58 protein-coding genes (2 of these 58 only partly in view) are annotated in these 56,304 nt (G+C 43.9%); 26 read left to right on the plus strand and 32 right to left on the minus strand.

Annotated elements, in window-relative coordinates:
* From wrbA to AB6E51_RS09615, 3 genes are all read right to left on the minus strand, one after another.
* A protein-coding gene (gene wrbA, locus AB6E51_RS09605; RefSeq protein WP_372058926.1) for an NAD(P)H:quinone oxidoreductase crosses the window boundary here: on the minus strand, nt 1–251 show its 5' portion. Its footprint begins 343 nt before the window's first position; 251 of the gene's 594 nt are visible here — the first part of the coding sequence; the start codon lies at nt 249–251; the stop codon falls past the left edge of the window.
* A gap of 6 nt (nt 252–257) precedes the next feature.
* Nucleotides 258–608 (minus strand): arsenate reductase (glutaredoxin), encoded by a 351-nt coding sequence (arsC, locus tag AB6E51_RS09610; protein ID WP_017060711.1) that lies wholly within the window; start codon nt 606–608, stop codon nt 258–260.
* Between the two features lie 123 nt (nt 609–731).
* Nucleotides 732–2,186: a M48 family metallopeptidase gene (locus AB6E51_RS09615; protein ID WP_017060710.1), complete on the minus strand. Its 1,455-nt coding sequence runs from the start codon at nt 2,184–2,186 to the stop codon at nt 732–734.
* A 174-nt stretch (nt 2,187–2,360) separates the two neighbouring features.
* Here AB6E51_RS09615 and AB6E51_RS09620 point away from each other — a divergent pair, with 174 nt between their 5' ends.
* Both AB6E51_RS09620 and AB6E51_RS09625 read left to right on the plus strand, forming a co-directional pair.
* Entirely contained in the window at nt 2,361–2,600 is a 240-nt protein-coding gene (locus AB6E51_RS09620; protein ID WP_017060709.1) for a sulfurtransferase TusA family protein, read from the plus strand.
* Entirely contained in the window at nt 2,593–3,669 is a 1,077-nt protein-coding gene (locus AB6E51_RS09625) for an AI-2E family transporter (protein WP_017060708.1), read from the plus strand. Before AB6E51_RS09620 ends, AB6E51_RS09625 begins: the two co-directional genes overlap by 8 nt.
* A gap of 136 nt (nt 3,670–3,805) precedes the next feature.
* On the opposite strand, the gene bcp is transcribed toward AB6E51_RS09625, so the two are convergent.
* On the minus strand, nt 3,806–4,276 hold the full coding sequence (gene bcp / locus AB6E51_RS09630) for a thioredoxin-dependent thiol peroxidase (RefSeq protein WP_017060706.1): 471 nt from the start codon (nt 4,274–4,276) through the stop codon (nt 3,806–3,808).
* Nucleotides 4,277–4,288: 12 nt separating this feature from the next.
* The gene (locus AB6E51_RS09635; protein ID WP_017060705.1) at nt 4,289–4,831 is read right to left on the minus strand and encodes a glycine cleavage system protein R; all 543 of its coding nucleotides are present in this window, start codon (nt 4,829–4,831) and stop codon (nt 4,289–4,291) included.
* Between the two features lie 374 nt (nt 4,832–5,205).
* Here AB6E51_RS09635 and dapA point away from each other — a divergent pair, with 374 nt between their 5' ends.
* Together dapA and bamC are read left to right on the plus strand one after the other, a co-directional pair.
* Nucleotides 5,206–6,084, plus strand: a complete 879-nt coding sequence (dapA, locus tag AB6E51_RS09640; RefSeq protein ID WP_017060704.1) for a 4-hydroxy-tetrahydrodipicolinate synthase — start codon at nt 5,206–5,208, stop codon at nt 6,082–6,084.
* A gap of 48 nt (nt 6,085–6,132) precedes the next feature.
* Entirely contained in the window at nt 6,133–7,179 is a 1,047-nt protein-coding gene (bamC, locus tag AB6E51_RS09645; protein WP_017060703.1) for an outer membrane protein assembly factor BamC, read from the plus strand.
* Nucleotides 7,180–7,340: 161 nt separating this feature from the next.
* Here bamC and AB6E51_RS09650 read toward each other — a convergent pair whose 3' ends face one another.
* The 4 genes from AB6E51_RS09650 to AB6E51_RS09665 all read right to left on the minus strand — a co-directional run bounded on the left by AB6E51_RS09650 (nt 7,341) and on the right by AB6E51_RS09665 (nt 9,861).
* Nucleotides 7,341–7,550, minus strand: a complete 210-nt coding sequence (locus tag AB6E51_RS09650) for a DUF2897 family protein (protein WP_146492475.1) — start codon at nt 7,548–7,550, stop codon at nt 7,341–7,343.
* Nucleotides 7,551–7,558: 8 nt separating this feature from the next.
* Nucleotides 7,559–8,233 carry a M15 family metallopeptidase gene (locus AB6E51_RS09655; RefSeq protein ID WP_372058927.1) on the minus strand — a complete coding sequence of 225 codons (675 nt, stop codon included), beginning with the start codon at nt 8,231–8,233 and terminating at the stop codon, nt 7,559–7,561.
* A gap of 45 nt (nt 8,234–8,278) precedes the next feature.
* A complete protein-coding gene (dapE, locus tag AB6E51_RS09660) occupies nt 8,279–9,415 on the minus strand; it encodes a succinyl-diaminopimelate desuccinylase (RefSeq protein WP_017060700.1) in 1,137 nt (378 codons plus the stop codon).
* Nucleotides 9,416–9,513: 98 nt separating this feature from the next.
* Complete coding sequence (locus AB6E51_RS09665; protein ID WP_017060699.1) at nt 9,514–9,861, minus strand: ArsC family reductase; 348 nt, start codon at nt 9,859–9,861, stop codon at nt 9,514–9,516.
* Between the two features lie 205 nt (nt 9,862–10,066).
* On the opposite strand from AB6E51_RS09665, the gene AB6E51_RS09670 reads away from it, so the two are divergent.
* A complete protein-coding gene (locus tag AB6E51_RS09670) occupies nt 10,067–10,354 on the plus strand; it encodes a helix-turn-helix domain-containing protein (protein WP_004734273.1) in 288 nt (95 codons plus the stop codon).
* Between the two features lie 91 nt (nt 10,355–10,445).
* Here AB6E51_RS09670 and AB6E51_RS09675 read toward each other — a convergent pair whose 3' ends face one another.
* Complete coding sequence (locus AB6E51_RS09675) at nt 10,446–10,778, minus strand: DUF4156 domain-containing protein (protein ID WP_065585044.1); 333 nt, start codon at nt 10,776–10,778, stop codon at nt 10,446–10,448.
* 12 nt (nt 10,779–10,790) lie between these two features.
* The gene (locus AB6E51_RS09680) at nt 10,791–11,153 is read right to left on the minus strand and encodes a DUF2956 domain-containing protein (RefSeq protein WP_372058929.1); all 363 of its coding nucleotides are present in this window, start codon (nt 11,151–11,153) and stop codon (nt 10,791–10,793) included.
* 109 nt (nt 11,154–11,262) lie between these two features.
* Between AB6E51_RS09680 and AB6E51_RS09685 the strand changes: the two genes are divergently transcribed.
* From AB6E51_RS09685 to AB6E51_RS09700, 4 genes are all read left to right on the plus strand, one after another.
* Complete coding sequence (locus AB6E51_RS09685) at nt 11,263–11,724, plus strand: DUF2919 family protein (RefSeq protein WP_171732524.1); 462 nt, start codon at nt 11,263–11,265, stop codon at nt 11,722–11,724.
* Nucleotides 11,725–11,790: 66 nt separating this feature from the next.
* Nucleotides 11,791–12,714, plus strand: coding sequence for a Dyp-type peroxidase (locus AB6E51_RS09690; RefSeq protein ID WP_372058930.1), 924 nt, complete (start codon nt 11,791–11,793; stop codon nt 12,712–12,714).
* Nucleotides 12,715–12,835: 121 nt separating this feature from the next.
* Entirely contained in the window at nt 12,836–13,969 is a 1,134-nt protein-coding gene (locus AB6E51_RS09695) for a flagellin (protein WP_372058932.1), read from the plus strand.
* A 297-nt stretch (nt 13,970–14,266) separates the two neighbouring features.
* Nucleotides 14,267–15,400, plus strand: a complete 1,134-nt coding sequence (locus AB6E51_RS09700; protein ID WP_102300543.1) for a flagellin — start codon at nt 14,267–14,269, stop codon at nt 15,398–15,400.
* A gap of 485 nt (nt 15,401–15,885) precedes the next feature.
* Here the strand turns inward: AB6E51_RS09700 and crr are convergent, their stop codons facing one another.
* From crr to cysZ, 5 genes are all read right to left on the minus strand, one after another.
* Complete coding sequence (crr, locus tag AB6E51_RS09705) at nt 15,886–16,395, minus strand: PTS glucose transporter subunit IIA (RefSeq protein WP_004737851.1); 510 nt, start codon at nt 16,393–16,395, stop codon at nt 15,886–15,888.
* A 106-nt stretch (nt 16,396–16,501) separates the two neighbouring features.
* The gene (gene ptsI / locus AB6E51_RS09710; protein WP_372058934.1) at nt 16,502–18,226 is read right to left on the minus strand and encodes a phosphoenolpyruvate-protein phosphotransferase PtsI; all 1,725 of its coding nucleotides are present in this window, start codon (nt 18,224–18,226) and stop codon (nt 16,502–16,504) included.
* A 136-nt stretch (nt 18,227–18,362) separates the two neighbouring features.
* The gene (locus tag AB6E51_RS09715; RefSeq protein ID WP_004734263.1) at nt 18,363–18,620 is read right to left on the minus strand and encodes an HPr family phosphocarrier protein; all 258 of its coding nucleotides are present in this window, start codon (nt 18,618–18,620) and stop codon (nt 18,363–18,365) included.
* Between the two features lie 302 nt (nt 18,621–18,922).
* Nucleotides 18,923–19,891: a cysteine synthase A gene (gene cysK, locus AB6E51_RS09720; protein ID WP_017061934.1), complete on the minus strand. Its 969-nt coding sequence runs from the start codon at nt 19,889–19,891 to the stop codon at nt 18,923–18,925.
* Between the two features lie 237 nt (nt 19,892–20,128).
* A complete protein-coding gene (gene cysZ / locus AB6E51_RS09725; RefSeq protein WP_029235129.1) occupies nt 20,129–20,887 on the minus strand; it encodes a sulfate transporter CysZ in 759 nt (252 codons plus the stop codon).
* Nucleotides 20,888–21,116: 229 nt separating this feature from the next.
* Between cysZ and zipA the strand changes: the two genes are divergently transcribed.
* The 5 genes from zipA to cueR all read left to right on the plus strand — a co-directional run bounded on the left by zipA (nt 21,117) and on the right by cueR (nt 27,279).
* The gene (zipA, locus tag AB6E51_RS09730; protein WP_017061932.1) at nt 21,117–22,160 is read left to right on the plus strand and encodes a cell division protein ZipA; all 1,044 of its coding nucleotides are present in this window, start codon (nt 21,117–21,119) and stop codon (nt 22,158–22,160) included.
* 92 nt (nt 22,161–22,252) lie between these two features.
* On the plus strand, nt 22,253–24,265 hold the full coding sequence (ligA, locus tag AB6E51_RS09735) for an NAD-dependent DNA ligase LigA (protein ID WP_372058936.1): 2,013 nt from the start codon (nt 22,253–22,255) through the stop codon (nt 24,263–24,265).
* 525 nt (nt 24,266–24,790) lie between these two features.
* The gene (locus AB6E51_RS09740) at nt 24,791–25,891 is read left to right on the plus strand and encodes a porin (RefSeq protein WP_102332550.1); all 1,101 of its coding nucleotides are present in this window, start codon (nt 24,791–24,793) and stop codon (nt 25,889–25,891) included.
* Nucleotides 25,892–25,989: 98 nt separating this feature from the next.
* Nucleotides 25,990–26,793, plus strand: coding sequence for a DUF2057 family protein (locus AB6E51_RS09745; protein WP_017063394.1), 804 nt, complete (start codon nt 25,990–25,992; stop codon nt 26,791–26,793).
* Between the two features lie 93 nt (nt 26,794–26,886).
* A complete protein-coding gene (gene cueR / locus AB6E51_RS09750) occupies nt 26,887–27,279 on the plus strand; it encodes a Cu(I)-responsive transcriptional regulator (protein WP_017061928.1) in 393 nt (130 codons plus the stop codon).
* A 64-nt stretch (nt 27,280–27,343) separates the two neighbouring features.
* Here the strand turns inward: cueR and AB6E51_RS09755 are convergent, their stop codons facing one another.
* The 6 genes from AB6E51_RS09755 to AB6E51_RS09780 all read right to left on the minus strand — a co-directional run bounded on the left by AB6E51_RS09755 (nt 27,344) and on the right by AB6E51_RS09780 (nt 32,459).
* On the minus strand, nt 27,344–27,523 hold the full coding sequence (locus AB6E51_RS09755; protein WP_017061927.1) for a hypothetical protein: 180 nt from the start codon (nt 27,521–27,523) through the stop codon (nt 27,344–27,346).
* A gap of 319 nt (nt 27,524–27,842) precedes the next feature.
* Nucleotides 27,843–28,292 carry an NfeD family protein gene (locus AB6E51_RS09760; RefSeq protein ID WP_017061926.1) on the minus strand — a complete coding sequence of 150 codons (450 nt, stop codon included), beginning with the start codon at nt 28,290–28,292 and terminating at the stop codon, nt 27,843–27,845.
* A 3-nt stretch (nt 28,293–28,295) separates the two neighbouring features.
* Nucleotides 28,296–29,225 carry an SPFH domain-containing protein gene (locus AB6E51_RS09765; protein WP_017063395.1) on the minus strand — a complete coding sequence of 310 codons (930 nt, stop codon included), beginning with the start codon at nt 29,223–29,225 and terminating at the stop codon, nt 28,296–28,298.
* A gap of 197 nt (nt 29,226–29,422) precedes the next feature.
* Entirely contained in the window at nt 29,423–30,277 is an 855-nt protein-coding gene (locus tag AB6E51_RS09770) for a co-chaperone YbbN (protein WP_017061924.1), read from the minus strand.
* A gap of 396 nt (nt 30,278–30,673) precedes the next feature.
* Nucleotides 30,674–31,501, minus strand: coding sequence for an SDR family oxidoreductase (locus tag AB6E51_RS09775; RefSeq protein WP_017061923.1), 828 nt, complete (start codon nt 31,499–31,501; stop codon nt 30,674–30,676).
* A 43-nt stretch (nt 31,502–31,544) separates the two neighbouring features.
* Nucleotides 31,545–32,459: a TIGR01777 family oxidoreductase gene (locus AB6E51_RS09780; protein ID WP_372056258.1), complete on the minus strand. Its 915-nt coding sequence runs from the start codon at nt 32,457–32,459 to the stop codon at nt 31,545–31,547.
* Nucleotides 32,460–32,748: 289 nt separating this feature from the next.
* Between AB6E51_RS09780 and AB6E51_RS09785 the strand changes: the two genes are divergently transcribed.
* From AB6E51_RS09785 to yfcE, 5 genes are read left to right on the plus strand one after another with little or no spacing between them, the layout of a single operon-like run.
* Nucleotides 32,749–33,483: a DUF1538 domain-containing protein gene (locus AB6E51_RS09785; protein WP_017072437.1), complete on the plus strand. Its 735-nt coding sequence runs from the start codon at nt 32,749–32,751 to the stop codon at nt 33,481–33,483.
* On the plus strand, nt 33,480–34,274 hold the full coding sequence (locus tag AB6E51_RS09790; RefSeq protein WP_017066002.1) for a DUF1538 domain-containing protein: 795 nt from the start codon (nt 33,480–33,482) through the stop codon (nt 34,272–34,274). The genes AB6E51_RS09785 and AB6E51_RS09790 overlap by 4 nt, the downstream gene beginning before the upstream one ends.
* Nucleotides 34,264–34,614, plus strand: coding sequence for a P-II family nitrogen regulator (locus AB6E51_RS09795; protein ID WP_017062207.1), 351 nt, complete (start codon nt 34,264–34,266; stop codon nt 34,612–34,614). Before AB6E51_RS09790 ends, AB6E51_RS09795 begins: the two co-directional genes overlap by 11 nt.
* Nucleotides 34,611–35,018: a CBS domain-containing protein gene (locus AB6E51_RS09800; RefSeq protein ID WP_017062206.1), complete on the plus strand. Its 408-nt coding sequence runs from the start codon at nt 34,611–34,613 to the stop codon at nt 35,016–35,018. The genes AB6E51_RS09795 and AB6E51_RS09800 overlap by 4 nt, the downstream gene beginning before the upstream one ends.
* A gap of 47 nt (nt 35,019–35,065) precedes the next feature.
* A complete protein-coding gene (yfcE, locus tag AB6E51_RS09805; RefSeq protein ID WP_017068995.1) occupies nt 35,066–35,611 on the plus strand; it encodes a phosphodiesterase in 546 nt (181 codons plus the stop codon).
* Nucleotides 35,612–35,635: 24 nt separating this feature from the next.
* Here the strand turns inward: yfcE and AB6E51_RS09810 are convergent, their stop codons facing one another.
* The 3 genes from AB6E51_RS09810 to AB6E51_RS09820 form a co-directional block, all read right to left on the minus strand.
* Nucleotides 35,636–35,956: a SelT/SelW/SelH family protein gene (locus AB6E51_RS09810; protein ID WP_017062204.1), complete on the minus strand. Its 321-nt coding sequence runs from the start codon at nt 35,954–35,956 to the stop codon at nt 35,636–35,638.
* Between the two features lie 135 nt (nt 35,957–36,091).
* A complete protein-coding gene (locus AB6E51_RS09815) occupies nt 36,092–36,607 on the minus strand; it encodes a regulatory protein ToxS (RefSeq protein WP_017063402.1) in 516 nt (171 codons plus the stop codon).
* Between the two features lies 1 nt (nt 36,608).
* The gene (locus tag AB6E51_RS09820; RefSeq protein WP_017063403.1) at nt 36,609–37,520 is read right to left on the minus strand and encodes a transcriptional regulator; all 912 of its coding nucleotides are present in this window, start codon (nt 37,518–37,520) and stop codon (nt 36,609–36,611) included.
* 271 nt (nt 37,521–37,791) lie between these two features.
* Between AB6E51_RS09820 and htpG the strand changes: the two genes are divergently transcribed.
* From htpG to hemH, 3 genes are all read left to right on the plus strand, one after another.
* Nucleotides 37,792–39,696: a molecular chaperone HtpG gene (gene htpG, locus AB6E51_RS09825; RefSeq protein ID WP_102332544.1), complete on the plus strand. Its 1,905-nt coding sequence runs from the start codon at nt 37,792–37,794 to the stop codon at nt 39,694–39,696.
* Nucleotides 39,697–40,084: 388 nt separating this feature from the next.
* Nucleotides 40,085–40,729, plus strand: a complete 645-nt coding sequence (adk, locus tag AB6E51_RS09830; protein WP_372058937.1) for an adenylate kinase — start codon at nt 40,085–40,087, stop codon at nt 40,727–40,729.
* Nucleotides 40,730–41,005: 276 nt separating this feature from the next.
* Nucleotides 41,006–41,968: a ferrochelatase gene (gene hemH / locus AB6E51_RS09835; protein WP_017063404.1), complete on the plus strand. Its 963-nt coding sequence runs from the start codon at nt 41,006–41,008 to the stop codon at nt 41,966–41,968.
* Nucleotides 41,969–42,091: 123 nt separating this feature from the next.
* Here hemH and AB6E51_RS09840 read toward each other — a convergent pair whose 3' ends face one another.
* A complete protein-coding gene (locus AB6E51_RS09840; protein WP_017062198.1) occupies nt 42,092–43,489 on the minus strand; it encodes a peptide MFS transporter in 1,398 nt (465 codons plus the stop codon).
* A gap of 501 nt (nt 43,490–43,990) precedes the next feature.
* On the opposite strand from AB6E51_RS09840, the gene rfaH reads away from it, so the two are divergent.
* Complete coding sequence (gene rfaH / locus AB6E51_RS09845) at nt 43,991–44,497, plus strand: transcription/translation regulatory transformer protein RfaH (RefSeq protein ID WP_017062197.1); 507 nt, start codon at nt 43,991–43,993, stop codon at nt 44,495–44,497.
* Between the two features lie 78 nt (nt 44,498–44,575).
* Here rfaH and asnB read toward each other — a convergent pair whose 3' ends face one another.
* From asnB to nagA, 4 genes are all read right to left on the minus strand, one after another.
* The gene (asnB, locus tag AB6E51_RS09850) at nt 44,576–46,246 is read right to left on the minus strand and encodes an asparagine synthase B (protein WP_017062196.1); all 1,671 of its coding nucleotides are present in this window, start codon (nt 46,244–46,246) and stop codon (nt 44,576–44,578) included.
* 235 nt (nt 46,247–46,481) lie between these two features.
* A complete protein-coding gene (locus tag AB6E51_RS09855) occupies nt 46,482–48,068 on the minus strand; it encodes a cation:proton antiporter family protein (protein WP_017062195.1) in 1,587 nt (528 codons plus the stop codon).
* Nucleotides 48,069–48,151: 83 nt separating this feature from the next.
* The gene (locus tag AB6E51_RS09860; RefSeq protein ID WP_017062194.1) at nt 48,152–49,366 is read right to left on the minus strand and encodes an ROK family protein; all 1,215 of its coding nucleotides are present in this window, start codon (nt 49,364–49,366) and stop codon (nt 48,152–48,154) included.
* A 2-nt stretch (nt 49,367–49,368) separates the two neighbouring features.
* Nucleotides 49,369–50,505: an N-acetylglucosamine-6-phosphate deacetylase gene (nagA, locus tag AB6E51_RS09865; RefSeq protein ID WP_017062193.1), complete on the minus strand. Its 1,137-nt coding sequence runs from the start codon at nt 50,503–50,505 to the stop codon at nt 49,369–49,371.
* A 475-nt stretch (nt 50,506–50,980) separates the two neighbouring features.
* Here nagA and nagE point away from each other — a divergent pair, with 475 nt between their 5' ends.
* Both nagE and glnS read left to right on the plus strand, forming a co-directional pair.
* Nucleotides 50,981–52,531 (plus strand): N-acetylglucosamine-specific PTS transporter subunit IIBC, encoded by a 1,551-nt coding sequence (nagE, locus tag AB6E51_RS09870; protein ID WP_032545860.1) that lies wholly within the window; start codon nt 50,981–50,983, stop codon nt 52,529–52,531.
* A 300-nt stretch (nt 52,532–52,831) separates the two neighbouring features.
* A complete protein-coding gene (gene glnS, locus AB6E51_RS09875) occupies nt 52,832–54,499 on the plus strand; it encodes a glutamine--tRNA ligase (RefSeq protein ID WP_065583828.1) in 1,668 nt (555 codons plus the stop codon).
* A 162-nt stretch (nt 54,500–54,661) separates the two neighbouring features.
* Here glnS and fcrX read toward each other — a convergent pair whose 3' ends face one another.
* Nucleotides 54,662–55,108 carry a ferric iron uptake transcriptional regulator FcrX gene (gene fcrX, locus AB6E51_RS09880; protein WP_017061956.1) on the minus strand — a complete coding sequence of 149 codons (447 nt, stop codon included), beginning with the start codon at nt 55,106–55,108 and terminating at the stop codon, nt 54,662–54,664.
* Nucleotides 55,109–55,315: 207 nt separating this feature from the next.
* On the opposite strand from fcrX, the gene AB6E51_RS09885 reads away from it, so the two are divergent.
* On the plus strand, nt 55,316–55,822 hold the full coding sequence (locus AB6E51_RS09885; protein ID WP_017061955.1) for a DUF4442 domain-containing protein: 507 nt from the start codon (nt 55,316–55,318) through the stop codon (nt 55,820–55,822).
* A gap of 96 nt (nt 55,823–55,918) precedes the next feature.
* On the opposite strand, the gene fldA is transcribed toward AB6E51_RS09885, so the two are convergent.
* On the minus strand, nt 55,919–56,304 hold the 3' portion of the coding sequence (fldA, locus tag AB6E51_RS09890) for a flavodoxin FldA (protein WP_010436745.1). Its footprint extends 148 nt past the window's final position; the window shows 386 of its 534 coding nt (coding positions 149–534); its start codon lies off the right edge, out of view — the gene reads right to left on this strand; the stop codon is at nt 55,919–55,921.

Genomic DNA, 56,304 nt, shown 5'->3' on the forward strand with positions numbered 1-56,304 from the left:
GCCATGTTACCAAACCAAACCGGACTGCCTAGCGCCAAACCATCACAAGATCGAAGCTCTTGTAACGAGGCAATAGGATCGGTTGGTTGATAGCGTGAATCAGACTGCTCTTCTACTGTGTACACGTCGTTCACCGTTCTTAACATGGCTTCACAGTTTGGGATAGACTCAACCCCTCGTGCAATCTGCCTTGCTAGAGCTTGTGTGTTGCCGTGGCGGCTGTAGTAAAGAACAAGAATGTTAATGCTCATATTGGATTACAGAATCTCTAGCACTTGCTCTGGTGGACGACCAATTTTTGCTTTGTTGTTCGCGACAACGACTGGGCGCTCAAACAGTTTTGGATTGGTTGCCATCGCGGCGAAAAGATCTTCATCAGTGACTGAAGCATCACCAAGGTTTGCTTCTTTGTAGTCCGCTTCTTTGGTGCGCATCATGTCGCGAACACTGTCAAAACCAAGCTGAGTGAACAGTACTTTCAGCTGTTCAACTGTTAACGGAGTCTCTAGGTATTTGATTACCTCTGGCTGTACGCCGTTTTCCTGAAGCACTTCTAGAGTTTGACGGCTCTTTGAGCAGCGTGGGTTATGATAAATCACGACAGACATGGTTCTTCCTCATTATTATTTTTGATTTAATTGTTTAGCTGAAGCCACCATAGGTGACTTCTTTTTTTTGTGTAACGTTGAGCTTTCTTTTTATACTGGCAACGAGCGTTACCAGTAAACACTCTATTGTAGCGACAAGAAGCGCTCTCGTTGAATCATTAGCTGATCAATTCGAGCGTCGTAGCGTGCTTGTTTTAGGCTTCCTAATTCTGCGATTTGGCTTGCTTGCGTGTAGTACTGAATCGCTTTGTTCCAGTTGGCTTGCAGTGCCAAAATTTCTGCACGAGCAGCCAGTTCTTCGTCGCTATTACCAAGGCTCGTATTTACTTTTGAAAGTAAGTGCCAGCCATTGGTGTCATTCGGGTTATCGTGCGTGTAACGCTGCAATACGCGAACCGCTTCTTGAAGATCTTCATTTTCAATCAGTGCGTTGGCGTAGTTAATGGTCAGAACCGGGTTGTTTGGTTGACGAACCAGTGCCGATTTAAGTTCTTTAATCGCAATCTCAGGCTGCTTCTTCTCGATGTGCAGATCCGAAATAGCATCTAGATAAAACAGGTTGGTTGGATCGCTGTTAATCAGCTTGTTCAGGATGGGCTCTGCTTTGTCTAATTTTTTAGAGTCTAGGTAAACCAGTGCTTGGCCATATTCTAATGACGGAACCAAAGCTTTAGGGGCTTTCTTTAGCTGACGCTCAAACCAATCAAGAGCAGCATCATTATTAATGCCAGCATAGCGCGCAACAATGCGGGCTCTTGCTAGGTGGTAGTCCAGAGAGGGAGCCAGTTTCAGTGGCGGGTAACTACGAGCACGAGCACGTGAATCGGTAATTCGGTCTTCTGGTAATGGGTGAGTCAGTAGCATTGGCGGTGGTGTGCTCGCATAGCGATATTCATCAGCTAAACGGCCAAAGAAACGTGGCATCGCATTCACATCAAACCCAGCTTTTGCTAGCGTGTTGATACCAAAGCGGTCGGCTTCTTTTTCATTACTACGGGTGTAGTTGATTTGGCTTTGCATATTACCCGCAGTCGTTGCCGTTAGGGCTGCAATGCCGGCTTCAGGAGCTGCAATTGCCAGTAATACAGAGGCTGCTAGCGCTGCAATGGTTGCTGGAGAGCGGCGCGCTTGGTCTTCCATACTACGCGCTAAGTGACGTTGGGTTACGTGCGCGATTTCGTGCGCTAATACAGAAGCTAATTCACTTTCAGATTGTGCATGCAGGAATAGACCTGAGTGCAAAGCAACATAACCACCAAAGAAAGCAAAGGCGTTGATGTTGCGGTCACGGATCATAAAGAACTGGAAAGGTGTCTTTACATCATTTGCGTTCGCGACCAGACGATGGCCAAGAGTATCAATATATAGATTTAGAACTGGGTCGTTTACGATAGGCTGGCTACTTCTGATGATGCGCATGTAGGCATCACCATAGATAAGCTCTTGGTCGATAGTGAGTGTGCCGCCAGCAGCGGTACCGATATCTGGTAGCTCCAAACTATTGGTATTCGCCATAGTTGGGGTGCTTAATGTAGCTGCGATGCATAAGCAAGCAATTGAGCGAGCGCGTTTAAACATATTAGTCAGTAATACTCCGTTTCTTCTGACAGTAAGACAAGTGCAATGGAAATTGGTTCTTTATCTGATTTAACCTTTGCCAAGTGCGTGCGCTATCATGAAGGAGGATGAATGATGGCGCGTTTTCAAAAACAGATTACAATACGACCCTTATAATAAGCATCGAGCTCAAGAATGACACCTAATATTCTAGATTTACGCCAAGAGCGCTGTCCAATGGCGCTATTATTAGCCAAGCGTCACAGTGTAAAGTTAGAAGTAGGGCAGTCATTGTCAATTTATGTGTCTGATAACAGTTCGATGAAAGATATTGTTACTTATTTGTCTAAGCAAGCCTATGACGTCATCACTGAGGTTTGCTCTAATTACCATCATCTCCTCGTCACTAAAAAGGAATTGCAGTCAGATGCTTGAAATGGTCAATCGTTGGTATAAACGACGTTTCTCTGATCCCCATGCTGTCAGTTTGGTTGCCATCATTCTCTTCGGCTTTATTACGATCTACTTCTTTGGTCACCTAATTGCGCCACTCTTGGTTGCAATTGTGTTGGCTTATTTGCTTGAGTGGCCTGTTACCCAACTTCAAAGACTCGGTGTTCCAAGAACGCCTTCGGTGATGTTGGTGATCATGATGTTCTTTAGCCTGATGTTGCTGGCGCTGTTTGGTTTAGTGCCTACCATTTGGGAGCAAGTGGGTAACCTCATCAATGATATTCCAAGTATGTATGGCGGCTTACAGAAGTTCATCGCGACGATTCCTGAGCGCTATCCTGAGTTAGCAAACTTGCAGATCGTTGAATCGATTGTGTCTAACGCGAAAAACAAAGCATTAGGCTTTGGTGAAAGTGTTGTTAAAGGTTCTTTGGCTTCTCTTGTGAGCTTGGCTACGCTTGCGGTTTACTTGATTCTTGTGCCGCTGCTGATCTTCTTCTTATTAAAAGATAAAGAAGAGATGATCAGCATGGCGAGTGGCGTGTTGCCTAAAAACCGTCGTCTAGCGACCAAGGTTTGGGTTGAGATGAACCAACAAATCTCGAACTATATTCGCGGCAAGGTCCTTGAGATCTTGATCGTCGGTGGTGTCAGCTACGTGACCTTTGCGATTCTAGATTTACGTTATTCAGCTCTGCTGGCTGTCGCGGTTGGCTTCTCGGTACTGATTCCTTATATCGGTGCGGCGGCTGTGACCGTTCCTGTCGCGATTGTCGGTTTGTTCCAGTGGGGATTAGAACCTCAGTTTTACTGGTTGCTTCTCGCTTACGGTATTATCCAAGCGCTAGATGGTAACGTGCTCGTTCCTGTTCTTTTCTCTGAAGCGGTGAACCTGCACCCAGTGGCCATTATTGTTGCCGTGTTAGTGTTTGGTGGACTGTGGGGATTCTGGGGCGTGTTCTTTGCTATCCCGTTGGCAACGTTAGTTAAGGCGGTTTGGAATGCTTTACCGAGTCACGCATTAGACGATGACCCTGAACATCAAAAGTAATTGATCTTGTTATAGAAAAAGGCCGAACATCCATGATGTTCGGCCTTTTTGCTCTTAGCTTAATCATTAGCTTAATGAGTGTTGCTCTTGCCTTAGAGAGTGGTGAATCTAAGTCATTAACTCACTCAAATCGCCCTTACGCTTCTTGATTGAAGTAATCTAGAACCACTTCGTGGTGAGTCTTAGTCTTGAACTTGTTGAAGACATGTTCAATCTGACCTTCTTCATCAATTAGGAAGCTAATACGGTGCAGACCGTCGTAGATTTTACCCATGAATTTTTTCTCGCCCCAAACGCCAAACTGTTCAGCAACGCTGTGGTCTTCATCAGATAGCAGGGTGAAGTTTAGAGATTTCTTCTCAACGAAGTTTGGTAGACGTTTTACTGGGTCAACACTCACACCTAGAACAACCACGTTTAGGTCATCAAGCTGTGTTTTGATATCACGCAGGCCTTCCGCTTGCACAATACAACCTGGAGTCATTGCTTTAGGGTAAAAATAGAAAAGTACTTTTTTACCTTTGAAGTCACCAAGAGATACGATATTGCCATCTTGATCTGGAAGAGAAAAAGCAGGTGCTGGAACACCAGCCGTTAGCGTATTCATGACATTTCCTTTTTAAAGACTGTTTTTGATAAAGTTGAGCGAGCCTTGGACTGATAGGCTCTGACACAGCGAATCGAATTCTTCTTGTAGCTGCATCAAGTTACATTCTGATTGCACAGAAGCGGTAATAGAGATATGGAATTGGTCGTTGTCGAGTTGAACCTTAGATTTATTGATGGTTCGTGCACTTAACGAATCGAGGCCGATGTTTCGGTCTGCGAAGAACTGGGTAAACTGCTCAGTAAGTCCGATTTTATCGTCTGACTCAACGAACACCTCTACTGTGTAAGAGTTCTCAATAACATCATGAGTTGAGGTTCGCTTCATAATCGTAATCAAGTCGTGCTCTTGTCCAAGCAAGGGCAAGGTGGTTTCAACGCGGGTAATGTTGTTTGCCTTTCCAGACAGCAGCATGATAAGCGTAAATTCTTCGCCAAACAGGGCGATACGGCTATCAATAATGTTACAGCCTGATTGGGTGACTAAATGAACCACTTGGTTGCATACACCTGGGCGATCAGTGCCCACAGCTGTGATTACTAGATGTTGAGTCATAAAATCACGTCTCTTTATATTCCATTGATTCATGCATGTTAGCACAGTTAGCTCGTGGAATAAGCGTGCGTGCGGGGCTTTTTATGTGCGACCTTGCTTCGAACATGCAACCAATGATAAGAATATCGAGCGCGTTAAAAAATGAGATAGAGCGATGAGAGCACAGCTTACTTGTTACTTACATCCAGTGATGTGCTATCCGCTAGATTGAGTGCAGGTTACCCAAATTCTAGGTAGAACGCCGTTAGAATTCGTTTTACCTCAAACATACGACAATATTTAATGCAGATGTTGCCGGTAAGCCACTTTAATGTCTTGTGTTTATTGATTGGCTTACAGTAACATGCAAAAAGAATAAATTAAGGGAGATAGACATGTTTTCAGGAAGTATCGTTGCGCTAGTTACGCCATTTAATACAGATGGTGAAGTGGATTTCGACAGCCTTAAAAAGTTAGTTGAGCACCATATTGCTGCAGGTAGTGATGGTCTGGTTGCGGTTGGCACAACAGGTGAGTCTTCAACGCTCACTATTGAAGAGCATGTCAAAGTCGTCAACAAGATCGTTGAATTTGCTGATGGTCGTATTCCCGTTATCGCTGGTACAGGTGCAAATGCAACTCATGAATCTGTTCTATTCAGCCGTTTGTTGAATGGTTCTGGTATTGCTGGTTGCCTGAGCGTAACGCCTTACTACAACAAACCGACTCAAGAAGGTTTGTACCAACACTACAAAGCGATTGCTGAAGTCAGTGACGTTCCACAAATTCTATACAATGTTCCAGGTCGTACTGCGGTAGACTTGTTGCCAGAAACGGTTGCTCGTCTTGCTGAGATCGAAAACATCGTTGCACTGAAAGATGCGACGGGTGATCTCGACAGAATTGCAATTCACCGTGAACTTTGTGGCGAAGACTTTATCTTACTAAGTGGTGATGACTTAACAGGCCTAGAATTTGTTAAGCGTGGTGGCGATGGCGTGATCTCTGTAACGAACAATGTTGCAGCCGCTGATATGGCAACCATGTTCAAGCTAGCAAAAGAAGGTAAGTTTGAAGAAGCGGAAGCGATCAATGAGCGTTTGATGCCTCTACATAAGAATTTGTTCGTTGAGTCTAACCCTATTCCCGTAAAATGGGCGGTTCATAAAATGGGTCTGATTGCTGAAGGTGGCTTACGTCTACCGCTGACTGAACTGTCAGAGCCAGCTCAACCTGTTGTTGCTCAAGCAATGACTGAAGCGTGCATTTACTAAAACGTATGAAGTGATGCCGAAGCGAACCTTCGGCATTTAGGAGTATAAATGAAGTATTCTCACCAGCTAGTGATTGGGTCACTGGCTGTTTTCGTTCTTACAGCATGTTCTGGCAACCCGACTCAACGTCGCCAAGCCAAAGATGATTTCGAATACTTAGAAACACCTGAGTTTTCACAATGGCAATTGCCTGTAGATGCTCAGCCTCAGTTCTACCCAAATTTTGACATCCCAAGCGGTGAATTCAGTGGTGGTACTGGTCGTGAAGTGGATATTCGTCCACCGCAACAGGTTCTTGAACTGATCCCGGGTGCTCGTGCTGAGCGTCAAAACGGTGAAGTGACACTATGGCTTCTTCGCGCAGAAGAGGCAGACCGCGTGTGGCAAACGGCTGTAGATATGCTGGCTCAACGTGGTATTGGTATTCGTGAGCAATCAGAGAATGAGATTGAGACCGATTGGGTAACTTGGGTTTCTGAAGATGAAGACGTAGAGATTGGTAGTCGTTACTCTATCTCTCGCTTCCAAGCAAACAACCGTCATGGCTTCAAGATTAATCTGATTGATTGGCGTGAAGGTACTGAAGAGAAAACAGTAACGGCAACCAATAAAGAGCGTTACAACGCGTTCCTGACCAACCTAGTTATGGCTAAGTACGATGAAAACCTTCGTGCTGAAGCGGCGCTGAAAGCGCAAGAGTTGGTGAAGCGTATTCCAATTTCAATGGGTGCTGACCGTAGTGGTTTCCCTGTGATTATTGCTCGTACGCCATACAATGTATTCTGGCAGCGTCTGCCTAACTTGTTGCCTGAAATGGGCTTTGAGCTTGAAGAACGCAATCAATCTCAGGGTACGGTGAAGGCGAAGTACGCAGCACCAGATGATGAGTTCTGGGAAGAAATTGGCCTACAGCCTATCGACTTAGCGCCAGGCACTTACAACTTCCTATTTGGTGACCTTGGCAACCGTACGTCAATCAACGTAACGGATGCATCAGGTAAGCCAGTAGAAGAAGAGCTGCTTAAGTCTATGGTTCCGGTATTAGCGCATATTGCTGACCAAACCAAAGATGACAAAGAAGCGAAAGCTGAGTAGTCATTCAAGCCGTCACAAGCTGAGTTAAATCAGCCTTGTGATTAGCAAAAGCAAATAAAAAAGAGGACACACTGTGTCCTCTTTTTTATTGTATTCGTTGTCATCAGGCTACATTGGTCAATCAAAATTGGTCAATCAAGCGGATTAGCCAAAGAAAAAAGCTATGCGTCTTTACTGTCTTTGGATTCTTCTTTTTCAGCTTTCTCTTGATTCTGTTTATCCAAGCGATTGAGCTTATCTAAATCTCGCTCAGTTTTACCACGCCCCGTCAGATCCATATTGGCTGTCTGTTTGAGCGCTGCGATGTTACCCACAACAACGCTAACTACGATGATGATGATAACCCAAGGGTTTGTAAGCCACTCCAACATAAGCGCTCCTAATGACTGATATTCGCTACGAAGCGTGCATAGATCTCGTCTAGCTGCTCCATAATAATCTCATACCCTAATACTGGCTTAGATTGGAGTTGCTTGCCAAGTAAAGTCGGAGATAACTGTGATAAACACGACTCCGATACTTTGCGATGGCTGATATGCCATGGTTCGATCGCCACACCACCCAAATCTTGGCTGTAAGGAAAGAAGAAACCAAATTGTGCAGCATGAACTGATAGCCATTGGTAAAACGATTGCTGGTGGCCAGTAAGGTATTCCCATGGTTCTAATTGCAGATATATGCCTTCAGGTAAGTGGTTACGAGCAAAGACATCGAAGTCACAACCCCAATGATGACGACTCGCGCCGGGAAGCGCAGACCATCTCAGGATAGCCGATAGCTTTTGTTGTTCGGTCAGTTTTGAAGCATCAAGAGGTTGGCTTTCTGAATCTAATATCGGAGCTTCGCCAGAAAACTTACGGTTCCAAATCAGAGATTGCCTTTCATAGTCGCGAAAGCCACTGGCAATCTCCATTTTAAAACCAGCGAGCTGAGCAGCTTCAATCAAATTATTCAGGTCATTCTTAACCTCACTGTGGACCAAGAAGGTCTTGGTGCCGATCAGGCTAGGCTCTAGATGAGAATCTGATTGTCCGGTAAGCTGCTCTGGTGTCATAACGAGTCTCTCAATAATTGGATGCTATGAATCGCTGATGAAAGACTATTTAGCGAATAGGTTCACTAATGTTCTTTCGTACATGTCAGTTAGTTTCTCTAGATCCGCCACTTTCACGCATTCGTTAACCTTGTGAATCGTTGCGTTAACAGGACCTAGTTCAACCACTTGTCCGCCCATACGTGCAATAAAGCGACCATCAGATGTACCGCCAGTCGTTAGCAGTGCTGGTTTCACATCATTGACGTGACCCACTGCATCAACAATAGCATCAAGCAGTGAACCTGCGTCTGTTAAGAACGGGTCGCCATTGAATGTCCATCTTAGGTCGTATTCGAAATCATACTTGTCGAGTGTCGTTGTGATGCGCTCAACGATGATGTCGTTGCTTAACTCTGTACTAAAGCGTAGGTTAAACTGAACATTAAACTCACCAGGGATCACGTTTGAAGCACCAGTACCCGCACTCACATTTGGAATTTGGAAACTGGTTGGCGGGAAGTAATCATTACCTTTATCCCACTCAGTTGTTGCTAGCTCATTAATAGCAAGCAGAGAGCTGTGTACTGGGTTGTTTGCTAGGTGAGGGTAGGCAACATGACCTTGTGTGCCTTTAATCGTTAGGTCGCCAGTGATAGAGCCACGACGGCCGTTCTTCACGACATCACCCACGAACTCAGTGCTCGATGGTTCACCAACGATACACATATCGATGTTTTCACCGCGCGCCATTAATGCTTCAACAACACGTACAGTACCGTTGATGAAAGGACCTTCCTCATCTGAAGTGATCAGGAAACCAATTGAGCCTGTGTGGTCTGGGTGTTTGGCAATGAACTGCTCGACGGCAACAATCATTGAAGCCAGAGAGCCTTTCATATCAGCAGCGCCACGGCCATGTAGGAAACCGTCTACGATAGTCGGTTCGAATGGCTTAGTGTTCCACTGTTCGATTGGGCCTGCAGGTACCACATCAGTGTGACCAGCAAAAGCAAACAGAGGCGCTTCAGTACCACGACGAGCCCAGAAGTTGGTCGTATCTTCAAATACCATCACTTCGATTTCAAAACCGAGTGCTTTTAAGCGTTCAATCATCAGGTCTTGGCAGCCTGCATCTTCTGGTGTTACCGATTGACGGCTGATTAGGTCTTTTGCCAGAGCCAAAGTTGGGCTATCTGTCATCCTTGAATTCCTTGTTTAAATAAAACGTCTAGTCATTAATTTTTAGGCGCTGATTCACTGATCAACGTCCTGTTGTCTGTCTATGTAAATACAACGATCTAAGCAAAAATAGCCGCGTATTGGTCGGCTTTAAATCCGATGTGAAGCTTACCCTCAACTTTTAAGATTGGGCGCTTGATCATTGCAGGTTGTTCAACAAGCAAAGTCACCGCTTTTTCTTCTGTTAGGGTGTCTTTCTGTTCTTGAGAAAGTTGGCGATAAGTCGTACCACGTTTGTTTAGCACAAGCTCCCAACCTAGCTCAGAGCAGAAGCTTGTTACTAGCTCTTCTGTGATGCCTTGTTTGCGATAATCGTGAAATTCGAACTCGATACCTTCAGCTTCGAGCCATTTCTTTGCTTTTTTAATGGTGTCGCAATTTGGGATACCAAACATGGTGATAGTCATTATTCTTCCTTTGAGTGATTTTATTTCATTGTTATGAGTTGAATCCTATCAGGAAGCAGCAACTCAGACAAAATAGAGTGATGAATATTTCATAGAGTGAAAAAAAAGCGTAAGAAAATGTCACTATTGGAGACTTATTGATCAGCCTCAACATGTTGTCAGCGAAAAAAGAAATAATTGAGCTGCACATATATAGGAGGTGTCAATGGAGTTGAGTCCTGTTTTTGCAAGGCGGCTATATTTAGCATTGTTAGTGGAAAGCCTTGATAGGCCAAATGTGCCTAAACTCATCGAAAAAACGGGGTGGCCTCGTCGTACTATTCAAGATGTACTCAAGGCGTTACCGGGGATCGGTATCGAACTTATGTTTGTTCAAGATGGGCGACGTCATAATGATGGCTATTACCAGTTATCCGACTGGGGGCCATTTGACAGTCAATGGGTTATCCAGCGTAAAGGCGATATAGCAACAAGCCTTGGATTTAGTGCATAAGCCAGCGAAAGCTGGCTTTCTTTTTTTAGAATAGAAATAGTAGGGAGCATCTCGCTAATATGAGTTGTGAGCTACCCCATTACGTTTCTATTTACTTACACAGATAGGCAGTTCCCAGCATAGTCACGGATGTGGAAAAATCTTGGGGAAGTGTGAATATCACGGTATCTGCGCCTAGCTCAATCGTATTCGACTTGAGTTGATTCATGGCGCCTTGAATCAATGTGTCATTTGGGTAAAACAGGTAGTTGTACCAATGGCCTTCGCTGCCTGTGACTTCCCCTTTATACTGACATTTATCGATATTAATCACGCCATGGTAATCCATTTGCACGTTGGCAGCTTCGCTATGAGGCGTTGATGTCGGTGTCGTGCAACCGAGTAACACGCTACTCATAGCCAAAGCGATTAATTCCTTTTTCATACGCTTATCCTGTTATTTCATCAAATAAATCGCGAAGCCTATCCAGCTAGCGAACAATAATAACCACGGCAATTTACTGGCGTGATTTGATGTTGTTTCATTATCCAAGTCGACATTCTGTTCTTGGTCTTGGTCTTGGTCTTGGTCTTGGTTCGCTTGTAGAGTCTGCTTCTCTTTCTGTACGCGCTTTTTAGCTTTATCGGCTTGGCGGCTGCGTTCTTTTTGCTGTTTCTTGTACAGTGCGATGCCTTTCTCGATACCCTGAGCAATCAGTTTAGTTTGTTCTTTGGTTTGAGCTGGCTTTTGAGTCGCTTTGGCTATCTTCAGTGCTTCCTGTTGAGATTCAACAGAGGGCGTATTAGTTTTGTTTTTCATACTGAGTTCGACAATTAAAACGGATTGGCTACTAAGATAACGCAAAGCTAGTTAAGTATGAATGATTTGCGTTAAAGTGTTGGTTTGAAAATAAGTGAAAGTGAGATTTGTGCGGTACTCCATAGAACAATACGACAAGCACGGCTTTTTGAAAGCTCCAATCTTGCTCTGGCTAGGTTGGTTGTTTCTTGCGAAAGCCTTGGTCGTTTTCATTGTTGCAGGCGCAAGCCGAGAATCGGGAACCGATATTCTTGAGATAATCTACCCAGACCATCAGATGTTTTATGTCGGGATCGCGTTGAGTGTGCCTAGTTTGCTGCTGATGTGGTTATTTGGGCTAAGATCGCCAGATAGAAAGCGCCTTAACAAAGTCGTGTCATGGGGACGTTGGGTTACCATGATGGCTATCTTGGCACAGGGCTCCCATACGATTTATTTAATCTATTTGGATAACGGATGGTTCCGTTGGTCAAATGGCATCACCCTATTGTTGCTGCTGTGGTTAGCGCTTTATCTAACCAATAGCCATGCTGCAAGGGATTGCTTTAAAATGGTTGAGCTCGAAGACTGATTCTCATCAAAACATTTGTCCCATTCCCAATTATACTTAGAAGCTAAAAAATGAAAGGATTAATCTATGCTTAATGTTTCAAATGAGCAGCCTAACGTTCAAAGTGCTATTTTGCCTGAAGCTGGGCCTTTCGCGCTTTACGTTCAACTTAAAGTGAACGCTAATACTGCTAATGTACTAGCAGAAATTCAAAAGCTTCCGACTCTAATCGACGAACTAAACCAAACTCAGCCTGATGCGAACTTAACGGCATCGGTTGCGTTCTCAAAAGCTTTTTGGGATAAGTTCGAGCAAGCAGCGCCCGCTGATTTGATCGACTTCCCTGTGCTGGGTGAAGGTGATATCACCGCGCCGAGCACACTGTCTGATGTTCTGATTCACTGTCATTCAAACCGACATGATCTGCACTTCTTTATCTTGCGTAAATTGCTATCTGAAGTAGCAGCTGATGTTGAAGTGGTTGATGAAACTTATGGTTACCGCTTCCTAGACTCTCGTGACATGACAGACTTTGTTGATGGCACTGAAAACCCGAAAGACGCACAACGTGCTGAAGTCGCTATTGTGCCTGAGGGTGAATTCGCTGGTGGTAGTTATGTAATGGTGCAGCGTTTTGTGCATAACCTGCCAGCTTGGAATCGTTTGAATGTATCGGCACAAGAGAAAGTGATTGGCCGAACTAAACCTGATTCAATTGAGTTAGATGATGTTCCTGCGGCGTCTCACGTTGGCCGTGTGGATATCAAAGAAGAAGGCAAGGGGCTTAAGATTGTTCGCCACAGTCTACCTTACGGTACTGCTACGGGCGACCACGGCTTATTGTTCATTGCTTACTGTAACGTTCGTCATAACTTCGATGCGATGTTAGAGAGCATGTACGGCGTAACTGATGGCAAAACAGACCAACTGCTTCGCTTTACTAAAGCGGTGACTGGCGCGTATTACTTTGCTCCTTCAACTGAGATGTTGAGTGAATTAACGATTAAGTAAGTCGTCTCAAAAAGAATAAACAAAGGGAGCCTCAGGGCTCCTTTTTTATTAAAGCTTTATATGAATTGGTCGATATAAGAGCAATCGTGAGTTTTATTCCTCTTTTTGTAAGCGAAGGTCTATGGCTATAACTGTTAATACCAATGTCTCAGCGCTGGTGGCCCAGAGAAACCTCTCTAATGCCAATAACATGCTGAACCAATCTTTGGAGCGCTTGGCTTCAGGGAGTCGTATTAACAGCGCTAAAGACGATGCTGCAGGGCTACAAATTTCGAACCGCTTGGAAGCGCAGATGAGTGGTATTGATGTCGCTGTGCGTAATGCGAATGATGGTATATCTATCATGCAAACCGCTGAAGGCGCGATGAATGAAACCACCAATATCATGCAGCGCATGCGCGACTTGTCTCTACAAGCAAGCAACGGTTCAAATAGCCAGTCGGAAAGAACGGCGATTCAAGAAGAGATTACCGCCTTAAACGATGAGCTGAATCGTATTGCAGAGACCACTTCTTTTGGTGGCAAAAAACTTCTCAATGGTAATTTTGGTAGTACGTCATTTCAGATTGGTGGCAGTTCGGGCGAAGCTGTGCAGATTGGTTTGAAAAGCATGCGTACTGATGACATCAACATGGGCGGCTTTAGCTACGTTGCTAATGGCATGGCCAGTGATTCATGGGAAGTGAAATCAAACCAGAATGATATGACGATGTCGTTTACCGATCGTTTTGGTCAGCCACAAGAGATCACCATCAACGCGAAAGCGGGCGATGATATCGAAGAGTTGGCGACTTACATTAATGGTCAAACGGATCTCTTATCGGCTTCTGTTAATGATGACGGACAACTTCAGATTTATATGTCAGGTGAAGATACCGCGGGTACCATCTCTTTTTCAGGTTCATTAGCCAGTGAGCTTTCGATGTCAGCGGGCTATTACGAGTCAGTTAATGACATCAATGTAACGGATGTGGGTGGTGCTCAGCGCGCCGTCTCTATTTTGGATACGGCGATGAAGTATGTCGATAGCCATCGCTCTGAATTAGGGGCAATGCAAAACCGCTTTGATCATGCCATTAACAATCTTGAAAACGTTCATGAGAATTTGGCGACATCAAACAGTCGAATCAAAGATACCGACTACGCCAAAGAAACCACTCAAATGCTCAAGCAACAAATACTGCAGCAAGTGAGCACAACGATACTTGCTCAAGCCAAGCAAGCGCCGAATCTAGCTTTAACGTTATTAGGTTAATGAATTACCTACAATCTTATAAAAGCATTTCAGCTTGGTCGGTGCTTTTTGGCGAATAAAAATACAATTTCTCACTCGACTGACTTCCCGGCAACTTTAGCGATTTTCTCATCTTTTTTCGATAATTTTACGACCAGTCACGCTTTCTTCTGTTTTACCGCTATTTCTTTAAATTTGTTGTTTTTTTCCTAAAGGTTTCGCCAATCACGCCGTTATTAAAAGTAACTTAGAGATAACTACTTGGTTTTCCGAGACGTCGGAAACCGCTATACCGGAAAATCAATTGGAGAAGTCACCATGGCAGTGAATGTAAATACAAACGTTTCAGCGATGACAGCGCAACGTTACCTAAACAATGCAAACAGCGCACAACAAACATCAATGGAGCGTCTAGCTTCTGGCTCAAAAATCAACAGCGCAAAAGATGACGCTGCGGGTCTACAAATCTCGAACCGTTTGAACGTTCAAAGTCGTGGCCTTGATGTTGCTGTACGTAACGCGAACGACGGTATCTCAATTGCACAAACTGCTGAAGGTGCAATGAACGAGACGACTAACATCCTGCAACGTATGCGTGATTTGTCTCTACAATCTTCAAACGGCTCAAACTCAAAATCTGAGCGTGTAGCGATTCAAGAAGAAGTAACAGCACTGAACGACGAACTGAACCGTATCGCGGAAACGACGTCTTTTGGTGGTAACAAGCTGCTTAACGGTACTCACGGTACTAAATCATTCCAAATCGGTGCGGATAACGGTGAAGCTGTAATGCTTCAACTGAAAGACATGCGCTCTGATAACGCTCAGATGGGTGGTAAGAGCTACCAAACTGAGAACGCGAAAGACAAAGACTGGAACGTTCAAGCGGGCTCTAACGACCTAAAACTGTCGTTCACTGACAACTTCGGCCAAGCACAAGAAATCGACATCAGCGCAAAAGCGGGTGATGACATCGAAGAGCTAGCGACTTACATCAACGGTCAACAAGATTCTGTTAAAGCGTCTGTTACTGAAGACGGCAAGCTACAAATGTTCACAGGCAACAACAAAGTGAGCGGCGATGTGTCTTTCTCTGGCGGTCTTGCGGGCGAGCTAGGTATTCAAGCAGCTAAAGACGTAACGGTTGATACTATCGACGTAACATCTGTTGGCGGCGCACAAGAGTCTGTAGCAGTAATCGATGCGGCCCTTAAGTATGTAGACAGTCACCGTGCTGAGCTAGGTGCTTTCCAAAACCGTTTCGACCACGCTATCAGCAACTTAGACAACATTAACGAGAACGTTAACGCATCTAAGAGCCGTATTAAAGATACCGACTTCGCGAAAGAAACGACTCAGATGACTAAGTCTCAGATCCTTTCTCAAGCTTCAAGCTCGATTCTTGCTCAAGCGAAGCAAGCACCGAACTCGGCACTTAGCCTACTAGGTTAATCGATTGAAAAGCCACGTTGACCGATAGTGTTGACGTTAGGCTTCCACAAATTAGCTCGTGGTGAGAGATGAGCGCTAAACAGACCCAGCTTCGGCTGGGTTTTTTATTGCCTGAAATTTGGAGAAGAGAGGGGAGTTGTGGTGTTGGTAGTTGATTGGAAAGCGAGATTCCCTATCACGTTCGTGCCTCACTGTAGGGAATGACGGGAGTTGGGTATTGGTGACTCTATAGCTAACTGTATAGAAGAGGTCGGTTTGAGTAACAATCACTCAGGCTTAAACCATAGTGTTTAATCGTCATCCCAGAATCGAACCGAGCGAGATGTCAGGGATCTCTGTTCGTGAGAGGCCCAAAGAAGAAGGGGATTTGTAGTTGTTAGGTATAAGGCCAAAGCGGCTGGTAATCTGGCATTAGAACTATATAGCAGGCACAAAAAACGCCACCCTTAGGTAGCGTTTTAATTAAAGCAGATAAGTAATCGAGATTACTTAGTTACTTTAAGAACTGGAGTTTCGCCAACAGTTACAGAACCAGAAAGCTTGTTCAGCTCTTTGATTTCGTCCATGTTAGAGATAACAACTGGAGTAAGCGTAGATTTTGCTTTCTCTTCTAGAAGCGCTAGGTCGAAAGTGATGATAGTGTCACCAGCTTTAACAGATTGACCTTCTTCAGCTACACGAGTGAAGCCTTCGCCTTTAAGTTCAACAGTATCGATACCGAAGTGAACGAAAAGCTCAACACCGTCGTCAGACTCGATAGAGAATGCGTGGTTAGTTTCGAAGATCTTACCGATAGTACCGTTAACTGGAGCTACCATTTTGTCGCCAGCTGGTTTGATCGCGATGCCGTCACCAACGATTTTTTCAGCGAAAACTACATCTGGCACATCTTCGATGTTTACGATTTCACCAGAAAGAGGTGCGATGATTTCGATTGCACCAGCATCAGCGCTGTCATCAGATACAAGCTTTTTCAGTTTGTCAAACAGACCCATTGTGTCATGCTCCTAACGTTTAGTTTTATTCTGTAGAATATACTATACCAATCTAACAAATTAGACGACTATTTTTAGCCGTCTAACGTTATTAAGCGATTGGCGATTACTGAGTTTTCTCAGCGATGAACTTTTCTACGCAAGCTTCAATTTCAGCAGCTGTTGGTAGAGATAGTGCTTCGTCAGCCATAGCTTTAACTTCAGCGAAGTTAGAGTTACGGATTACTTTCTTAACTTTAGGGATAGAGATACCGCTCATAGAGAACTCATCTAGACCCATACCAAGAAGAAGTAGCGTTGCACGCTCATCACCAGCAAGCTCACCACACATACCAGTCCACTTACCTTCAGCGTGTGATGCGTCGATCACTTGCTTGATTACTGTAAGAACAGCAGGAGATAGTGGGTTGTATAGGTGAGAAATCATTTCGTTACCACGGTCTACCGCAAGAGTGTATTGCGTTAGGTCGTTAGTACCGATAGAGAAGAAAGATACTTCTTTCGCTAGGTGGTGTGCGATTGCAGCAGCTGCTGGAGTCTCAACCATTACGCCGATTTCGATTTCTTCATCGAAAGCTAGGCCTTCAGCGCGAAGTTCAACTTTGTACTCTTCGATTGCTTTTTTCAGTTCACGGATCTCTTCAACAGAAATGATCATTGGGAACATGATACGTAGTTTACCGTGTGCAGATGCACGTAGGATGCCACGTAGTTGGTCACGTAGGATTTCACGACGATCCAAGCTGATACGTACTGCACGCCAGCCTAGGAACGGGTTCATCTCTTGTGGAAGGTCCATGTATGGTAGGTCTTTGTCGCCACCGATATCCATAGTACGGATAATCACTGACTCGCCTTCCATTGCTTCTGCTACTTCTTTGTAAGCAACGTATTGCTCTTCTTCAGTAGGAAGCGCGTCACGGTCCATAAATAGGAATTCAGTACGGTACAGACCAACGCCTTCACCGCCGTTACGCAGGATACCGTCACAGTCTTTTACTGTACCGATGTTGCCACAAACTTCTACACGGTGACCGTCTAGAGTTTCAGCGTGTAAATCTTTTAGTTTTGCTAGTTCAGCCGCTTCTGCTTCGAAATCTGCTTTGATTTTCTTAGCTTCTGCTAGTTCAGCTTCAGAAGGGTTGATGATGATCTTGTTGTTCATCGCGTCTAGCACAAGCATGTCGCCGTTCTTAACTTGCTTAGTGATATCGTTAGTACCAACGATAGCTGGAAGCTCAAGAGAACGTGCCATGATTGAAGTATGAGATGTACGACCGCCGATGTCACAAGCGAAACCAAGAACGTAGTCTAGGTTGATTTGTGCAGTTTCAGATGGCGTTAGGTCGTAAGCTACTAGGATAACTTCTTCATTGATATCTGCTAGAGATACAATGTTGATGCCTAGAGCATTTTTAACGAAACGAGTACCGATATCACGGATATCAGTTGCACGTTCTTTTAGGTACTCATCATCAAGAGACTCTAGTGCAACAGCTTGCTCTTCGATCACAGTGTGGATCGCGTTGTCTGCGTGCATTTTTTCTTTCTTGATGAGTGCTAAAATCTCTTCTTCTAGCTCTTCATCTTCAAGCAGCATGATGTGGCCTTCAAAGATTGCTTCTTTTTCTTCGCCAAAAGTTTCAAGTGCTTTTTGCTTAACAACTTCAAGCTGTTGAGAAGATTTGTTACGAGCGTCAAAGAAACGCTGTACTTCTGCTTCAACTTGGTCGTCAGAGATAGATTGAGTGTTTAGGACAATTTCATCTTCTTGAAGTAGTAGTGCTTTACCGAAAGCAATACCAGGAGATGCTAGGATGCCTGAAATCATAGCCTTACCTTAGTTGTTCAACTGTAAACGGGAGAGTGTGTGACTTTAAGTCGTCGACTAATGTCGCGCTTATTCCTATCTATTTCGAACAAAGCCACTTTGCTATGCAAAATGGCTTTGAAAGAAGGAGACCGTATTAGTGTAGTTGATCCATAAGAGCAACTAGGTGGTCTACTGCTTGCTGAGCTTGAGGACCTTCAGCTGAAATAGTAACGTTAGTACCTTTTACTAGGCCTAAAGTTTGTAGTTTGAACAGGCTTTTCGCGCTAGCGCTTTTGCCGTTAGAAGTCACTGTGATGTCAGCGTCGAAAGATTTTGCTTCTTTAACGAACTGTGCAGCTGGACGAGTGTGAAGACCGTTTTCTGCTGTGATTTCTACTTGCTTCTCGTACATTTTATATACCCCAATTAATTTATTTTTTGTAAGTTTGTAACCAGATTAGCTTAACTGCTTTAGCCCAAATGCGCTAGAGGCTAGTACGCCATGTTCGTGTTAGAACTTAGACTGGTTATAAATTTTTATCCAGCCATGGTCGTCTTTTGCTGAGTACTCATGACTTTCAGAATTTGTTTATTGCTTCTTTTATTTTGAAGCGAAAAATAAAACAGACCTGATATTACCAAAGGTGGGGCAGGGATCAACAAAAAAGCCCCTAAACGGGGCTTTTTTGGACGAAAAATTGATTTGACCACATATTATTGTTGGTTCTCTTTTTCCGTAAAGATGCCAGCAAATAGGGCTGTGCTTAGGTAACGCTCACCAGAGCTTGGTAGTACAGTAACGATAGTTTTTCCTGCAAATTCAGGTAGTTCGGCGATTCTGTTCGCTGCTACTACTGCCGCGCCAGATGAGATGCCAGCAAGAATACCTTCTTCTTTCATTAGGCGTTGAGCCATCTCGATCGCTTCTTCAGAAGTTACCGATTCAACACGGTCAATAATCTCTAAATCTAGGTTTCCAGGGATGAAACCTGCACCGATACCTTGAATTTTGTGTGGAGCTGGTTTGATTTCTTCACCTGCAAGTGCCTGTGCAATCACTGGAGACTCTGCTGGTTCAACCGCTACTGAAGTGATCGCTTTGCCTTTTTCACCTTTAATGTAACGACTTGTACCTGTGATAGTACCGCCCGTACCAACACCCGCTACAAACACGTCGATTTCGCCGTCTGTTGCTTCCCAAATTTCAGGACCAGTCGTTTGCTCGTGAATTTGTGGGTTGGCTGGGTTGTTGAACTGTTGAAGTAGTAGGTACTTGTCTGGGTCTGAAGCAACAATCTCTTCTGCTTTAGCAATCGCACCGTTCATACCTTTTGGTGCTTCAGTCAGCACTAGGTTTGCGCCAAGCGCTTTAAGCAGCTTACGACGTTCTAGGCTCATTGATTCAGGCATAGTTAGCGTTAGTTTGTAACCGCGTGCTGCTGCTACGAATGCAAGTGCAACACCTGTGTTACCACTGGTAGGTTCAACAAGCTCGATACCTGGCTTAAGCGTACCCGCTTTTTCTGCTTCCCAGATCATGTTTGAACCGATACGACATTTAACACTGAAGCTTGGGTTACGAGCTTCGATCTTAGCTAGGACGTTACCTTTGCTTACTTTGTTAAGGCGGACTAGAGGTGTGTTACCAATCGTTAGGGTGTTGTCTTCGTAGATCTTGCTCATGCGATATTCCTTCATTTAATGACAGAACTAAACGTAGTATATCAATCACTTTACCGTCTAGTGTCTTACGATGTTTATTCAGCTTGAATTTAGATTAAACAAGTTGAAAAAAAGGTAAAAGGATTAAAAAGTTATATCATATAGATATGTAGCAGAATTCACGCCTATCTTTATTGAAATCAGAACTTCAAAAAGATAGGCGAAATTAGGAAGTATAGGCGGGGTAATAGACGAGAATTATAGACGAGAACGCAGAGCTTGGTCTTTAAACTCAGCAACCCACATTGCCGTCGCGCCGCAAACGGCAACGGGCATTACGATCAGGTTTAGAATTGGAATTGTGGTGAACACAGAAACAAGCGCGCCAAAGCTGTAGCTCTTGCCTTGTTTTTGTTTCAAATTGTTTCTCATGTCATCAAATTTGATTTTATGGTTATCGAACGGGTAGTCGGCGTATTGAATCGCTAACATCCATGCTGTGAAAATGAACCATAAAAACGGAGCAACGGTTTGCCCTAGTGCTGGAATTAACAAAAGTAGGAATAAACCGATCGCTTTTGGCAGAATGTAGACAAGCTTGCGCCATTCTCTCGCTAATATACGTGGGGTATCTTTGAGGACATCAAGTAAACCATCGTCATTAACTTTTTTACCGCTCAACAACTCTTCAACTTTTTCCGCGAGTAAACCGTTGAACGGTGCGGCAATGAAGTTAGCGAGCGTGCTAAAGAAATACGAGAATGTGGCCAAGACGGTTAACACAAGTAATGGCCATAAAATGTATGACAACCACGACAAGAAACTTGGCAATGCACCAATCCAACCTTCAATCCAAGTGTTTAGGTTGGAGAAGATATAAAACAAGGCACCACCAACGAGTAACACGTTCGCGATAAGTGGCATTAGTACAAACTTACGAATGCTCGGTGATAAAGCGATTTTTATTCCGAAAATAAAATAGCCAAAGCCGGAGCGGGGAACAGATTCAATAGTCATATTTAAATTAGGTCACATGTGAATTTGGTTAAATAGCAAACATGTCTAGTGTACTCGACCGAAATTAAGAAAAAAAGCGTGGTGAAAATCACACCATGTAAGGAACTAATTGTATTAAGTTGTTCTAAAACAGTGGCTACTTTTGATAGAGTAGTGAGATTAGCCAAATTAACCCAACTTAGTGACAGCGTGTTTATAGCTAGTTGACTAAGAAAGCTGAGAGCGAAAAATGCAGGAATTGCGATTTGTACTCATTATTGTTGGCGCATTAGCTATCGCCGCATTATTGTTCCATGGTCTATGGACGAGTAAAAAAGAAGGGAAAGCAAAGTTTGGAGATAAGCCGCTCGGTAAGCTTGATAACGACAGCTTAGATGAAGCAGAAACTATTCCAAACCGTTCATTCGCCCCAGAAGATGATTTTGAGATAATCCGAAAAGAACGTAAAGAGCCGGATTTTGCTGTTTCACCCTCTGATACTGATCCGCTGATCGACTCAGATCCGCTAACAGCGCCACAAGCGAAAGAAGCTTACGAAGATGATATCGAATTAAATGATCTTCCTTCTTTCAGCGTAGAAGACCCAATTAAGGTTGAAAGTGAACCTGAAGTGATTGAGGAAGAGAAGGACGTTGAGCCTGAAGTTCCAAGCTTTGAGTTGACTGACGAGCAAAAAGAAAACCATGCCGGCTTTAAAGTGCAGTACGGTTCGTTTGAAGAGCCTTCTGAAACAGTTGATGAGCCAGTCGTTCCAAACGAAACGCTTACTCAAAGAGAGCCCGTTGTTGCGAAAGAAGTCGTGACTCCGCAAAGTGCGACTGTTGAAGAAGCAAAACCAGATGAAGAACTTGGTTTAGAAGTGATCGTTCTTAATGTTCACTGTGCTGGAGAGATCCCATTCGTTGGGACTGAACTTTTCCGCAGCATGGAGAACAACGGTTTAACTTATGGTGAGATGTCTATTTACCACTGCTTTGCACAATCTACAGATGCACCAAAGGTTATTTTCAGCGTTGCAAACATGATGCAGCCAGGGACGCTAGAACATGATGATCCTGCTGACTTCACGACTAAAGGTATTTCGTTCTTTATGACGTTGCCTTGTTATGGTCAAGCTGATCAAAACTTCAATGTGATGCTGAGTGCGGCGCAGAAAATTGCTGACGATATGGGCGGAAACGTGTTGGATGAGTCACGCAACTTAATGACACCAAACCGTTTATCTGACTACCGCAAGCAAATCAGAGACTTTATGACGGCATCGAATGCCTAGCCGTATTGTTTAGCCTTGTAAATAATCTATATTTATAGAAAAGGGCTCCTAAGGGAGCCCTTTTTGATATTTCAATCACGATAGAGAATGATATGAAAGAATCGATTCAAGTTACCTTAGAGCAGTTAAGAGAAACTCTGCATTATCACGCCGTTCGTTATTACGTAGAAGATAGCCCTGAGATCCCTGATGTCGAGTACGATCGATTAATGCAGCAATTGCTAAAGATCGAAGAAGAGAACCCGGAACTAGTGACGGTAGATTCTCCGAGCCAACGTGTTGGTGGTCAGCCTCTCGATGGTTTCACTCAAGTGACTCATGAGATCCCAATGCTTTCTCTGGACAATGCTTTCTCTGATGAAGATTTGGATGCGTTCAATAAGCGAATGTCTGATAGAGCGCCAACCGCTAACCTCAAGACTTTCTGTTGTGAACCTAAGCTTGATGGCCTTGCCGTTAGCCTACTCTATGTGAATGGTATTTTAGTTCAGGCTGCGACTCGTGGTGACGGTGCGACGGGTGAAAACATCACTGAAAACGTGCGTACGATCAGCTCTATCCCACTTAAGTTACAAGGTGAAGGCTGGCCGCAGCGTATTGAAGTTCGTGGCGAAGTGTTTATGCCAAAAGCGGGTTTCGATAAGTTGAATGAGATGGCGTTGAAGAAAGGCGAGAAAGTATTTGTTAACCCACGTAATGCCGCCGCAGGTAGCCTGCGTCAGCTTGATTCCCGTATTACTGCGAAACGTCCGCTAGCTTTCTACGCATACAGTGTCGGTGTTGTACAAGGCGCTGAGCTATCAAATAGTCACTACCAACGCTTTTTACAGCTTAAAGGTTGGGGCTTACCTATGTGCCCCGAGACTAAGCAACTGAGCTCTCTCGAAGACGTGAAAGCCTATTACCAAGATATTATGACTCGTCGTGATGCTCTGGCTTACGAGATTGATGGCGTTGTTATCAAAGTCGACGATATCGCGGCTCAAGAAGTGCTTGGTTTTGTTGCTAGAGCGCCACGTTGGGCAATTGCTTATAAGTTTCCAGCTCAAGAAGAGATTACACTGCTCAATGACGTTGAATTTCAGGTGGGCCGTACTGGTGCTATTACGCCGGTTGCTAAACTTGAACCTATCTTCGTTGGTGGCGTGACAGTCAGCAATGCCACTTTACACAATGCCGATGAGATTGCGCGTTTAGGCGTGAAGGTAGGCGACAGCGTTATTATTCGCCGTGCAGGTGATGTTATTCCGCAAATTGTGGCTGTTGTACTAGATCGTCGCCCTGAAACGGCTAGAGACATTGTTTTCCCTGATGCTTGCCCAATATGTAGTTCTGCGGTTGAGCGTGTAGAAGGTGAAGCTGTAGCGCGTTGTACTGGCGGTTTAGTCTGTCAGGCGCAGCGTAAAGAAGCACTTAAACACTTTGTTTCTAGAAAGGCGCTAGACGTTGATGGACTGGGCGTGAAAGTTATTGAGCAGCTTGTGGACCGTGAAATGGTCGAAACACCTGCTGATTTATTTAAGCTAAGTGCTGGCGTGATTACTGTTCTTGACCGAATGGGGCCTAAATCGGCACAGAACGTCGTGAGTGCGTTGAATAAAGCTAAAGACACGACGTTAGCGCGTTTCCTCTATTCACTCGGTATTCGTGAAGTCGGTGAGGCGACAGCGATGAACTTAGCGCAACACTTTAAGACGTTGGAACTGGTTCAAGCAGCTACTCATGAACAATTAGTTGAAGTGTCAGATATTGGTGACATCGTTGCTAGCCATATCACCAGCTTCTTCTCACAAGAGAAAAACAGAGCGGTCGTCGATCAGCTGATAGAGCTAGGTGTGAATTGGCCAATCATCAAAGAAGCTGCCGATGACCAAGAGCTACCATTAGAAGGTAAAGTCGTTGTGTTAACAGGCTCATTGTCGCAATTAGGTCGAAGTGAAGCTAAAGCTGCGTTACAAGCATTAGGTGCGAAAGTGACGGGTAGCGTATCGAAGAAAACGGACATCTTGTTTGCCGGTGAAGCTGCGGGTTCTAAATTAACTAAAGCACAAGATTTAGGTATCGAAATAAGAACAGAAGAAGATCTAATAGCCCTTATTTCGTAAGTAAATACAGATAAAAAAAGCTCAAAGGCACTCCTTTCAAGGGAGTGCCTTTTTTGTTTCTGATATAAAAATGAGGGCTTTTTAATTGTTGAGAATTTTGTTCCTATACGAACTCTAAAATCAGGACAGTGACGCTGCTCAACATTAATGAAATACCATTGTAGTTGTATCAAAAATGCGAGTCATATCTATTTTTACAAAGTGATAATTACCTCAAGTTGTTGAATTTATTGGTATTGATTTTGTTTTGGTGAGGATTTTTCTATTTATCGATCTGGATCACTAAGTACCTATTAAATTTGCACCAACTCATATTTTTTTAGATGAAAATTAAGTTCTCATTGATCTTTTTGAGGGCGAAGTTAGTCTTAATGCCATGGATGCACATGATGTGTATAACCAGAAAGGAAATAGAGAATTCAGAGTTTAGGGTTCTCAAACAAGAAAAGGTATTTCTCTCTACGGCGGCCAACTTTAGGCGGGGAATATTCAAACAGCTATATCCATTTTTAGGAGTTTTATTCCATGGAAAACAAAATTTTCAAACGTACTCTACTAGGTGCATCCGTTGCACTTTTATCGACAGGCGTAATGGCGAAAGAAGTTGGTATCAACTCTGATTTCAACGTTGACGTATACGGTGTTGCAGCTATCTCTCTAGTTAACTACAACACAACTGACAACAACGACTCTAGTACTGGTTACGCTGTAGAGAATGAATCTCGTATCGGCTTCCGTGCTCATAAAGAGATGTTTGATGACGTATTAATCACAATGCAGATTGAATCTGGCTACGTAGATAGCACAGACTGGGGTCATGGCGGCGTTTCAGGCGGTGTGCTTGGTTTCCGTGATACGTTCGTTGGTGCTTCTGGCTCTTGGGGTAACCTGCGTGTGGGTCGTGTTCTTACTCCACTATACGAAATCGTCGACTGGCCATTCTCTAACCCTGGTCTAGGTTCTGTATTCGATTGGGGCGGCATCAACGGTCACTACGATCGTCAATCTAACCAAGTTCGTTACGATTCAGCTAAATTTGGCGGTTTCTCTTTTGCAGCTTCTGTTGGTCGTGACGATAACGACAACGGTGGTGGTGCAGCAACTCGTGACGCAAACTTTGTTGGCGCAAGTGCTAAGTACAGCTTCGAGAAAGTAACATTAATGGGTGCGGTTGAATCTGGTACTCGTGTCGTTGCCGCGTCTGGTGGTGATTGGTCTTTTGATGAAAACGGTAACCCAGAACAGGCTCCTGAAGTAGCTGGTTACGATGATGATACATTCGCATACATTGTTGGTTTCGAAGCTAGCCTACCAGCAGGTTTCGGTTTCGCTGCAGCATATAAAGGCGAAGAGCTAGATAACAGCATCCGCAAAGTAACTCAAGATTCTTACTCTATCATCGGTCAATACTGGAATGGTCCAATCGGTTTCAAACTAGGCTACGCAGCTAACCTTGAGTCTGAAACAAACGGTAAGAAAGACGCTAACTCAGACAGCAACACTATTTCTGGTCAGTTAATGGCTGTTCATAACGGTTTCGTACCTTACCTACGTGTAGCGGGTCGTACTGTTGGTGACGCTGATACAGATATCGTAACTCGCGTTGGTCTTGAATACGGTTTCTAAGCTAGAATCTTTAGCTTAAACAGTTAGATAAAAATCAAAACGCTGGTAAATTTTGTTTGCCAGCGTTTTTCCATAGTGAACATAAGGAATTAGTCATAATGAATAAAGTTAGTGTAGTCGTATTATCATTATTTTTGGGAGCTTGTAGTTCACTCGATTCACAAAGTAATTTTGCAGACTCAGTTGCTGATGTACAGCCAAAAGGTGGCTACATTCAAGTGACTGGGCAATCTTATGTAGCGGAAAGTAAAGCGAATGTCGGGGCAGACATCCTGAAATCGTCACTCTACTTTACATACAACAAAGAAATAACGCAGAATTCGGCTCCAGAATCTTCCATTACCATGGATGTAAGCTATTTCCAGAGCTATAAAGAATACGAAACCGTTAGCTTTTTTGGTAAGACGATAGACCTTGAAGAGAGACAACTTCCAAGAGAGAGCTGCAGCGAACACTGCACAAAGACTCAGTATATTAAATTTCCATTGAGCGAAGCTGACATCCAGCAAGCAAGAAAAAAGAATTTAGAATTTACACTTGATGGACAAAACTCAGTGATGAGTACAACTTTCATTGTGCCGAAAGCGTATATCGACACAATTTATAACGGTGCAAATAATCATACGGCTATCGCTGTTGCTCCGGTTGCGGTACCTGTTGCGGCTGTAGTTGCTGAAGAACCAAAAGCGTCTCAAGCTCAAGAGATGGTTAATTACTGGTATGGTCAAGCGACAAAAGAAGAGCAAGCTGCTGTGACTGATTGGGCATTCAAGAATCGTAAAAACGCTACCCCAACATCACTAGAAGGCTCAAAAGAAATCGAAATGGTTTCATATTGGTTCAATAAGCTAAACAGCGAAGAAAAATCTCAAACTATGATTTGGCTATTAGAGCAAGAGTAGGCTTCTAACGTAAGTCTCTAGCTATGTTTTTCAACCGCAGTATTGTATAACAGCAGTACTGCGGTTTTTCATTTTAGGCTTACAGGTAAGATTGTGAATATTGGTGAAGTAGCGAAGCGTGTTGGTACAACAGCGAAATCCATTCGTTTTTACGAAAGTAAAGGCATGATGAGCCCACCGCACCGATCAGAAAATGGTTACAGGCAATATGGCGAGATTCATATCGAACAGTTAGAGTTCGTTTTGAGAGCTAAAATGGTTGGTTTCACTCTCGATGAGTGTAAGTCACTGGTTGAGTTGGCAATGAATCCCAACAGACAAAGCTACGAAGTAAAGAAGAAGGCTACTCAGAAGTTAGATGAAATAGAGTTGAAGCTTGCGGAGTTAAACAAGATGAAGGTGCAGCTACAATCTTGGGTACATGACTGCCCTGGAGATACTTCAACGGAATGTCCTATCTTGAATAATCTATCTGGCCGCAGTTAGGTTATTCCAGTTCTAAATAATCGTCAGGCAGCAATTTCATTACTAGCCTGACTTTAATCACCTATCACAGCACCTTTCCGCCGTAATGTTTACAGATCAACAGTGGTACATGAGTGACTGCGTTACCATCTGAACACTTAACGATAGGCCCCATGTTTCCGTTACCAGGAGACTGACTGCTCGCTAGAGCGCTTCCAAATGACAAGCTGAAAATAGCCGTTAGAATTATTAAAAAATGTCTCATACAAACTCCATTAGGTTTATCTCTAATTGAGATAATTGAAAGTATGGACAAGGAAAAGAAAATTTCAAAAATTGGACGGACTTAACATTTTTAATAATTATAAATAAGCGAGAGTAAGGTTAACTATTCATATATATATTGGGTAAGAAATCTGGCTTTCTTATACCTTTTTAGCTCAATCAAACTTTTTAGCTTTACGAAATAAGAACTTATTTTTTTTTCAATTCAATCTATCGCAATGATAATTCGAATATTATTAAGGTTCAAAAATAGAAAAAGCCTGCATTTATTGAAAATGCAGGCTTCATATAGCTCTTGTTTATAAAGGTTCTATTATTAGAACGATTCCGTCTAAAGCGACAATCTTAATTTCGGTTCCAGATGGAATATCTTGACTGGCCTTTGCTGACCAAGAAGAGTCACCGAACTTAATTCGACAGCTACCTTTCTTTACGTCTTCACTTAAAATAACGGTTTGACCTACCAATTGCTTTTCTCTTTGGTTTAACTCTCGCCCTGCATCCGATTGCTTGTCATTCGAGAGTTGTCTTCTCCACCACAACCAAGTGGTAATAAGAGAGAAGCTAGCAAAGGACAGCCATTGCATCTGCCAACCAATTGGTAATGCTCCTAATAGGGCACCGACCAGCATGGCAGATATGCCTATCCATAAAAAGTAACCAGCGGTTCCAATTAGCTCAAGCGCTAACAATGCTAGACCAAACGCTAACCAATGCCAGTGGTTTACTTGTTCTAGTAATTCGACCATAAGTTAGTCCTTACTACCTTTGTCATTCTTATGTGCAAACATCTCCGCGATACCCGCTACAGAACCCATAAGGCCAGTTGCTTCGAGTGGTAGCATGATGATCTTGCCGTTTTCAGCTTGGCCTATAGATTTCAATGCGTCGGTGTAACCTTGTGCAATGAAGTAATTGACCGCTTGCATGTCACCTTGAGCAATTGCCGTTGATACCATTTCTGTCGCTTTAGCTTCTGCTTCTGCGGCACGCTCACGGGCTTCTGCTTGCAATATTGCCGCTTGCTTCTCACCTTCTGCTTTCAGGATCTCTGATTGCTTGTGGCCTTCTGCTTTCAAGATCTCAGCTTGTCGTACACCTTCTGCTTCTAAGATATCAGCACGTTTATTACGCTCGGCTTTCATCTGGGCATTCATCGCAGCAGTAAGGTCTGCTGGTGGCTGTACGTCTTTAATTTCGATACGGGTGACTTTTACGCCCCAAGGGTTTGTCGCTTCATCAACGATGTTCAGTAGCTTGGTATTGATCATGTCACGCTGACTCAGCATCTCATCCAGTTCCATCGAGCCAAGCACAGTACGGATATTGGTGAGGGTTAAGTTACGGATCGCATGTTCAAGGTCATTCACTTCATAAGCTGCCTTAGGCGCGTCGATAACTTGAACAAAACAAACCGCATCGATAACCACATTTGCATTATCTTTGGAGATGACTTCTTGTGCTGGGATGTCGAGAACACGCTCCATCATGCTGATGCGCTGTCCAACTTTATCAATAAATGGAATGATTAAGTTAAGACCCGGTTTAAGGGTGTGTGTGTATCGCCCGAAGCGTTCAACGGTCCAGTTGTTGCCTTGTGGAACGGTTTTTACGCCAGCGAAGATAAATAACAGTGCGACGGCAGTAAAGACGCCGATAGTAATCAAGGTATCAATAGGCATACAAAATCCTTTGCAAGTTTGAGTTTTTGATAGTTCAGTATTGATACTGGCTCATATTTAAATTCTGAGCAAATTTATAAACGAGAAATGGGCCATAAATCATTGATTTTATGGCCCATTTTACATTCTATTATGCGATAAACTAATTGATTGAATTGTCAATTTTCGATGTTTAATCTACGGCTTTTTAGGTTTAACTAGTAAAGCAGAGAGTACAGTTGTCGACGGTACTTACTGGCAACTGGGTTACCTTGTCCAAGCGCACTCAAGATGTCCATGAACTCTTTCTTCATGTCACCATCGAGAGCATTAAGATCTTTGGCTAGGAAAGACCATAATAGATCCATAGCTTCTTCACTGCGGTTCACTTGGTGATATTGCAATGCTAATTCAGATGCTGTTTTAGCGTCGCTCGGATTTTGCTGAAGAGCGGCTTCTAATGCTTGTATTTCAGGGCTGTCTGCTGCTTGTTTATGAAGTTCAAGCTTTGCAACTAAGCCTTTGTAGTAGTTGTCTTGGTACTCAAGAGGGATAGTTGCTAGCTGAGTTTCAGCAAGGTCAAATTGTTGCGTTTCTAACAAACACTCTGCGATCGCCAGTTTTACTTCACCTTTATTCGTCAGCTCTGCTGGAAGTTGCTGCATTGCTGCTAGTGCCTGTGTGTGCTCGCCAGCTTGCATTTGCTCAAGAGCCTGACGCAAAGCAAGTTCATCTTGGCTAGGAAGGTGTTTGCTGAGCATATCGACAATAGCTTCTATGCTTTGAGGGCCACCGAGCCCATCGACTGGCTGACCATTAACAAACAGTGCAATAGTGGGCAGTGCTTGAACACCAAACTGGCTAGCAATAGCTTGCTCTTGTTCGCAATTGAGCAGGGCTAAGGTGAAGGCGCCGTTGTATTGCTGAGTTAAAGTTTGCAGTTCAGGAATGACTTGGGCGCTCTCTTGGCTCATTGGTGCCCAAAAATGGATGAGTACAGGGGTCTGCATCGAACCTTCTAATACTTGACGAAAGTTCTGCTCATTAAGTTCAACAATATGCGGAGATTGCATTTACGTTCCTTGAGGTTTGTTTTGTGGATACGTTGCAAATATGGGGGGATTAGTCGGTAACTTCAAGATCTAACTCGGTTATCTCGGATAAAAAGAACCAAAAATAGAAAAACGCTATGCTTCGATGTTGATATAATTGTTATCTCAACATGGAAGGCATAGCGTTATCATCGAGGTAGTCAGTGAGGCGTTGCGTGAGATACTCAAAACAGAATAAACAACGTAATCGCCAGACCCACACCTACCCAATTAAGGCGGTTTAAAGTCATGAGATTTCCAGAGTAGAACCATCAATTGGGAATAACTGATGGGATAGGATAATCATGACATCTTATTGTTACGGAAAAATTACATCGTTACATTAAAGTTTGCGACTCTGCATTCAAAGTTAGTAATTTATGCAGCTTTTCTCAAAATAGGGTCTAGCAAGCGACTCGGTAGAATCCTTTTCAATACCGCGAACACTTTAGTCGGGGTCGTAACTCGGTATCTTAGCTTGGGTTTGTCGGCGGTGAGAGCATGGAATACCGGCTCAATACAACTTTCTGGAGGCAGGACAAAAGCGTTATTCGATGATTCTTTTTCGAGTCGATCTTTTTGTTGTTGGTAAGCGTCTTGGTGGGCGCTGCCAGAAATGTTGATCCATTTATTAAACGCTTTCAAGGCATTGGTTCTAAATTGAGTCTCAATTGGCCCTGGTTGCAGTAATGAGATCTGTATACCGCTGCCATGCAGTTCTAATCGTAAGGTATCTGTCCAACCCTCAATCGCGAATTTAGAAGCATTATAAGCACCACGATACTTCATGGCTGCAAAACCTAATACGGAACTGTTTTGTACGATTCGACCTTCGCCACGCTCGCGCATGTGCGGAAGGATCTGACAGACGAGATGATGCCAACCAAAGAAGTTGGTTTCGAATTGTTCTCTGAGTCCTTGGGTCGGTAAGTCTTCTAGTGCCCCTGCTTGACCGTAAGCACCGTTATTGAATAATCCATACAATCCATTAGGTGCGAGATCAATAGCAAGCTTGGCGCCATGCTCAATACTTTCTTGGTTGGAAAGATCTAATTGAATACAGGTGAGGCCTTCATCTTGAAGGCGTTGAACATCTTGTGGATCACGACAAGATGCAATGACATGAAAACCACGCTTTTGAAGTGCATGAGCACATGTATAGCCAATACCTGTTGAGCAACCGGTAATCAGAATCGACTTGTTCACACTTAATCCTTTATTAGAGTCTCTATCGCTCTAGGGTAAAGAATTAGTCTTGATGTTGTAACAAGTTTTTTAGTGCTGGCTCGATTCTTGAGTAACTAAAGATGAATCCCATCTCAGTGAGTTTCTTCGGCTTGGAGCGAATGCTGTCAAATAGCAAACAAGATGATTCCCCCATGAGAATCGACATTGCCCATTTCGGCGTGAATAAGAAATGCGGTCGGCCTAATTGTTTCGCTAACGTGCTGCTGAACAGTTTGTTGGTCACAGGGTGAGGGGCACACATATTGAATTCCCCTTGAGCGTGGGGGAGTGACAACAAGTGATTGATGGCTCTCACCATATCGAGAATGTGAATCCATGGCATGTACTGCTCACCTGAACCTATTGGACCACCGACGCCGAGTTTATAAGGCAATAGCATCTTCTTGAGTGCGCCGCCATTCTCGCCAAGTACAACCCCTGTTCGCAGTAGTATCACGCGTGTGCTTTCTGATTGTGCTCTCTTGGCTATCTCTTCCCAGTGGGCACAGACTTTATGAGGAAAGCTTTCATCTTCTACTTGCAGTGACTCGTCAAACGGGTGCTGCTGTTGATCGCCATAGTAACCCACGGCTGAACCGCTAATAAAAGCGTGTGGCGGGTTGCTACTGGCATGAATTAATTCGACCAGCTTTTCAGTGATGTGCCAGCGGCTGTTACAGATCCTCTCTTTTTGTTCTGTACTCCAACGCTTATCGGCAATCGGCTCACCCGCGAGGTTGACCACCACATCAAAGTCATTGAGATCACTGAGCTCATCAAGGGATTGAATGTAATGAAGGTTGTTCTGGTTGAGGTGATTTAGGTTTTGCTTCGCATTTTCAGGACTCCGCGTCAGCAATGTCACGTCGTCAGTGTTCCAACTCTTGACCAATTCAGAGCCAATAAATCCAGTACCACCCGTTAACAATATCTTCATACCAATCTCCCTATTAAACATAATTATAGACATGGCTTGTTTTTAGTCGCCAATCAATACGAAAAAATCACTATAACGATCATAAGGTTTCAATCGTGTGATGCCCAAATTACGCCTTTTTCAATTTACAAAGGAGTGAAATTAAATTCATCAAGTCAGGATGTGTACCGTCATCACACTTATGCACTTTACTCGGATATGTTACCAACTGCGTAATATTTGTCACATAAGCAATGATAAGGATTTGCCATGATTATTATTAATTCATAATCAGCGACAAGGAATTGCGATGACGGCGGTGCTTGCTTTGTTTCGATCCATGTTAGGTAGCCTGAGGGATCTATTGCCAATCGTGGCGGTAATCGCTTTCTTCCAGCTTGCTGTCTTACAAGAGCCACTTCCTCATCTTTTATCTATTCTGACTGGCTTAGTGCTCGTCGTTTTTGGACTCACTTTCTTTATCTTTGGCCTTGAAATGGGGTTGTTTCCAATTGGCGAATCGATGGCTCAAGCATTTGCCAGAAAGGGGAGTGTGTTCTGGTTATTGATCTTCGCTTTTTGTTTGGGTTTTGGTACCACCATAGCCGAGCCAGCGTTAACCGCAGTCGCTGCCGAAGCCGCAGAAGTGGCAGCTGAGGGAGGTGTAATCCCCAATACGTTAGATGAAATGGAGCAGTATGCCAATGGCCTGCGCTTTACTGTGGCACTGTCAGTCGGTATCGCTATTTTACTCGGTGTGCTGAGAATCTTAAAAGGTTGGCCAATCCAGTACATGATCATCGGTGGATATATTGGAGTGGTCGTGCTCACTGCATTTGCTCCGGAAAACATCATTGGAATTGCGTATGACTCTGGTGGAGTAACGACATCGACGATCACCGTCCCATTAGTAACTGCGTTAGGGGTGGGTTTAGCCTCGGCAATTAAAGGGCGTAATCCGATGATAGATGGTTTTGGGTTGATCGCGTTTGCTTCGTTGCTGCCGATGATGTTTGTCATGGTGTACGGGATGGTGGTGACATGATCAGTGTTCAACAATTTATCGACACCTTTCTCGGCACTGTGATGGATGTGATCCCGATTGCGATCATCATCTTCGGTTTTCAGTTGGCGGTATTACGAAAGCCAGTCAATAACCTAGCCAAAGTGCTGATCGGTTTCTTCTACGTCATTCTTGGCTTATCACTCTTTTTGATGGGATTGGAGCTCGCGTTATTCCCTCTAGGGGAGACGATGGCAATGCAACTCACCGAGCCAAGCTTTTTGACTGAGTTTAAGATCAGTTCTGGTCTTGCTTTGGTTTGGTTTGATTATTACTGGGTTTACCTGTTTGCGTTTTGTATTGGTTTCAGCACCACGATAGCCGAGCCCTCTTTGATAGCTGTAGCGATTAAGGCGAACCAAGTTTCCGGTGGCAGTATCAGCGTCAATGGGCTGAGGATCGCCGTGGCATTGGGCGTTGCTATCGGTATCTCTCTGGGCAGCTACCGTATCGTTGCGGGTGACCCGATCCATTACTACATCATTTTTGGTTATGTCGTCGTGGTCATTCAAACCTTTTACGCCCCAAAACTCATTATCCCATTAGCCTACGATTCGGGTGGCGTCACTACATCAACGGTGACAGTCCCTTTAGTGACGGCGCTCGGGCTTGGACTTGCTTCAACCGTACCAGGAAGAAATCCTGTCATTGATGGCTTTGGATTGATCGCCTTTGCCAGCTTATTTCCCATCATTTCAGTGATGGGCTATGCCCAAATAACACAATGGTTAAACCGTTTACATACCTCTAAGGAGAGCAAAGATGCGCTTTAAACTTATCCTAGCGTTTGTAGAAGAGAGCAAGACCGACACTGTGCTCGATGCCGCGCGTGATGCGGGCGCGACTGGAGCAACGGTGATTAACAACGCCAGAGGGCAAGGCTTAAACCAAAAAACCACCTTCTTTGGCCTAACGCTAGAGGTACAAAAAGATGTGTTGCTGTTTGTGGTTGAGGAACACTTAGCTAGGCATATTCTTGAAACTATTGGCGAAGTCGGTGAGTTTGACCAAGAGTCAGGACAAGGTATAGCGGTGCAGATCGATATCGAAGATGCAGTCGGGGTTGCACATCAAGTCGAGACATTAACTAAGGTTGTGGAGGATGAGCTATGAGTACCAGTGAAAAGATCCGAGTAGGCGATGTCATGGCCAATACGTATGTGATTATCGATGGGCTAACCACGGTGTTAGAAGCGATAGAGATGGCTAAAAAGCACAAAGTGAAGGCAATCATTGTCGATAAGCGCCACGAAGATGACGAATACGGCATCGTATTGATGAATGACATTGCCAAGAAAGTACTGGCTAAGAACCGATCTCCAAAGCGAACCAATGTTTATGAGATCATGACCAAGCCAGCGCTAAGCGTGTCTGCTGAGATGAACGTAAAGTATTGCGCTCGCCTGTTTGAACGCTTTGGTATCAGTCGTGCGCCAGTAGTTCGTGATAACAAGATAGTCGGTATGGTTAGTTACAATAATATCGTGATCAATGGTATGGCGAGAGATGACGTGTAGCATTTAGATACGTACAATAGGCTCATAAATTTTATGGAGAAGTACGTGTGAAATTATTTTTTGCTTCAGACCTACACGGTTCGCTGCCAGCAACAGAAAAGGTATTAGAACTCTACCAAGCATCTGGTGCGCAATATTTAGTTCTATTGGGTGACATTCTGAATCATGGACCAAGAAATCCGATTCCAGAAGGATACAACCCGCCGGCGGTTGCAGATAAGTTGAATGCGTTTTCTCAAGAGATCATTGCCGTTCGTGGTAACTGCGATAGCGAAGTGGATCAGATGTTGTTGTCTTTTCCAATGATGATGGATTACTCGTGGGTGCTATTAGAATCAGGCCAGCGTATCTTCCTAACGCATGGCCATTTGTACAACACCAATAAACGCCCTGCGTTGAAGGCGGGCGATATCATTGCACACGGTCATACCCATATTCCTGTCGCCGAATACCAAGATGACATCTTTATCTTTAACCCTAGCTCGGTGACATTCCCACGAGAGGGACACGCGGCAAGCTATGGCATCTATGAAAACAATACCTTCAAAGTCATTAGCCTTGAAGGTGATGTTCTCGTGAGTGGTCAGCTTTAAATCATTGGATCGGCTGTGAAAGGCTTATTTTGAGTCCACGTGGCCGAGATCTCTGTCTGGAGCAATGATGTTTCGTACTCTTTGCTTCAGAACTTTCGCCTCTGGAAAACCGTCATCTGCTTTTCTTTCCCAAATCTGCACACCATTACAAAAGATTTCGAACCTGCCTCCTGTGTCTGGGTGTAAGCTCACTTGTTCAATTTCTTCACTGAAGGTATGCAGTAGCTCTTGGCATAACCAACTAGAGCGAAGCATCCAATTGCATTGACGGCAATAGTGTATCGCGATTGTGGCTTTTGTTGCTGTCTCTTTCGCTGGCGCCAGATTAGGTTGTTCCGTTTTCATGGTTAATCCTTAAAATGCTACATCCGTAATTTGATACCAACGGCTAACAAAAAAGGGGCTTCATGCCCCTTTTTTCTATTGGTTTACCGTTTCATGGTATTCAGCTATTCATAAACAGTAAATAGCGATCCAATCTTAGTTTGAAAACAATACGGTAGAACCATGATTTAAGCTAGTCAGTAGCAGTGCCTTCGGGTTAACAATATCTATGCGGCGGCTTTGCTCTGCGTCCATCTTAATGACTTGAGTGATCAGCTCTAGCTGTTCTTCTGAAAAGTCTTGGCGCTGAGCCGAGGTCACATCTTTAAACTCCGTTGGCGAAACCAGTAAGTAGTTATCGTTAATATCCCACTGACCCGTTTCAGAGATGTTGATGACATTCGCAGGCTCAGTTTGATTACCGTAAAGTCTAACCACTGACATTCTTAAATATGTACCATTTGGTAGGTATTTCGCATTCGATGATAGTTCAACTCTACGAAGTGGGCCTATTGAGTCAGCTTGCTTGTTATCGCTAATCAGCGTCACCATTCTCGACTGCCATTCATGCTGAGTGAGCAAGCGCTCTACTTTTGCATTGCTGCTCCAATATAGCCAACCACTCAAAAATGCCGATAGAACCAGTAAGATAATCGATACTTTTAATTTCATGTTACTTACCACCGTTACAAATGTCGTTTACATCCGACTGGTTTGCGTAAATTCTTAGGGTTACATTTTCGCTCGAGTAATCTTGCGGGTGAATGTAATTGAGGGCAAGGTTATTGGTTTGTCCTCCTGTAGCGATCACTTCAGCCGGCTTTAACACACCAGTGTGACTCGTGTTGTAACTTAATACACACTTTTCTATTGCTGGCAGCCAACTGCTGAGGTCTGGGTGGTTAACCGGTGATTGAACCTTTACACCATCCACTTCAGTCAAAACCGTGAACTCGGACTCCACCGGGGTAGTAAACGTTAAAACGAGAATCGGCATGATGAAAGCGGCAAGCAGTAACCAAAATGTTAACCATTTATTGGTGCTTTTAGCCGGAGCTACAACAGGAGCGGTTGCTGGTTCTACTGCCACTTTAGTTTGTTGAACTTTTGTAATTGGCTCAGGTTCAAATGTGTCAGTGATTGCTTGTTCAGTCGCTGCAGGCGTTGCAAACGTTAGGATAGGTTCAACGTCATTTTCTGCAATTTCAGCGGCTACTGGCTGATCATTTGATGACAGTGGCGCAGAGCGCTCAACGGTCGCAATAAATTGGTAACCGCGCTTCGGTACTGTCTTTACGAATTCAGGAGATTTAGTCGAGTCTTTGAGCATCTTTCTCAGAGTCGATACGGCTTGCGTTAAGCTTGAGTCATCCACCTCAAAGCCTTGGTCTCGCCAAACATACTCATGCAATTCATTACGAGTGATAACTTCATTAGGCCTTTCTGACAGCATCAAGAGAATGCGGCTTTCATTGCTACCAAGACGTACGACTTCACCGTCGCTCATTTGATCGACAAGTGAATTGCTGTTTGGGTCGAATACGAACCGTTGTGCGAGAATAAACTTTGTGCCGATATTACTCATTGAATTCTTCTATTTTGGATTGTTTTGGGGGGCGAAATAGACAAATCTCAGGTGAAGTTCCGTTAATTCTTCACCAAATCATGGCTTATTTTATGTTCTTTTATATTTATCAGGCTCAAGGATAATAAAAACAGATAAAAAAAACAGTGTTTTTATGATTTTTGACCTTGAATTTACATTTGTCATCCTCATGTTAATGAACAGAAGAGTGGCATCAAGTGTTACGCCCCTATGATTATTCAACATAAAGTATAGATGTTTTGGAGTAAAAATGAGCGAAACGGCAACGCAAAATAAAGAGACTCGTGGCTTTCAATCTGAAGTAAAACAACTACTTCATCTAATGATTCACTCACTGTATTCAAATAAAGAAATCTTTCTACGTGAGCTGATCTCTAACGCATCTGACGCGGCTGATAAGCTTCGTTTTCAAGCTCTATCGAACGGTGACCTTTACCAAGGTGATGCAGATCTAGGTGTAAAACTTTCTTTCAACGCGGAAGCAAACACGTTAACCATTTCTGATAACGGTATCGGTATGAGCCGCGACAACGTTATTGAGCATTTAGGTACGATTGCTAAGTCAGGCACTGCAGATTTTTTCTCAAAGCTGTCTGAAGACCAAAGCAAAGACTCTCAACTGATTGGTCAATTTGGTGTGGGTTTCTATTCTGCATTCATCGTCGCAGACGCGGTAACGGTTCGCACACGTGCAGCTGGCCTGCCGAACAATGAAGCTGTTCAGTGGCACTCTGCAGGTGAAGGCGATTACACAATCGAAGACATCACTAAAGAGTCTCGTGGTACTGACATCGTTCTGCACATGCGTGAAGACGGTAAAGAGTTCTTAAATGAGTGGCGTCTGCGTGAAGTGATTGGTAAATATTCTGACCACATCGGCATTCCTGTTTCTATCTTCACAGCAGTGAAAGATGACGAAGGTAAAGACACCGAAGAGAAACATTGGGAACAGATCAACAAGGCGCAAGCACTTTGGACTCGTAACAAGTCTGATATCGAGAAAGAAGAGTACCAAGAGTTTTACAAACACGTATCTCACGACTTTGCTGATCCACTAACCTGGAGCCACAACAAGGTTGAAGGTAAGAACGATTACACAAGCCTGCTTTACATCCCAGCGAAAGCACCTTGGGACATGATGAACCGTGACCACAAGAGTGGCTTGAAACTTTACGTGCAGCGTGTATTCATCATGGATGACGCAGAGCAGTTCATGCCATCTTACATGCGTTTCGTTCGTGGCTTGATTGACTCAAACGATCTGCCATTGAACGTGTCTCGTGAAATCCTGCAAGACAACAAGGTAACTCAGTCTCTTCGTGGCGCATGTACCAAGCGTGTACTGACTATGCTTGAGCGCATGGCGAAGAATGACAATGATAAGTACCTAGAGTTTTGGAAAGAGTTCGGCCTAGTATTGAAAGAAGGCCCGGCTGAAGATATGGCGAACAAAGAGAAGATCGCTGGTCTACTTCGTTTCTCGTCAACGGAAGTGGATTCTGCTGAACAAACCATCAGCCTAGAATCTTACGTTGAGCGCATGAAAGAAGGCCAAGATAAGATTTACTACCTGACAGCAGATAGCTACGCTGCCGCTAAGAACAGCCCACACTTGGAGCAGTTCAAAGCTAAAGGTATTGAAGTGGTTCTAATGTACGATCGTATTGATGAGTACGTAATGAACTACCTGACTGACTTCGACGGTAAACAGTTCCAATCGATCACTAAAGCAGGCTTAGACCTAAGCAAGTTTGAAGGTGAAGAAGAGAAAGAGAAGCAAAAAGAGACAGAAGAAGAGTTCAAATCTGTTGTAGAGCGCACTCAATCTTACCTAGGTGGTCGTGTTAAAGAAGTTCGTACGACCTTCAAGCTAGCAACAACACCTGCGGTTGTTGTGACTGACGACTTCGAAATGGGCACGCAAATGGCGAAGCTTCTTGAAGCTGCGGGTCAAGCGGCACCGGAAGTGAAGTACATCTTCGAGATTAACCCTGAGCACGCACTGGTTAAACAGATGGCTGACGAAGCAGACGAGCAAGCGTTTAGTCGTTGGGTTGAGTTGCTACTTGGTCAAGCGATGCTGGCTGAAAAGGGCTCAATGGAAGATCCGTCACAATTCTTGGGTGCAATCAACGAGCTACTAACAAAGCGTTAGTCTTTCGACTTTAGGTTAAGCCAACAATTACAATAAAAAGCTCGCAAATGCGGGCTTTTTTTATGAACGTCGTTGAAAATTGACCTAACGTGGTCAACGTCACCGTTATCGTCACAACAAATGTTGTCGATGCATTCTTTAGTCGTAAATTCAGCCAAATTGAATATTAATGTGATAGAATGCTCGACCTAATCAGCTGGGGCTAAGAAGCGACTATCTCCAGTTGTATGATTTTTAAACGTTATACCGAAACTTACCGTTTTGCTTCTGTTCACAGTTTTGCTTAGCCTCAATGGTTACTTAACGCTTTCTGTTCATCCTAAAAATGAGCAAGAATGGAGGGATAGTGAGCTTCGGTATAAATCATAATTTTATAAGAGGATTAAACATGCGCATCATTCTTCTAGGTGCTCCTGGCGCGGGTAAAGGTACTCAAGCTAACTTCATCATGAACAAATTTGGTATCCCTCAAATTTCAACTGGTGACATGCTACGTGCTGCTATCAAAGCGGGTACTGAGCTTGGTAAGCAAGCAAAATCAGTAATCGACGCTGGTCAGCTAGTTTCTGATGAAATTATCCTTGGTCTTATCAAAGAGCGTATCGCTCAAGATGACTGTGAGAAAGGTTTCCTACTAGACGGTTTCCCACGCACAATCCCACAAGCTGATGGCCTAAAAGAAATGGGCATCGCTGTTGATTACGTTATTGAATTTGACGTAGCTGACGATGTGATTGTTGAGCGTATGGCTGGTCGTCGTGCTCACCTTCCTTCTGGTCGTACATACCACACTGTGTACAATCCGCCTAAAGAAGAAGGTAAAGATGACGTAACGGGTGAAGACCTAGTGGTACGTGATGACGACAAAGAAGAAACAGTTCGTGCACGTCTAGGTGTATACCACGATCAAACAGCTCCGCTAATCTCTTACTACGGTAAAGAAGCTGAAGCAGGCAACACTCAGTACCTTAAGTTTGATGGTACTAAGCAAGTTGCTGAAGTTAGTGCAGAACTTGAGAAAGCACTAGCATAATTGGCTAACAGCCAGTTTTAGAATTTGATATATTGGAAGCGACCTTAAGGGTCGCTTTTTTGTTTCAATTTTTAGTACGATACCAATCTAGATAATTTGATTGCACATGATTCAGAACGGTTCAGACCCGATGGCAGTGGCTAGCAATTGAGAGTGGATGTTGTGTATCTCATATGAAGAGTGATTATTCAGACTTTCATTGAGGCGCAATGATCTTAAACTTATGCAGATTAGTATATTACTTTCCAGAAAATCACATATTGGTCTCAGGTATCTATGGAAAATAATAAAAAGCAGGGTGTTTTACTGGTGAACTTAGGAACTCCAGATTCGGCGACCCCCGCTGGCGTTCGTCGATTTTTGAGTGAATTCTTACACGACAAGCGAGTTGTAAACCTAACGCGTTGGCTTTGGTGTCCTATATTACATGGGGTGATTTTACCGATTCGCTCGCCTAAAGTTGCTAAGCTGTATCAGTCTGTCTGGATGGATGAAGGCTCACCACTGCTTGTGTACTCTCAAAGACAAGCTGAAAAGCTCCAGAAGAAGCTAGAGATGCCTGTTGCACTGGGTATGACCTATGGCAACCCAAGCCTAAAGACTGGTGTTGAGCAACTGATGGAGCAGGGCGTTGAGGACATCATCGTACTGCCTTTATATCCGCAGTACTCTGGTACAACCACAGCGGCGGTTTCTGATGGTTTAACCAAAGCCTTTAAGCAGATGCCAGTTATCCCGAGCTATCGCTTTATTCGCGACTACTACGCGCACCCAAGCTATGCCAAAGCATTGGCTGAAAGCGTCCGCAGTCATTGGGATAAAAATGGCAGAGCCGATCATTTAGTGTGTTCTTTCCACGGTATTCCGAAGCGACTGGCTGATGAAGGCGATATCTACCCTCAGCATTGTGAAGCGACAACAAAGCTGCTTGCGGCAGAGTTAGGTTTGTCAGCGGACGATATCACAATGACATACCAATCGCGATTTGGTCGAGAAGAGTGGTTGAAGCCATACACTGACGAGACACTTGAATCACTGCCGAGTAAAGGCATCAAGAAGATCGACATTATGGCACCTGCCTTTTCGGTTGACTGTTTGGAAACGTTGGAAGAGATTTCAGACCAGTGTAAAGAGACTTTCATTGACGCTGGTGGTTCGGACTTTAGCTACATTATGTGTCTGAACGACAGAGATTCGCACATCGATATGATGGCAGAGTTAGTGGCGCTGTATCGCTAACAGATGCTGAGCCTTGATTATGACTTATCGTTAGCATTAAGGCGCATAATACAAATAACAAAAGGGCTGCTCATTGAGCAGCCCTTTTTGATCAGGATATTTCGTTTTGAAACAGCTTGAGAGTTAAGCCGCAGATGTCTCTGTTGCTTGCTTAGCTTTAGGCTCTGCTTCAAGCGTCATGTTGGTTTCTACGCCGTGCATCCATGACACAAGCTTACCAGCACAAAGCAGCAGTAATATGCCACTCACCGTTGCTGTGATAGCAATACCACTGAAGATTGACATAGCACCAAGCTCACCAACGTGAGAACCAACCAGGCCTGCCACGTAGTTTGCCACCGCATTGAAGCCAAACCATGCACCCATCATCAATGATGCTAGGCGAAGCGGAGCTAACTTAGTGACCAACGACAGGCCAATAGGAGATAGACAAAGCTCACCAAGGGTATGGAAGAAGAAAGCGCCGACTAGCCATAGCATTGATGTTTTCACTGTTAGGTCACCGCCTTGCTCCATTACCGCGCCCATCATGCACACAAAGCCCAGTGCTAAGAAGAACAATGCCATTGCAAACTTCACAGGAGAGTTGGGTTCACGCTTACCCAGTTTCACCCAGAACGCAGCAATGATTGGAGCAAGTGTAATGATGAAGAATGGGTTCAAAGATTGGAACCACGCAGCAGGAACTTCAAAGCCACCAATCATACGGTCAGTATATTGTTGAGTGTAGATGTTCATTAGGCCGCCAGCTTGTTCAAAGCCCGCCCAGAATACAATCACGAACAGACCCATGATAAGAATCACTTTTAGTCTGTCGAACTCTTCTTTGGTCAGTGGCGCTTTTTCTTTAGATTTGTTCAGTGCTTTCGCTCTTGCAGCAGCAGGTACAGAACCGATGTTGCCTAACCAAGACTGAGCCATTGTCACTTGCATGATCAAGCTAATAACCATACCAATACCAGCGGCTAGGAAACCTGCTTTCCAACCGAATGAATCGACAGCAGCACCTGAAATTAAGCCACCAAGCAGCGCACCTAAGTTGATGCCCATGTAGAAAATGGTGAAAGCACCGTCACGGCGGTTATCGCCTTCTTGGTACAGATCGCCAACCATGGTTGAGATGTTCGGCTTAAACATACCGTTACCACTGATTAGCAGTGCTAAACCAAGGTACAGAGCGTTCACTTGGTCTAAACCGATGAAGCCGTTAGGTAGAGCCAGTGTAAATTGGCCAAGTGCCATTAATACACCGCCAATCAGAATTGATTTACGCTGACCTAGGTAGTTATCGGCAATCCAGCCACCAATTAATGGTGTGATGTAGACTAAACCGGTGTAAATACCGTAGAGATCGAGTGCGTCTTTCGTTGACCAACCCAGTCCACCGTTGAGGGTAGTGTCAGTCAAAAATAAGACAAGGATGGCGCGCATCGCATAGTAAGAGAAACGTTCCCATAGCTCTGTGCTAAAAAGTAGAAATAGGCCTCTAGGGTGGCCAAAGATGTTGTGGTTGCTTGGCATAAGTTTTACTAATTTTAGGTATTAAAAGATTTTATGGTCATTCATGTATACACAGTGGGATAAAAGTCTGCAATAGACGTATTTTATGGTTACGACAACTTGGTTTAGCTAAGGTATTGATATTAATCATCTTTACTTTTAATGTTGCCCATTTTAAGTGTGCTGCAAACTAATTTTCCAGATTTGAGCTGGTTGGTTAATAACCTTTATTAAAGTCGTGTTGAATAAAAATCTTTAGATGCATTGCTCTGGTGTATCATTTTGAGTTTAAAGGGAGTGGTGTGCTCATTAGGTGGGGTATACATATGCTTACAACAATGAGTCTTTTGATCTCTAAATGATCTCTGTACAATGCTTAACCACTCCGACACCTATAACTTTTTGTTGATAAATTGGTCTGCTACGCATTATTTTTCGTTAGCAACGATTCATTTTATTAATGGCGATTCAACCGTTTTAGGCATGTGGTAAAATATCTAAAAATATAAAATGGCTAGTTAAATGAAACGTTGGTATTTGCTTTACTGTAAGCGTGGTGATCAAAAACGCGCTCAGCAGCACTTAGAGAATCAGGGGGTAGAGTGCTTTTACCCTCAAATAGAAGTCAAAAAGGTGGTGAGAGGGAAAGAAAAGCAGGTCAAAGAACCGCTGTTTCCGTCTTACATCTTTGTTCGCTTCGATTATGAGCAAGGTCCTAGCTTCACGACCGTTCGTTCAACACGTGGCGTTGTGGACTTTATTAAGTTCGGTTCACTGCCGCACGAGGTCCAAGGAGACTTGGTGTTTGAACTTAAAGAGTTTGAGAAGTGCTGCAGTAACGAAGTGGAAGATTGTTGTGTTGAGTTTGAATCTGGACAGGTAGTTAAGATTCAGAGTGGCCAATTTGCTGGGGTTGAAGCTATTTTCGATCAGAAAGACGGTGAGGCTCGATCGATTATGCTGGTGAAAATGATCAGCCAAGTCGTTCCAATCAGTATTGAGAACGAAGCACTACAAGCTCGCGCATAACTGCAGTAATAAAAATAGGCTTAAAACAAAAGGCGCATAATGCGCCTTTTTTAGTCTTTAGGATTTGTTCAAAACGCTCTAAGCGTTGTAAGCATCGTTGTGAACGGCTTGTACTGCACGGCCTGATGGGTCGACACAGTTTTTGAATGACTCATCCCACTCAATCGCTTTCGCTGATGAACAAGCAACTGAAGGACCACCAGGTACACACTCTGCCGCAGATTCTAGAGGGAATAGCTCCTCAAAGATTTCACGGTAAGCATAACCTTCTTTGGTTGTTGGCGTGTTGTAAGGGAAACGGAACTTAGCAGCTTCCATTTGTTGATCCGTTACTTTTGCTTCAGCCGTTGCTTTCAATGTATCAATCCAATCGTAGCCAACACCATCAGAGAACTGCTCTTTTTGACGCCATGCGATTGAATCTGGTAGGTAGTCTTCAAAACACTCACGCAGGATGTGTTTCTCCATCTTACCGTTACCGCACATCTTATCTTCAGGGTTCAGACGCATTGCGACATCGATGAACTCTTTATCCAAGAATGGTACACGGCCTTCAACACCCCATGCCGCTAGCGATTTGTTTGCACGAGCACAGTCGAACATGCTTAGAGCAAGCAGTTTACGTACTGTCTCTTCGTGGAACTCTTTCGCGTTTGGCGCTTTATGGAAGTACAGGTAACCACCAAAGATTTCATCAGCACCTTCACCTGAAAGTACCATCTTGATGCCCATCGCTTTGATCTTACGAGCCAGCAAGTACATTGGCGTTGATGCACGAATCGTCGTTACATCGTAAGTTTCGATATGGTAGATAACGTCACGGATTGCGTCTAGGCCTTCCTGAATAGTGTAAGTCATCTCATGGTGCACAGTTCCGATCTTGTCCGCAACTTCACGAGCAGCGATAAGGTCTGGTGCGCCTTCAAGACCAACAGCGAACGAGTGCAGTTGTGGCCACCAAGCTTCAGATTGCTCATCATCTTCGATACGCATTGCCGCAAAGCGTTTTGCAACTGCTGAAGTAATTGATGAATCCAGGCCACCAGATAGAAGTACACCGTAAGGAACGTCAGTCATTAGTTGACGTTTAACGGCTGCTTCTAGCGCTTCAGTCAGTTCTTCTTTGCTTGTGCTGTTGCCTTGTACCGCAGCGTACTCGTTCCAATCGCGGATGTAGTAGCGTTGAGGTTCAGCATCTTTCGAAGAGTAGAAGCTACCTGGAGGGAATTCACTGATCGTCTTACATACTTCAACCAATGCTTTCATCTCTGAAGCCACGTAGTAGTTGCCGTGCTCATCGTAACCTTGGTAAAGCGGGATGATACCAATATGGTCGCGGCCCACTAGGTACTCGTCTTTCTCTTCGTCGTATAAAACGAATGCGAAAATACCGTTAAGCTCTTCTAGAAGGTCTGCACCCATCTCTTGGTATAGCGCTAGGATAACTTCACAGTCAGAATCAGTCTGGAACTGGTACTTATCTTCATAGCGTGCACGAAGTTCTTTGTGGTTATAAATTTCACCGTTTACTGCAAGAATGTGCTTTTTGTCTTGACTGTATAGTGGTTGAGCACCACTGTTCAAGCCAACAATAGCAAGACGTTCATGAGCAAGGATTGCTTTTTCACCAGCATAGATACCAGACCAGTCTGGACCACGGTGACGAAGCTTCTTAGACATTTCTAAAGCAATAGGGCGAAGTGCTGCGGCATCACTTTTAATGTCGAGAATGCCAAATACTGAACACATAGAACTTCCTTTTAAATAATTTCCAAATCAACTGCATTCAATTTGCCATTCTGGCTAAAAAAAGCAACCGGATGTGAGCAAAAAAATAATATAAAGGGTGTTCTGTTAGAAATTATCTAATTTTTATGTGCTTTTGGTGTGTGATGTTTAATTGCGGTTGGTTTTTTAAACAAAAACCTCTCAAAAGTGCGAAAAATAGGCAGTTTAGAGAGGTTTAGTTGAACACTGTCTAATACTAGATTTTATTGATATTTGGATTTAACTGTTCGCAAACGTGGCGAGCAAAACCACTACCAGCCTCGCTGTAAATGTTAAATGCCGCATCAACGCCATTCTCTTTCAGTGTTTCGAGTTGATCGGGATATTCAGCAATAGCCGCAATTTGGCCTTTAAAGTTACGTGACTTTAATTGTTCTAAAGCGGTTTGATTACCTTGGTGGTGAGGCATTGCCAAAATCACCAGCTTTACGTTTGCTGTATCTAGAATTCGCTCCCAGAAATCTGGGTCAGTCGCGTCGCCAGAAATCACGTTTCTGCCTTGGCTTCTGTGGTTGTGCGCGGCTTCTTCACGCACTTCTACACCTAGGCTGACCTTGCCATAGCGAGTACGTAATTCGTCATAAGCACCGGTACCAATTCGGCCCATACCTAGAATAAGCACTTGGGCACGACCAGGGTCAATTCGCTTATCACGTCGGTGAAGCTTTTCTGACGCATGCTCTTTTAGCCATTTACCTGACTGCTGATAAAGCTTATGACCAGCTCGGTTTAAAGGAGCAGCGATTAGAAAAGACAGTGAAACTGCAATGGCAACGGCAACTAAGATATCACCCGACATCCAACCCATCTTGAAGGCGAGACCACCAACGATGAGGCCAAACTCGCTATAGTTAAACAGTGATAGCGAGGCAAGTAGAGACGTTCGAACACGGAACTTGAAGCGGTTGAGTACCAAGAAGTAGAGAACACCTTTCACTGGCAGCATCAGCAAGAACAAGATTGCGAGCATAAAGCCTTGAATGGTTGGTTGCTCTGACAGACCAATATTCAAGAAGAAACAGACAAGGAAAAGTTCTTTAAGGTTAAACAGCGACTTTGATAATTCTGAGGCTTTTGGGTGACCAGCAAGTAACATACCTAGAACAAGAGCCCCCAAATCTGGTTTCACACCAACCAAATGGAATAAACCAGCACCGACGACTAATGCGAAGAAGATGCCGGAAAGAACCAGCATCTCACCGTGACCAACCCAATCGAGCACTTTGTAGAACAGTGGGCGTAATAAGGGTAGGGCAAACAGAGCAATTGCATACCACTCAGGTATTTTGCCCGTAGAAGCCGTTAAGAATACTACGGCGAAGATATCCTGCATGACCAAGATACCAATCGCTAACGTTCCGTAGGTCGCATTCATTTCGCCTTTCTCTTGCAGAGTCTTAACCGCAAATACAGTACTAGAGAATGAAAGAGCAAAACCGAGCAGAACGATCTGTTCTACCGACATGGCAGCTAGCGATGAAATACCTAAGAACTTAAAGCCAAACAGGGCGACGGCGAAAAACAGAGTGGACAAAAGGTTGTGGATTGTCGCGCCAGCCCAGATCTCTTTAGAGAGTAGGGTTTTGATATCGAGCTTTAAGCCGATAGTAAATAGAAGCAGCGTGACACCAAGGTCAGCTAAAGTAATGATGGTGTCATTGGTTTCAAAGCCAAAGGCAAAAAGCCCAAAGCCTGCAACCAAAAAACCAACTAATGGGGGAAGGTGACACTTTAAAGCAATAAATCCTGCGATAAACGCAGTGGATATTAATATAAGTTCCATAACTTGTTGTTGTAGTTCCCTAGCTTAAAAAAACGGGCCGTGTTTATACAAACACGGCCCGCGGAAAATCAGAATTGTTTTCTCTAGTCTTCGAGAAGCTTCTGCAGTAACACGCCGTTAAGCATGGCGCGCTTAATCATAGCAAAAGCTCCCATCGTAGGATGTTTATCGATCTGTGATGCTACAATAGGCAGGCCGCTATGGAAAGTCGTTAACGACTGATTCTCTACATTGCGCTTAATTGCAGGAAAAACAATCTCTTGTGCCTTGGTAATATCACCAGCAATGATAACTTTTTGAGGGTTAAATAAGTTAATCGTCATCGCGATAGCCTTACCTAACTGGTTTCCTACTCGAACTAAGCTTTGCTTGGCTAGCTCATCACCATTAATCGCGTGGTCACAAACGTCTTGAATCGTAATATGCTCAAGCTCTGTTAAAGAAGACTCATAGCCTTGTTTAATCAGCTTCTGCACGCGTTCAACGATAGCTGGGTTTGCCGCTACTGTTTCAAGACAGCCGAAGTTACCACATTGGCATTGCTCGCCTAGCGGATCAATTTGGATATGACCAATTTCACCCACATTACGGTTATGACCTAGGAAAACCTGACCATTAACGATAATACCTGCACCTGTACCACGGTGAACACTGACCAAAATAGAATCTTGGCTATCTTTACTTGCACCGAAGTAGTGCTCAGCAAGCGCCATTCCACGAACATCGTTACCAACAAAACAAGCAACATGGAATGTATCGCGAATAATGTCGCTTAATGCGAGGTTATCGATGTCGGTATTCGGCATGTACTCAACAACACCGGTCGTTGGGTTAACCAAGCCTGGAAGCGTGACACCAATAGCAATCAGTTGATCGATCTTTGGTTGATGCTCAGCAATGAAAGCTTTGAGGTTATTGACCAAGCCTTGGGTAAGGTCTGATTGGTCTGAATAATTCAGGTCTTGCTGTTGGAAAGCCAATTCACGACCACCAAGGTCATGCAGGCTTATTTGAATGTAGTCTCGACCCAAACGCACAGCAACAGAATGAAAAGGCTCTACTTCTGTGGTTAGGGAGATAGCGCGTCTACCGCCAGTAGACGCTTGCTGCGCAACCTCTTTAATTAGGCCGCGCTCTAAAAGTTGGCGGGTAATTTTTGTAACACTTGCCGGTGCGAGTTGGCTTACATCAGCCACTTGTATACGACTGATAGGTCCCTGTTGGTCTATAAGTCGGTATACCGCCGCACTGTTTAGTTGTTTAACTAAGTCTACGTTACCTATTTGTCCGCCATTCATACTTAATTGTGCTCGTATTGTCCGTTAACAACAGTCGCTTTAACGTTAAAGTCTCGGTCAAATACAGCTAGGTTTGCAACCATGCCTTTTTTGATTCGACCTAGCTTGCTTTCTACACCGATAGCCGTAGCTGGGTATAGCGTAGCCATGCGAAGAGCTTCGTCTAAAGCGATACCAGCGTGCTCAACTGTATTCTGAACTGCTTCAATCATAGTCAGAGCTGAGCCGCCCAGTGTGCCGTTTTCATCAACACACTTACCATCACGGTAATATACTTTCTTACCGACAAAAATAAAGTATTCCATGTCAGCACCTGCAGGAGCTGTGGCATCCGTCACTAATACCAACTTTTCTCCCTTGATTTTATGCGCAATTCTGATGTTTGCGTAATCAACGTGGAAGCCGTCGGCAATAATGCCAGCGTAAACCTCAGGAGTATCGTAAATCGCGCCAACAACGCCAGGCTCACGACCAACCATCGGCGTCATTGCATTGAACAGGTGAGTGGCGAACGTGATACCAGATTCGAAACCTTGACGCGCTTCTGCGTAAGTTGCGTTGGTGTGGCCGATAGAAACGACAACGCCAGCTTTGTGCAGGCGTTCGATGTGTTCAGGGTCGTTAAGCTCTGGAGCCAATGTTACTTTTGCAACAAGGTCACGGTTCTCACAGATAAGCTCAATCATTTCGTTGTCAGATTTACGAATGTGATCGACGCTATGGATGCCTTTTTTCGCAACGTTTAGGTAAGGGCCTTCAAGGTGCAGACCTAAAGATTGGTTTTGGTACTGGTTATGGTATTCACGAGCTGCCGTAATAACCGCACGCATATCTTCGTCTGAAGAGGTGATAAGCGTTGGTAGGAAGCTAGTACAGCCAGATTTCAGGTTTGCTTTGTGCATGATCTGCATGGTTTCTGCAGTGATCTCATCGTTAAGCATTACACCGCCACAACCATTCAGTTGTAGGTCAATGAAACCTGGGCTTAGGTTTGCTCCGTCTAGGTCGCGAAGCTCGATTCCTTCTGGCAATTCAGAGATAGGACAGACTTTTTTGATCAGTTCGTTTTCGATTACAACAGCATGATCGGTTAGAACATCACTACCAGTGTAAATTTTACAGTTACTTAGCGCGTACATAGTCAGCTAATCCTTATTTCGTGAGATCTTTTAAATTCGTTCGTTACCTAAATGCGGACTTAGTTTGCGAGCATCATTTACGTAACGATTTATCTTTTATGGGCAAACGGCTTCAAAATGAGAAGCGATTTAAGTTGTTGAAAAACATATGAACAATTGATTTTTATTATACATTTAGGTCCATCAATAATGATTATTCACGGTGCTCTATAAGCCCGGAGTTACCATCTTTTTGCCTAATGATTAGATTTGGATTTTATCCATAAATGTTCATTTTTTTGAATGATAAAATAAGTTTTATGATCTCGCTAGCAAAAACCTCTGGATTTGGTAAAAACTGGTGATTAGGATCACAAATGGTAAGGTTTTAATTTGCGGAGCAAAATTAATTGAATACACTGAATAGGACTAAATTGAGCGACTAAAATAAGTTTCTCAAACGAATTCTAAAAAATCCTATAGGGGGAAACAACTGGTGAATATTCTAGGATATGCGCAGAAGCTTGGTAAGGCGTTAATGCTACCAATCGCAACGCTTCCGATTGCGGCATTGCTGCTACGTCTGGGTCAACCAGACTTACTCGATATCGCATTCATGGCATCTGCTGGTAACGCAATCTTCAGTCAACTACCATTATTGTTTGGTTTGGGTATAGCTATTGGTCTTTCTAAAGACGGTAACGGCGCAGCAGGTCTTGCTGGTGCAGTTGCTTACTTTGTTCTGACAGCAACCGCAACAAACATCGATGCTAGTGTAAATATGTCATTCTTCGGCGGTATCTTTGCAGGTATCATCGCAGGTCACTCTTACAATGCATTCCACGCGACTCGTCTTCCAGAGTGGCTAGCATTCTTCTCTGGCAAACGTCTAGTTCCTATTATGGCTGGTCTATTTGCTCTAGTTGCTGGCGCAATCTTTGGTGTTGTATGGCCTGCTGTTCAATCTGGTCTAGATGCACTTGCTCACGCAGTTTCAACGTCTGGCGCTATCGGTCAATTTGTTTACGGTACTCTTAACCGTGCACTTATCCCAGTAGGTCTACACCATGTACTGAACTCGTACTTCTGGTTCGGTATGGGCTCTTGTCAAGAGATCGTAGTTGCTGCAGAAGGCTTCTCTCAACTTTGTGTTGACCCTGCACTAGCTAAAACTTTAGTTGTTGGTCAAGAGTACACATTTGAATTTGCTAACTCAGTTAACCCAGAAATTGTTGCAACTGTTAAAGAAGTAACTGAAACAGTTAAATCTGGCGACCTACACCGTTTCTTCGGCGGCGATAAAGGCGCTGGCGTATTCATGAACGGTTTCTTCCCAGTAATGATGTTCGGTCTACCAGGTGCTGCACTTGCAATGTACCTAGCTGCTCCTGCTGAAAAACGTAGCCAAGTTGGTGGCGCACTATTCTCAGTTGCATTCTGTTCATTCCTAACAGGTATCACAGAGCCGCTAGAATTCATGTTCGTATTCCTAGCTCCTGCTCTATACGCAATGCACGCTGTATTTACAGGTTTGTCTCTAGTAGTTGCTAACATGTTTGGTACTCTGCACGGTTTCGGTTTCTCTGCTGGTCTTATCGACTTCGTATTGAACTGGGGTCTAGCAACTAAACCATTCGTACTACTACTAATCGGTCTTGGCTTCGGTGCTCTATACTTCTTCACTTTCTCTTTCGCAATCCGCGCTTTCAACTTGAAATCGCCAGGTCGTGAAGATGATGACGAAGCTGTTGCAGCTCCTGCTGGCGAAGCACCAAAGGGCGACCTTGCACGTCAATACCTGAAAGCTCTGGGTGGTCACGACAACCTAACTTCAATCGACGCTTGTATCACTCGTCTACGTCTAACTCTTAAAGACCGCTCTGTTGCAGATGAAGTTGTTCTTAAGAAACTTGGTGCTAAAGGTGTGGTTAAACTAGGTGAAAACAACCTACAGGTTATCCTAGGCCCACTAGCTGAAATCGTAGCTGGCGAAATGAAAGCTATTGGTGCAGGCGAAGACCTATCTGATGTAAAACTTCCACAGTAAGGGAAGTACTTAATTAAGACGTAAAGTTACTCTTAAGTAAGCTTTCAAATTGAAAGCCTCCCACACGGGAGGCTTTTTTGTGCCTGCAGTTTAAGACCAGCGAACACGGTTCGTTCTATTCTTCATCGAATAGCAGAAATAATCGCAATTAACGGACGGTTCTTATTGTGCAAAGGCTAAGAATTGTGGATGATTAGCAACAATGATCTTTCTATCTTTGACTGGCGCTATAAGCGACCGTTTTCTTGGGGACGAAAGATAACTTTCTCTGACAATACTAAATACATAGAGGTGCTATAGATGAGTGAAGCTGAGGCTCGTCCATCGAATTTCATTCGCCAAATTATTGATAAAGATTTAGCGGATGGTACACACAGTAGCGTGCATACTCGTTTCCCGCCGGAGCCAAATGGCTACCTGCACATTGGTCACGCTAAATCTATTTGCTTGAACTTTGGTATTGCTCAGGACTACCAGGGACAATGTAATCTTCGTTTCGATGATACAAACCCTGAAAAAGAAGACGTTGAATACGTTGAGTCAATTAAGAATGATGTAAGCTGGTTAGGCTTCGAATGGTCTGGTGATATTTGCTACTCATCAAACTACTTCGATACGCTTTACGCTTATGCTGTGGAATTAATTAATAAAGGCTTAGCGTATGTTGACGAGCTAAGTCCTGATCAAATCCGTGAGTACCGTGGCACGCTAAAAGAGCCAGGTAAAGCGAGCCCATACCGTGACCGCAGCCCAGAAGAGAACCTAGCGTTGTTTGAAAAAATGCGTGACGGTGGCTTCGAAGAAGGTAAAGCGTGTCTACGTGCTAAGATCGACATGAGCTCTTCGTTCATGGTTATGCGCGATCCTGTTATCTACCGTGTTCGTTTTGCTCACCACCATCAAACGGCTGACAAGTGGTGCATTTACCCAATGTACGACTTTACTCACTGTATCTCTGATGCGCTGGAAGGTATTACGCACTCTATCTGTACGCTTGAATTCCAAGATAACCGTCGTTTGTACGATTGGGTTCTAGATAACATCACGATTGACTGCCAACCTCGTCAGTACGAGTTTAGCCGCCTGAATCTTGAATATACAGTGATGTCTAAGCGTAAGCTGAACCAACTTGTGGTTGAAAACCTAGTTCAAGGTTGGGATGACCCACGCATGCCTACTATTTCTGGCCTACGTCGTCGTGGTTTTACTTCAAGCTCGATTCGTGAATTCTGTAAGCGTATTGGTGTAACTAAGCAAGAGAACATGATTGAGTTCGGTTCACTTGAATCTTGCATCCGTGATGATCTGAACGAAAATGCACCTCGTGCAATGGCTGTTCTGGATCCAGTTAAGATCGTTATCGAAAACTACGAAGCAGATACAGTAGAAACGCTAACGGTTGCAAACCACCCGAACAAGCCAGAAATGGGTACTCGTGAAGTTCCATTTACACGCGAAGTTTGGATCGAACGTGACGACTTCCGTGAAGAAGCAAACAAAAAGTACAAGCGTTTGGTTCTAGGTAAAGAAGTTCGCCTGCGTGGTGCTTACGTGATCAAAGCTGAACGTATCGAAAAAGATGCAGAAGGCAATATTACGACTATCTTCTGTTCTTACGACAATGAAACATTGGGTAAGAACCCTGCAGATGGCCGCAAAGTGAAAGGCGTTATCCACTGGGTATCTGCTGATAAAGCACTGCCTGCTGAGATTCGTTTGTACGATCGTCTATTCACAGTGCCAAACCCAGCCGCTGCTGATGACTTCGCTGCAACGCTAAACCCTGAATCTCTTGTTACGCTAAATGGTTTTGTTGAACCTAGCCTAGCTGAAGGTGTAGCAGAGCAAGCGTACCAGTTTGAACGAACAGGTTACTTCTGTGTAGATTCGAAAGATTCTAAAGCAGCTGCACTAGTATTCAACCGTACGGTTGGTCTACGCGATACTTGGGGAAAAACTGAAGCTTAATCGCTAAAGTGATTCGCTTTCGATAAGCACCCTAATAAAAAACCGGCTTAGAGCCGGTTTTTTGTATCTGAATAAAGTCGTCAATTATAGAATAAGTTGCGATTAATCGTCTTATGTAGTGACCATATAAAAAACGCCGGCCTAAGCCAGCGTTCTGTATTACTACTTCGCTTTATGCGCGTCTGGATTGCCTTTGCAATCTCCGTTAATGCTTTTGCCGTACAAGTACAAACTGTGGTTTGTTAGTTGCACGTTGTAACGCTGAGCAATCTCTTTCTGTCTTTCTTCGATGATGTCATCAGAGAATTCGATCACTTCGCCACAATCTAAACATACAAGGTGGTCGTGGTGGTGCTGTGTAGAAAGTTCAAATACAGACTTGCCGCCTTCGAAGTGGTGACGAGTTACAATGCCAGCGTCATCGAATTGGTTAAGTACTCGATAAACGGTTGCAAGACCGATTTCTTCACCTAGGTCGATCAGCTTCTTATATAAATCTTCAGCACTAATATGTTGGCAGTCTGGCTGTTGTAATACTTCTAAAATTTTGAGCCGTGGAAGGGTCACTTTAAGACCTGCATCTTTTAGCGCTTGATTATTGTCTGACATATACTTTCCTGTTGATGATCTGCAGCAATTAACAGAATTCAATATTAATACCATTATAGTTTAGTCAGGCATAACAATAAACCACGAACTTCAAAGGGTTACTTACTGACATCACAATCTGTTTTGTAAATTGGAAGTATCTCACTTATAGTGGAGGTACGACCAGTCAAGGTGACGGTGTTTCTGATATGAACATGGAATGTTGTTATGAATAAGCAACTCGCAAAAATATATAAACCCAACATTGTAAAATTTGCTCTTAATATTTGGCCTCCCTTTTGGGGAGCGGGTATTCGAATAGCCCACATTAGCACTGACTTTAGGGTTGTTAAGACAGTACTTAAGCTACGCTGGTGGAATAAGAACGCCAATCGTACTCAATATGGCGGCAGTATCTTTTCTCTTACCGATCCCGTTTACTCATTGATGTTAATGGGAATTTTAGGTGAACGATATTATGTTTGGGATAAAGAAGCGAGCATTAACTTCATCAAGCCGGGGCAATCGGACTTGTATGCAGATTTTGAGATAAGGCAAGGGCAGCTTGACGATATCTATCGTCAGACGCAACTCGGTGAAAAGTGCTTCCCCGAATTTATTATTCACGTGAAAGATAAGCAGGGTAATGTGGTTTCAGAAATTCAACGCACCCTCTATGTAAGAAAGAAGCCGCAATTTAGAGATGATGATGAAGCATTAGAGGCTGAGTGCTAATTAATAGATTTTAAATAGCAAAAAACCTCCTATAAGGAGGTTTTTTCATATCTACATAATGGTTATTAACTGTAACAATTAACAACCACTAGAGAATTAGTCTTCTAGCTCTGCTAGGCACATCTCTTCGTGGATTTGTTTAACCCAGTTAGATACGCGCTCATCAGTTAGCTCAGGTTGACGGTCTTCATCGATACATAGACCAACGAATTGGCTGTCATCGCCTTCAACTAAACCTTTCGATGCTTCGAATTCGTAGCCTTCAGTTGATGTGTGACCTAGGATAGTACCGCCTTTCGCTTCAACGATGTCACGGATAGTACCCATAGCATCACAGAAGTATTCTGCGTAATCTTCTTGGTCGCCACAACCAAAGATAGCAACAAGCTTAGTTGAGAAATCAATAGCTTCTAGCTCTGGGAAAAAGTCATCCCAATCACATTGTGCTTCGCCGTAGTACCACGTAGGGATACCAAGCAGCA

It is taken from the genome of Vibrio sp. 10N.247.311.47 (genome assembly GCF_041467535.1).
Taxonomy (GTDB): domain Bacteria; phylum Pseudomonadota; class Gammaproteobacteria; order Enterobacterales; family Vibrionaceae; genus Vibrio; species Vibrio crassostreae_C.

What these genes read in the sequence shown, in the direction of transcription:
- arsC (WP_017060711.1), bottom strand. Translation starts at nt 608, where the DNA reads ATGTCTGTCGTGATTTATCATAACCCACGCTGCTCAAAGAGCCGTCAA.
- AB6E51_RS09615 (WP_017060710.1), bottom strand. Translation starts at nt 2,186, where the DNA reads ATGTTTAAACGCGCTCGCTCAATTGCTTGCTTATGCATCGCAGCTACA.
- AB6E51_RS09620 (WP_017060709.1), top strand. Translation starts at nt 2,361, where the DNA reads ATGACACCTAATATTCTAGATTTACGCCAAGAGCGCTGTCCAATGGCG.
- AB6E51_RS09625 (WP_017060708.1), top strand. Translation starts at nt 2,593, where the DNA reads ATGCTTGAAATGGTCAATCGTTGGTATAAACGACGTTTCTCTGATCCC.
- bcp (WP_017060706.1), bottom strand. Translation starts at nt 4,276, where the DNA reads ATGAATACGCTAACGGCTGGTGTTCCAGCACCTGCTTTTTCTCTTCCA.
- AB6E51_RS09635 (WP_017060705.1), bottom strand. Translation starts at nt 4,831, where the DNA reads ATGACTCAACATCTAGTAATCACAGCTGTGGGCACTGATCGCCCAGGT.
- dapA (WP_017060704.1), top strand. Translation starts at nt 5,206, where the DNA reads ATGTTTTCAGGAAGTATCGTTGCGCTAGTTACGCCATTTAATACAGAT.
- bamC (WP_017060703.1), top strand. Translation starts at nt 6,133, where the DNA reads ATGAAGTATTCTCACCAGCTAGTGATTGGGTCACTGGCTGTTTTCGTT.
- AB6E51_RS09650 (WP_146492475.1), bottom strand. Translation starts at nt 7,550, where the DNA reads ATGTTGGAGTGGCTTACAAACCCTTGGGTTATCATCATCATCGTAGTT.
- AB6E51_RS09655 (WP_372058927.1), bottom strand. Translation starts at nt 8,233, where the DNA reads ATGACACCAGAGCAGCTTACCGGACAATCAGATTCTCATCTAGAGCCT.
- dapE (WP_017060700.1), bottom strand. Translation starts at nt 9,415, where the DNA reads ATGACAGATAGCCCAACTTTGGCTCTGGCAAAAGACCTAATCAGCCGT.
- AB6E51_RS09665 (WP_017060699.1), bottom strand. Translation starts at nt 9,861, where the DNA reads ATGACTATCACCATGTTTGGTATCCCAAATTGCGACACCATTAAAAAA.
- AB6E51_RS09670 (WP_004734273.1), top strand. Translation starts at nt 10,067, where the DNA reads ATGGAGTTGAGTCCTGTTTTTGCAAGGCGGCTATATTTAGCATTGTTA.
- AB6E51_RS09675 (WP_065585044.1), bottom strand. Translation starts at nt 10,778, where the DNA reads ATGAAAAAGGAATTAATCGCTTTGGCTATGAGTAGCGTGTTACTCGGT.
- AB6E51_RS09680 (WP_372058929.1), bottom strand. Translation starts at nt 11,153, where the DNA reads ATGAAAAACAAAACTAATACGCCCTCTGTTGAATCTCAACAGGAAGCA.
- AB6E51_RS09690 (WP_372058930.1), top strand. Translation starts at nt 11,791, where the DNA reads ATGCTTAATGTTTCAAATGAGCAGCCTAACGTTCAAAGTGCTATTTTG.
- AB6E51_RS09695 (WP_372058932.1), top strand. Translation starts at nt 12,836, where the DNA reads ATGGCTATAACTGTTAATACCAATGTCTCAGCGCTGGTGGCCCAGAGA.
- AB6E51_RS09700 (WP_102300543.1), top strand. Translation starts at nt 14,267, where the DNA reads ATGGCAGTGAATGTAAATACAAACGTTTCAGCGATGACAGCGCAACGT.
- crr (WP_004737851.1), bottom strand. Translation starts at nt 16,395, where the DNA reads ATGGGTCTGTTTGACAAACTGAAAAAGCTTGTATCTGATGACAGCGCT.
- ptsI (WP_372058934.1), bottom strand. Translation starts at nt 18,226, where the DNA reads ATGATTTCAGGCATCCTAGCATCTCCTGGTATTGCTTTCGGTAAAGCA.
- AB6E51_RS09715 (WP_004734263.1), bottom strand. Translation starts at nt 18,620, where the DNA reads ATGTACGAGAAGCAAGTAGAAATCACAGCAGAAAACGGTCTTCACACT.
- cysK (WP_017061934.1), bottom strand. Translation starts at nt 19,891, where the DNA reads ATGAGCAAGATCTACGAAGACAACACCCTAACGATTGGTAACACACCT.
- cysZ (WP_029235129.1), bottom strand. Translation starts at nt 20,887, where the DNA reads ATGACTATTGAATCTGTTCCCCGCTCCGGCTTTGGCTATTTTATTTTC.
- zipA (WP_017061932.1), top strand. Translation starts at nt 21,117, where the DNA reads ATGCAGGAATTGCGATTTGTACTCATTATTGTTGGCGCATTAGCTATC.
- ligA (WP_372058936.1), top strand. Translation starts at nt 22,253, where the DNA reads ATGAAAGAATCGATTCAAGTTACCTTAGAGCAGTTAAGAGAAACTCTG.
- AB6E51_RS09740 (WP_102332550.1), top strand. Translation starts at nt 24,791, where the DNA reads ATGGAAAACAAAATTTTCAAACGTACTCTACTAGGTGCATCCGTTGCA.
- AB6E51_RS09745 (WP_017063394.1), top strand. Translation starts at nt 25,990, where the DNA reads ATGAATAAAGTTAGTGTAGTCGTATTATCATTATTTTTGGGAGCTTGT.
- AB6E51_RS09755 (WP_017061927.1), bottom strand. Translation starts at nt 27,523, where the DNA reads ATGAGACATTTTTTAATAATTCTAACGGCTATTTTCAGCTTGTCATTT.
- AB6E51_RS09760 (WP_017061926.1), bottom strand. Translation starts at nt 28,292, where the DNA reads ATGGTCGAATTACTAGAACAAGTAAACCACTGGCATTGGTTAGCGTTT.
- AB6E51_RS09765 (WP_017063395.1), bottom strand. Translation starts at nt 29,225, where the DNA reads ATGCCTATTGATACCTTGATTACTATCGGCGTCTTTACTGCCGTCGCA.
- AB6E51_RS09770 (WP_017061924.1), bottom strand. Translation starts at nt 30,277, where the DNA reads ATGCAATCTCCGCATATTGTTGAACTTAATGAGCAGAACTTTCGTCAA.
- AB6E51_RS09780 (WP_372056258.1), bottom strand. Translation starts at nt 32,459, where the DNA reads ATGAAGATATTGTTAACGGGTGGTACTGGATTTATTGGCTCTGAATTG.
- AB6E51_RS09785 (WP_017072437.1), top strand. Translation starts at nt 32,749, where the DNA reads ATGACGGCGGTGCTTGCTTTGTTTCGATCCATGTTAGGTAGCCTGAGG.
- AB6E51_RS09790 (WP_017066002.1), top strand. Translation starts at nt 33,480, where the DNA reads ATGATCAGTGTTCAACAATTTATCGACACCTTTCTCGGCACTGTGATG.
- AB6E51_RS09795 (WP_017062207.1), top strand. Translation starts at nt 34,264, where the DNA reads ATGCGCTTTAAACTTATCCTAGCGTTTGTAGAAGAGAGCAAGACCGAC.
- AB6E51_RS09800 (WP_017062206.1), top strand. Translation starts at nt 34,611, where the DNA reads ATGAGTACCAGTGAAAAGATCCGAGTAGGCGATGTCATGGCCAATACG.
- AB6E51_RS09810 (WP_017062204.1), bottom strand. Translation starts at nt 35,956, where the DNA reads ATGAAAACGGAACAACCTAATCTGGCGCCAGCGAAAGAGACAGCAACA.
- AB6E51_RS09815 (WP_017063402.1), bottom strand. Translation starts at nt 36,607, where the DNA reads ATGAAATTAAAAGTATCGATTATCTTACTGGTTCTATCGGCATTTTTG.
- AB6E51_RS09820 (WP_017063403.1), bottom strand. Translation starts at nt 37,520, where the DNA reads ATGAGTAATATCGGCACAAAGTTTATTCTCGCACAACGGTTCGTATTC.
- htpG (WP_102332544.1), top strand. Translation starts at nt 37,792, where the DNA reads ATGAGCGAAACGGCAACGCAAAATAAAGAGACTCGTGGCTTTCAATCT.
- adk (WP_372058937.1), top strand. Translation starts at nt 40,085, where the DNA reads ATGCGCATCATTCTTCTAGGTGCTCCTGGCGCGGGTAAAGGTACTCAA.
- hemH (WP_017063404.1), top strand. Translation starts at nt 41,006, where the DNA reads ATGGAAAATAATAAAAAGCAGGGTGTTTTACTGGTGAACTTAGGAACT.
- AB6E51_RS09840 (WP_017062198.1), bottom strand. Translation starts at nt 43,489, where the DNA reads ATGCCAAGCAACCACAACATCTTTGGCCACCCTAGAGGCCTATTTCTA.
- rfaH (WP_017062197.1), top strand. Translation starts at nt 43,991, where the DNA reads ATGAAACGTTGGTATTTGCTTTACTGTAAGCGTGGTGATCAAAAACGC.
- asnB (WP_017062196.1), bottom strand. Translation starts at nt 46,246, where the DNA reads ATGTGTTCAGTATTTGGCATTCTCGACATTAAAAGTGATGCCGCAGCA.
- AB6E51_RS09855 (WP_017062195.1), bottom strand. Translation starts at nt 48,068, where the DNA reads ATGGAACTTATATTAATATCCACTGCGTTTATCGCAGGATTTATTGCT.
- AB6E51_RS09860 (WP_017062194.1), bottom strand. Translation starts at nt 49,366, where the DNA reads ATGAATGGCGGACAAATAGGTAACGTAGACTTAGTTAAACAACTAAAC.
- nagA (WP_017062193.1), bottom strand. Translation starts at nt 50,505, where the DNA reads ATGTACGCGCTAAGTAACTGTAAAATTTACACTGGTAGTGATGTTCTA.
- glnS (WP_065583828.1), top strand. Translation starts at nt 52,832, where the DNA reads ATGAGTGAAGCTGAGGCTCGTCCATCGAATTTCATTCGCCAAATTATT.
- fcrX (WP_017061956.1), bottom strand. Translation starts at nt 55,108, where the DNA reads ATGTCAGACAATAATCAAGCGCTAAAAGATGCAGGTCTTAAAGTGACC.
- AB6E51_RS09885 (WP_017061955.1), top strand. Translation starts at nt 55,316, where the DNA reads ATGAATAAGCAACTCGCAAAAATATATAAACCCAACATTGTAAAATTT.